The sequence below is a fragment of the Bradyrhizobium sp. UFLA05-109 genome (assembly GCF_054185165.1).
Window position 1 is genome coordinate 1 of sequence record NZ_JBBIAR010000061.1, and the last position, 55,846, is coordinate 55,846.

Consider the following 55,846-nt stretch of genomic DNA (forward strand, 5'->3'; position numbering starts at 1 on the left):
AAAGCGCGTTCGCGATGCCCTCTACATGGCCGCTCTCAACGCGGTTCGCCGGGCCGACCTCTTCAAGGCCTTCTACTGTTGCCGTCGCCGTCCATCGCGGTCTCGCCGTGCTTGGCGGCGTAGACCACCATGAAGCCGACGCCGGGCTCGATGTTGGAAAAACCCTTGTCGACCAGCTTGAGCGCCAGCGTGTGCTGCATGGGTCGGCGCGAAGGGATTGTCGCGACAGGCATCGAGGATCACGAGCCGCAGCTTGTGCGCGCCACCGACCGCCGCGATCACCTGCTCCAGCGCCACGGCTTCGGTCTCCGCGTCCTTGTCGACCGCGAGCCTTGCATCGACCGGCACGAGATAGTTGACGCCGCCGATCTCGAAGCCATGGCCGGCATAGTAGACCACGGCCCAATCGGCTTTCTCCGCATCCGCCGCGAAGGTGCGCAGCGTCTCGAAGAACTGGTTCCGGGAAAGATCAGTCGAGATCGTGACGGTTTGGAAACCGACGTCGCGCAGCGCGCTGGCGATCAGCTTGGCGTCACGCGGCGGATTGGAGAGCGCATGAACGTTGCGGTAGGCGCCGTTGCCGATCACCAGCGCCACACGGCGCAGCGTCGAACGCGTCGTCGAAGGCGTCTTCGGTTCGAGCACGGCCAGTCGGCCCCGCGCGCCGGTGCGCGCCATCGCGACGTCGATCTCGTCGAACGGGGTGAGCGCGAAGGCGGCGGCGCGGTAGTCGGCGCGCGCCTGCGCGAGATCCTGCTTGCGCTCGAACACCTGGCCGCGGCCGGCATGGGCGCGGACGTTGTTCGGATTCATCTCGAGGATTGCGTTGTAGTCCTTGAGTGCGGAGTCGAGGTCGCCCTTGGCGAGGTAGGTGTCGGCGCGGTTGGCGAGCGCGTACTGGTTCTTCGGCTGCTTCTCCAGCATGCTGTTGCAATCGGCGAGCGCCTCGTCGAAGTGCCGCATAGCGGCAAAGGTCACGCAGCGATGGTTGGGAATTTGCAGCGCATTCGGATCGATCTTCTGCGCGTCGGCAAAGTCGGCGAGCGCGCCGTCATAATTCTTCATGAAAGTCCGCGTCCGCGCGCGGTTGGTGTGACCGACCAGCAGATTGGGCGTGTATTTGATCGCGAGATTGAAATCGTCGAGCGCGCTCTGGAGTGCGCCCTTGCGCAAGTACAGCGTGCCGCGGTCGTTATAGGCGGCGCCATAGTTGGGGCGCTTCTGGAGAGCGAGGTTGTAGTCGGCCATCGCGAGATCGTCCTGGCCCTTGCGCTGGTGGGCTTGGGCCTGGCCGTCGAGCGCGACCATGTTGTCGGGATCGGCGTCGCGCGCCGCGGCAAAGGCTTCGAGGGCGTGGTCGAAGTCGCGCCTGTTCAGAAGCGTGAAGCCCCGCACGGTCAGCGCGACGGCCTTGTCCTTCCCGGTCACGCGATCCGAGCCGAGCAGGTTTTCGCACGCCGCGAACCGCGTCGGCAGGTCAAGCCTGCGCTCGCGGCAGGTCTCGAGATCATCGCCAAGCCGAGGGTCGGCCAGGACGGCCGGCGCAGATGACAGCAGGATGAGAAGGATCAGGGAAACGACGCGCAACATTTTCGTCGAACAAGCTCCACCGCCACTCATTCTATTCCTATGTCGGGCATCAAAGGGAGGGGTTCATCCCGGCCCAACTCTCCCGTTCCGGCGACGCTAAAGCGCGATGAAATTAGGATGAATCGTCATCGCGCTTTAGGTTGTTGTTTGAGCATGATCTTTTCGGAGAACCGCTCCACACTTTTCCGGATCATGCTCTAGCAATGCCTTCTTCACGGGCTCGTGTCTGGTCGCGCGTAACACCCGCGCCCGTCCGCCCGTATCTAGGGCAAGCCCGAATGCCGGGCCGGGCAGGCTGTTCGCCCGGCCTCAACCACCCTAGACTGTCGCACCGACCGAACGAGGATCCGCCATGAGCCGACCCGCCTTCCATTCCCTCCCCCTCCTCGCCGCCACCGCCGCGCTGGCGCTGGCCTTCGCCGCGCCCTCGCGGGCCGCGGAAGATGCGGTGGTGATCCCCGCTCCCGCCGTCGACGCTGCACCTGCAAGCGGTATCCAGACCGCGGTCGTCGCCGGCGGCTGCTTCTGGGGCGTGCAGGGCGTGTTCCAGCACACCGCCGGTGTCGTCAACGCGGTCTCCGGCTATGCCGGCGGCACCAAGGCGACGGCCGATTATCACACGGTCTCGTCGGGCACGACGGGCCACGCGGAATCGGTCGAGATCAAATACGATCCGAAGAAGATCTCCTACGGCAAGATCCTGCAGATCTTCTTCTCGGTCGTCCACGATCCGACCCAGCTCAACCGCCAGGGGCCCGACACCGGCACGCAATATCGCTCGGCGATCTTCACCACGTCCGACGAGCAGAAGAAGATCGCGGACGGTTATATCGCGCAGCTCAACGCCGCCAAGGTCTTCAGCAAGCCGATCGTGACCAAGGTCGGCGCGCTGGAGGCGTTCTATCCGGCGGAAGGCTATCACCAGGATTATCTGACCCTGCACCCGAACCAGCCTTACATCGCCTGGAACGACATCCCGAAGGTCGAGAACCTGAAAAAGCTGTTCGCGGATGACTATATCGAGAAGCCGACGCTGGTCAGCGCCAGCAAGGCCACCAACTGATTGCGAAACCATTAGCTGAACGGGAGATCCATGCCCGACACCAAAACACCCGCGAACGAAACCAAGGTCACCAAGAGCGAGGAGCAGTGGCGGCGCGAGCTCACGCCGATGCAGTATGCGGTCCTTCGCGAAAAGGCGACCGAACGTCCCTTCTCGGGCGAGTACGAGCACGACCATCGCGCCGGCACTTACGTCTGCGCCGGCTGCGGCAACGTGCTGTTCGAGTCGGATGCCAAGTTCGATTCCGGCTGCGGCTGGCCGAGCTTCACCCAGCCGGCGGTCGAGAGCCATATCGACGAGGAGACGGACCAGAGCCACGGCATGATCCGCACCGAAGTGCTGTGCTCCAAATGCAGCGGCCATCTCGGCCACGTCTTCCCAGACGGCCCGGGACCGACGGGGCTGCGCTATTGCATCAATTCGGCGGCGCTGAAGCTCAAGCCGAGATAATGGCAAGAGCCGGGTTCCGGCGTGGAACCCGGCGGCCGGATGTGCTTTTCTCTTCTGACGGTGCGGCCGGAGGGCGCATTCCGGCGCACCGTCAGGGAGGACGCCATGACCCTCGGAACCATCCTGATCATCCTCGTGATCATCTATCTCCTGGGCGGCATGTCCGGTCGGTTCGGCGGCTATGGCTACGGCATGGGCCATTCCGGCATGGGGATTGGCGGCGTAGTCCTGGTGGTGCTGATCGTGTTATTGCTTCTGGGCAAGCTGTAAACCAATCAAACCATTGAATTAATTAAACTTATTTGCTTTGCGGAGCTGCCATGCGCGGATTCATCATCTGCGTTCGCAGGGGTCGCATTTCTGTCAAATCGGCCTATATTAGGGGGCGAAGAATGACATGGCCGCCCGGTTGCGGCCCTCGCTCAAAAACCCCACACGCGCCTGAAACCGAAGAAGATCACGAGGTCTTTGACCATGCGTCCACTGCGTCCGTTCAACTTCAATACCTCCGCCGAGCTTTTCCCCGCCGCGATCCGCAAGAAGAAGCGTGCGGGCTTCACCTATCGGCGGTTTGGCACCGCGGCCGAAGCCGTGCGCTTCGCGATCGAGGAATTGCCGACGGACTCGCTGAACGGCGCGTACCTGCAGGTCGAGGAAGCCCGCTTCGACCAGAACGGCATCCGCTCGCTCTATGAGAGCGAGGCGTTTCCGCTGCCGCGCCGCCGCAAGCCGGCCGCGAACACCGACGCCGACGCGGCGTAAGCTTTACTCATCCTCCGATGCGCAATGAGCGCGGTAGCCGAAAGGTTACCGCGCTTTTCGCATCTAAAGCGCGATGAGATCAGGATGAATCGTCATCGCGCTTTAGGTTGTTGTTTGAGCATGATCTTTTCGGAAAACCGCTTCACACTTTTCCGGATCATGCTCTAGCGCGGCTGCTTGTCCAGCCAGCGGCGCAACAGGCGGACGTTGCGCATATTGGCGCGGAACATGACGTCGAAGGCATCGCCTGCGAACGGCACCATGCCGACCACGCCGTCGACCGCGACATTGCCCAGCATCCGCGCCGTGACGTACCAGGGCGCGCCGAGCGCGCGGGCCTCGCGCACCAGCCACAATGAGATTGCAGTGGTGATGATGTCGCCGACGACGGGGATCAGGCCGATCAGGCCGTCGATGCCGTAGCGGATATTGGTGCCGGGCATGATGAAGGCGACGTCGAGCAGCTTTGCGATCGCCTCGAACCGCGCCAGCCGCTGCTCGCGCGTCAGCTTGCCAAAAGGATTGGCGCTGCCGAACTCGAAACCGAATTCGCGAAAGCCCTCTTCGAGCGTCTCGGGACGGATCTCGCGGCCGTCCTGATCGATGATCGGCCCGCGTGCCTCATCACCCGAGAAGGCCGCGCGGGAGGTCCTCCCCGAGCGGGGACGGCGCGTTGCAAGAATATCGTCGTCAGACATCGTCATTCGTTGAGCGTCATCGCTTGAGGCAAACGCGCATGCACCGCTTCGGTTGCTGCGCCGCGCCCAAACGCCGCCCCTGCCCTCAGGTCGGCGCCGGAGCCGGTTGCGGCTCCTCGACATATTTATGTACGAGCCAGGACGAAATCACGCTCGGCACGAAACCGACGAGGCCGTAGAGAACCCATTGCACCGCGCCGGTGTCGGCCCCGCGCGAGCCATAGGTGAGGGCGGCGAGGATGAACGCGAACAGGCCGACCAGCAGCATCCGCAGCACCGGCCCGATCCGCTTGACGTGAAACAGGATGTCGTCGACCGCGCCGATCATCAACGACGGCAGGAAGCCAAACAGATAGCTGTATTGCAGGGTCTTGAAGAACACCACGAACAGCTTGCCGACCTCGCCCAGATTGGTCTGGGTCCAATAGCCGGACTGGTAGGTCGTCGTCAGCAACAGCAGGAATCCGCCGACAAACGGCCCCACCAGCGCAAAAACCAGATAGCGTTTCATCAAGCACCCCTTACCTCAAGACCCGCCCCCGTTATAGCAGCGCCTTGAGAAGGTTGAATAGCCGAGTCGGGGCGGACGCCCCCGGGGAACAAGTGGCAGGCGGATGGGTTCTGTGAACGGCTCTCGTGTCTGTCCTCTCCGGAGATTGGATTTGGCCATGCGTTGGATGACCCTTTTCCTGGCAACGATCACGCTCACTGCATCCGGCTTCTCAAGCCTGCCGGCCCTCGCACAGGGCCATGCCGGAACCCCTGGCGAGCAGCAGGCCTGCTCGCGCGACGCCTCTCGCCTGTGCCGCAAGGATCTCGGCAATGACGGCGCGGTCCAGTCCTGCCTGCAAGCCAACCGGGCCAGGCTGTCGCATTCCTGCCGCAAGGTGTTCGAGAGCCACGGCATGTGAGGCGCTTGCGGCGCCGCAAGACGGAGATGCCACCATGCTGCGCGATGACCAGCTCGCGATCCTGAAAGACATCAGCCAGTCCATCGCCTTCGCCGACGACCGCCATGGCGAGGTCGAGGGACTCATCATCGAAGGCTACGTCATGAAGGACGGAGACTTGTTCGAGCTGACGTCCAAAGGCGTCACGGCGCTCGAGGAGCATGCCGCAGCTCTCGCTGATGCGTCCTCGACTAACGCGTGAGGCAACTGTTGCCGTGACGAACGCGCAACAATCGTGAAATCGTTCACACGAACCATTGAAGCTTCGCGGCATTCGCGCATAATCGAATCGGGGCGGCGCAGCACTTTCGATTCGAAATCTCAAGCGTAATCGAGCAACCACACCGGGGGCATCTCCCCGCGTGTTGGACCTGACGTGCGGCAGCGCAAGCCGCGTGCGGCGCCTCCAATAGACAAGCGGCCAACACCGCCAAAATCTTTGGGGATGCATCTCACATGTTCAGTTACCGGATCGGGAAGATCGCCACTCTCGCCGCCATTACCGCAACTGCCACCGTGCTTCACGCAGCACCCGGCCTCGCCTTCTCATCCGAGGCGCAACAGATGTGCACCGGCGACGCCATGCGGCTGTGCGCCAGCGAAATCCCCTCGATCTCCCGGGTCACTGCCTGCATGGTCCGCAACAAGCACCATGTCAGCCCGGGCTGCCGCGCCGTGATGGACCGCGAGGCCGCTGCCGCGCGCAAGCGGGAAGCTGCCGCGAACTGATCACTCGCGCGCACCGCAAGTTGAGCGGCGTCCTGCTGCGATCGACGCTATGCTGAGGCCCGGCCAAGAGAGCTGGAGCAACAGACATGGCGAGGATTTTGGCGAGGATTTTGGCGAGGATCCTGATCGCGGGCGGCTGGCTGCAATCCGCTATCCCGGTGAGCACGGCCGCCCTGCTGGCACTGGCGCCTTGCGCGGCGCCCGCCCAGCAGGCCGGCGTCAATTTTCCGGATGGCCCCGGCAAGAGCACCGTCGTCGGCATCTGCGGCTCGTGCCATGACATCGGCCGGCTGACTGCGGGCTACACGCCCGACGGCTGGCACACGGTGATCCGCATGATGCAGAATTTCGGCGCGCCGATCCCGCCCGAGGACGTCGCCGGAATCACCGACTATCTCATCAAGAACTTTCCCGAACGGCCCCGCCCCGCAGCAGTGCTGATCGCCGGCGACACGCAGATCGACATCAAGGAATGGCCGGTCGCCACCGAAGGCTCGCGGCCGCACGATCCGCTCGCCGCCCGCGACGGATCGGTGTGGTACTCGGGCCAGCTCGCCAACGTGCTCGGCCACCTCGATCCCGCTACCGGCGCGATCCGCGAGTACAAGCTCAATCCGCAGACCGGCCCGCACGGACTGAAGGAGGACAAGGACGGCAACATCTGGTTCACCGGCAATTTTGCCGGGCTGATCGGCAGGCTCGATCCGAAAACCGGCGACGTCAGAGAGTACCGGCTGCCGGATGCATCGGTCAGGGATCCGCATACGCTCGTCTTCGACCAGAACGGCATCATCTGGTTCACCGTGCAGGCCGGCAACAAGGTCGGGCGCCTCGATCCCACGAGCGGCGAGATCAAGCTCGTCACGCCGCCGACGGCAAATGCGCGGCCCTACGGCATCGTGGTGAATGCGAAGAACGCGGTCTGGTTCGTCGAGTTCGGCGCGCCGAAGATCGCGACCATCGATTCGAAGACGATGGAGATCCGCGAGTACCTGTTGCCGGATGCGGCCGCCCGGCCACGCCGGCTCGCCGTCGGCCCTGACGATGCGATCTGGTATGTCGATTTCGCCCGCGGCTTCCTCGGCCGGCTCGATCCCGCAACAGGCACGGTGAAAGAATGGGCTTCACCGAGCGGGCCGAAGTCGCAGCCCTACGGCATCGTCTTCACCAAGGGCGCGGTCTGGTACAGCGAGTCCGCTGCAAAACCCAACACCATCGTCCGCTTCGATCCCGCCAGCGAGAAATTCCAGAGCTGGGCGATTCCCGGCGGCGGCGACATCGTCCGCAACATGGATGTCGACCGCAGCGGCAATCCGGTGATGGCCAACAGCCTCGTCAACAAGGTCGGCGTGATCGAGGTCGGCGGGACGACACATTGATATCGTCATTCCGGGGCGCGACGAAAGTCGCGAGCCCGGAATCCATCTCACCATTCAACGCGCTGCCAAATGGGTTCCGGGCCTGCGCGCTTCGCTCGCATCCCGGAATGACGACAGCAGGGATGGAAGCCCTAGTCTCCCCACGCCGCGAACGCGTCGTTGAAGGCGCGTTCGCCGGGGGCACCCTTCTCGATCGCGATGATGGCGCGGCGCTGGTTGGCGTAGACCAGCGGCACGTCGAACCAGGAACGCTCCTTCAGCAGCTGGACGTTGCGCGCGCGGTCGGCATCGACGTTGGAGAGCCCAACCAGGAAGAAGCCGTCGGTGACCTTGACGGCGAGGCCCGCGAGCGGCGTGCCGCGTGCCTGCTCGTTCGACTTCATCAGGATACCTGGCACGTTGGCGACGCCGCCACCGGGGAAGTCCGGCGGCAGGATGAAGGTCAGTTCCGCAGTGTGGCTCGCCGGCAGAGATGAATCGGTGTTGCGGCGGAACGACATCGTCATCTTGAACTTACGGTCGGGGATGTCGATGTCGGCGCGCACGGCGATGTCGGCCTTCTGGTTGCCCGAGGCCTTGATCGGCTCGGTCCGCCAGACCACGGAACCGACATATTGCTTGCCCTTGGGATCGGACGGATCCTCGTCATAGAGCACGACCTTCTGCGCCACTGGCGCTGCCGGCTGCTCGGTCGACGACGGCTGGCCGACGCGATCGGGGATCTTCGGTTTGGTCTGCGGCTGCGACGCATCCTTCGGCGCCTCCACGACCTGCGTCTGGGACGGCTTGAACAGGCCGCTCACGGTCTGCACCGCCTGCTTGCCCCAGAGGATGCCGGCGCCGACCAGGATCAGCACGATGCCGACGGCGATCGCACTCTTGAACGGGAAGGCGGAACGGCGCTTCTTGGTGTCGCGGTCGAGGACCGGGATGTGCGGGCGCGGTGCCGCCGGCCGCGGCGCATAACGCTCGGCCTCCTCGACCGACTCGTCATAGGAATACGGAACGTCCGGCGGCTCGCCGCCGCGGTTCTCCAGATTCGGCTCCAGCCGGTCGAACTCCGGCGAGGGCGATGGCACGTTGGCGTAGGTCCGGCGTGCCGCACGGTTGGCCTGCGCGGCGGCCCGCCCGAGATCGTCAGCATCCGCGGTGATATCGCGAAAACCGCGAACGCCCGGCGCCTGCGGCGGCAGTGGTGGGGCGCCTTCCGGCGGACGGCGCGCAGCGGAACGATCGCGCGCTGCCGGCGGCTCGGGCATGGGAGGCGGCGGAGGTGCCTGCGGACGGGGAGGACGGGCCTGACGCTGGACGTCGCGATCTCCGTTATCGTCACCAGCAAGCGGAGGACGATCGTTGCGCGACGGCGGCGGCGCCACAGGACGCGCCGGGCGCGGTGCGGACGATGAGACCGAAGGCGGGGTGGCCGGCGGAGCGCTCTCAGCCGCGCGGGCGCTGGCCCGGCGGAAGGCATCGCCACTGCCACTGCCACTGCCACTGCCACTGCCACCGCCGCTGCCAGTGCGAGGGCCGCCGCCGGGACGCGAGGCCTCGCGAGCGCGCTGCGCGGCTTCCGATTCGACCTTGCGGACGGCCTCTTCGAGCGACAACCGCTCGCGGGTGATCTCGGACTCCGAGAGCGGCGGCTGCACGCTGCGGAGCTGCGCGATCAGCGCCGTACGCGCCCGTTCATAGAGCGCGCGCCGGCTTTCGCCAGGAGCATTGGGGTCCAAGGCGGCAATAGCGCGGGCGATCAGCGGATAGTAATCAGCCATTTCAACTCAACTATGCGCCTGTCCCGGTAAGATATCGTTAAGCCTCAAACGGGTTTTGCACCAGAATAGTATCTTCACGTTCGGGGCTCGTGGAAAGAAGCGCGACCGGACAGCCCACCAGTTCCTCGATCCGACGCACATATTTGATGGCCTGAGCCGGCAAATCCGCCCAGGAGCGGGCGTTCGCGGTCGGCTCCTTCCAGCCTTCGATGGTCTCGTAGATCGGCTCGACGCGGGCCTGCGCGCCCTCGCCGGCCGGGAAATGATCGATCTCCTTGCCGTCCAGCCGATAGCCGGTGCAGACCTCGATCGAATCGAAGCCGTCGAGGATGTCGAGCTTGGTCAGTGCCAGCCCGTTGATGCCGCAGGTCCTGACCGCCTGACGGACCAGCACGGCGTCGAACCAGCCGCAGCGGCGTGGACGCCCCGTGTTGGTTCCGAACTCGCGGCCACGCTCGCCGATCTTGCGGCCGATCTCGTTGTCCTGCTCGGTCGGGAACGGCCCCTGGCCGACGCGGGTCGTGTACGCCTTGCACAGACCCAGCACATAGCCGACCGCGCCGGGCCCGAGGCCTGCGCCGGTTGCAGCCTGCGCCGCCACGGTGTTGGACGATGTGACGTAAGGATAAGTGCCGTGATCGACGTCGAGCAGCGCGCCCTGCGCCCCCTCAAACAGCATGCGCTTGCCTTCGCGACGCTTGATGTCGAGCAGCCGCCACACCGTCTCGGCATAGGGCAGAAGCTGCGGCGCCAGCGCGCTCAGTTCCTTCAGGATCTCCCTGCCATCGAACTCGGGCAGATTGAGGCCGCGGCGCAATGCGTTGTGGTGAGCAAGGAGCCGGTCGATCTTGTGCGGCAGCGTGTCGAGGTCCGCGAGGTCCATCAGGCGGATGGCGCGGCGGCCGACCTTGTCTTCATAGGCGGGGCCGATGCCGCGGCGCGTGGTACCGATCGCGGTCGCCGCATTGGAGGATTCGCGAAGCGCGTCGAGCTCGCGATGCAGCGGCAGGATCAGGGTGACGTTCTCGGCGACGCGAAGATTGTCCGGACTGACGGCAACGCCTTGCGCCCGCAGCTTGGCGACCTCGTCGAGGAAGGCCTGCGGATCGAACACCACGCCATTACCGATCACCGACAGCTTGTGCTCGCGCAGGACGCCGGAGGGCAACAGCGCGAGCTTGTAGGTCTCGCCATTAATGACCAGCGTATGGCCGGCGTTATGACCGCCCTGGAAACGGACGACGATGTCGGCCTGCTCCGACAACCAGTCGACGATCTTGCCCTTTCCCTCGTCGCCCCACTGGGCGCCGACGACGACAACATTGGCCATTCGCAGGTATTCCCTATGCAAGATTTAGATGCGCCCAGCCCAATCCACGGCCGGGGGCCGTTCGCATGCGAGGCAGCCAACCGGATAACGGAAGCAGCCTCTCTAGGCAAGCAAGAAGGCGGCTTTTTGGGGATCCTAAACACTATTTAAGCCTTTGATATCCCCGGAAAATCCAGAAACCTTCCAGGGCATCCCACGGACCTCGACCAAAGCGCTAGACACGATCTCTGCCGCTGCATGGTCGCGATGCATCCGCCCCCCATTGCTGCAACCGCGATTTCCGTGTCTTTGAACGGGGCCGGGCTGTGCCGGCCCGGACAGCGCCGGGCGGGGGTGCGGCGCATGACGCGGGGCCATAACAATCACAATGTCCGCCACCGACCAGACCACGCGCATTGCCGCACCGGGGCAACACTGGATCGCGAACCAGCCCTATCTGCTGCTCAGCATCACAGCGATGTGCTGGGCTGGCAATGCCGTCGTCGGACGGCTCGCCGCCGGCCACATCCCGCCGGTGACACTGTCCTTCCTGCGCTGGTTCTTCGCCTTCCTGCTGGTGCTGCCGTTCGCCTGGGCGCATTTGGTCAAGGACTGGCCCGCGATCCGCGGCAAGCTCGGCCTGATGATCGTGCTGTCGATCACCGGCATCGGCGCCTTCAACACGCTGCAATATTGGGCGCTGGAGCATACCCAGGCGCTGAACACGCTGCTGCTGCAATCGGCCGCGCCGCTGATCGTCGCGCTGTGGTCGCTGATCATCCTGGGCGTCCGGCTGACCACGGCGCAGGCGTTCGGCGTGCTGCTCTCGCTCTGCGGCGTGCTGACCATCCTGCTGCATGGCGATTTCACCACGCTCTCCAACATCGAGTTCAACAAGGGCGACCTGATCTTCATGGTCGCGCTGGTAATCTTCGCACTTTACTCGGTGCTGACCTTGAAGCGGCCGGCGATCCACGGCCTGTCGTTCCTCGCCTTCACCTTCGGCTGCGGCGCGGCGTGCCTCGTGCCGCTCGAGATCTGGGAATTGTCGGAGCGTCCCCTGATGAAGCTCGATCTGCCGAACGTGCTCACGCTGGTCTATGTCGCGGTGTTTCCCTCGACACTCGCCTATCTCTGCTTCAACCGTGGCGTTGCGCTGATCGGCGCCAACCGCGCCGCGCCGTTCTTCCACGTGGTGCCGGTGTTCGGCTCGATCATGGCGATGATCTTTCTCGGTGAACTGCCGCAGGCCTTCCATTTCATCGGCTTTGCGCTGGTCCTGTCGGGCGTGTTCGTGGCCTCACGCAAGCAGGCGAGCTAGCTCACCCTGAACTTGCTGTACGCTTCGCTGGTCGCAATGATCACGTGCTCGGCGCAGGCGTTACGGCGATGGGAATCGGCTTCGCTTTCGTAACGCTCCGACGTCATCATGTCGAGGAAGGCTGCGACCGACGGATAATAGACCAGCGCGACGAAATCCCAGTCGTTGCCCGCTTGCGACCCGAGCGCGATTGTCCTGGCGTCGCCGGTCCACAGCAGCGTGCCGCCGCGCGCCTTGATCATCGGTACGGTCACGGCGCTGTAGCGCAAATAAGCGTCCCAGCCGGAACCGTCGCCATCCAGCGAGCGCTCGTGGAAGCGCATCAGGTTCAGCATCACGACGGGCGCCTGCGGATCGAGCCGCTCCAGGTCCTCGATGTTCAACATATTAACCGCCAAAGCCACCTCCCTGATCTCCACTGCATTGTAGCATTGCGGCGGCAGGACTTGTGGCGCGGCTGCAATCCGGCGCAAGCTTCCTCACGAAAACCTATGACGATCGCTTCGCCCGCGCCACAGGCCTCGAATCCCGCCGGCTGGCTCAACAACCAGCCCTATCTGCTTCTGAGCCTGAGCTCGCTGTTCTGGGCCGGCAACATCGTGCTCGCGCGCCATGTCGGCGCGCATGTGCCGCCGCTCACGCTGACCACGATCCGCTGGTTCGGCGTCTTCCTCATCCTGCTGCCATTTTCGTGGCCGCATCTGAGGCGCGACTGGAAGGCCTTGCGCGCGCATCTGCCGCTGATGCTGTTCCTGTCGCTGGTCGGCTTTGCCTTCAACAATGCGATCTCGTTCTGGGCCCTTCAGTATACGGAGGCGCTGAATGCGCTACTGATCCAGTCGGCCGGACCCTTGTTCGTGGCGCTGTGGTCGCTGGTGCTGTTCGGCGTCCGCCTGACAGCCGCGCAATTCGCCGGCATCGCGATCTCGCTGCTCGGCGTCCTCATCATCATCCTGCGCGGGAATCTCGCAGCGCTTGCCGGCATCAGCTTCAACCGCGGTGACGTCATGTTCGCCTCCTCGCTGGTGGCGTTCGGGCTCTATTCCGCCTTCATCCCGCGGCGGCCAAAAATCCATCAGCTCTCGTTCCTGTCCTTCACCACCTGCGGCGGGGCGATGATGCTGCTGCCGGCCGCGATGTGGGAGTTTTCGGCGGGCAACGTCCTAAAGCCCGATGCAACGACGTTGGCCACACTCGCCTACATCCTGATTTTCCCCTCGACGCTTGCCTATCTCTTCTTCAATCGCGGCGTGGCGTTGATCGGACCGAACCGCGCCGCGCCGTTCTTTCATCTGGTGCCTGTGTTCGGCTCAGCGATGGCGATCCTCCTGCTCGGCGAACGGCTGCAACCCTTCCACCTCGTCGGCTATGCGCTGGTGCTCGCCGGTGTCGTGATCGCGTCTCGGCAAGGCTCGGCGTCGAAATAATTCGGCGCTGAGGGCGCGAGCGCGCCAGCCAGATCGAGAAGCAGTGAGGGGACGCCGGCCAGTTGTGACGCTGTGACGCTCTCGTAGGGTGGGCAAAGCCACCGGGTCGCGCGAACGCGCGCCCGATGACAGGCTCCGCGTGCCCACCATGAAGCCTCCAAAGCCTCGAAAGAAGTGGTGGGCACGGCGCTCACGCGCCTTTGCCCACCCTACGAATTCTGTGCCCGGGGCACGAGTGTATTCCTACGCCGCCCGCACCTTGGCGAGGAAGCCGTCGACTGCGCTGCGCAGCGCGCCGGACTGGTTGTCGAGCTCGCGGGCGTTCGACAGCACGTCGGAGGCGGCCGTACCCGTCGCCGCGGCCGCCGAGGTCACGCTGCCGATATGGGCGTTGATCTCGCTGGAGCCGGCTGCGACCGACTGGATGTTGCGGGCGATCTCGCGCGTCGCCTCGCCCTGCTGCTCGATCGAGGCGGAAATGCCTGCGGTGATCTCGCTCATCTCGGCGATCGTCCGGGTGATGCCGGCGATCGCGGCGACCGCGTCGCTGGTCGAGGTCTGCATCGCCGCGACCTGGGCCGAGATTTCCTCGGTGGCCTTCGCGGTCTGGTTGGCGAGCGCCTTGACCTCGGAGGCGACGACCGCGAATCCGCGGCCGGATTCGCCGGCGCGCGCCGCTTCGATGGTGGCATTGAGCGCCAGCAGGTTGGTCTGCGCCGCGATCGAGTGGATGAGCTTGACGACCTCGCCGATCTTCTCGGCGCCGGAGGACAGCACCTGCACGGTGGTGTTGGTGCGCTCGGCGTCACTGACTGCCTTGCTCGCGACCTCGGTGGAGCGCGTCACCTGACGCGAGATCTCGGTGACCGAACTCGACAGCTCTTCGGCGGCAGCCGCAACCGTGCCGACATTGCCGGACGCCTTTTGCGAGGCGGCGCCGACGGTGGCCGCACGCGCGCTGGCATCGCTCGCGGTCGCAGTCATCGATCGCGCCGTGGTCTGCATGCCGGCGGCAGCCGAAGAAACCGAACGCACGATGCCGTTGACACTGCGCTCGAAATCGCTGGCGATGCCTTCCATCGCGCTGCGACGTTCCGTAGCGGCGCGTTCCTTGGCGATCCCCTCGGTCTTCTCGAGGTCGCGGATGCGGATCGCATTGTCCTTGAAGATCTGCACGGTCGAAGCCATCGCACCGACCTCATCGCCACGGCCGACGCCGGGGATGTCGCCCTCGAGCTTGCCGTCGGCGAGCTCGTTCATGCGCGTGCCGAGCCTGTTCAGCGGCAGGCTGATGCTGCGGCCGAGCAGCCAGGCAACGCTGCCGGCAACGATGACGATGCCGAGCATCGACAGGCCGAGCAGCCAGTAGACCGGCCCCATCTTCTCGTCGATATCCTCGAGATAAGCGCCGGTGCCGAGATACATGTCGAAGCCGGGAACCGCGACGGCATAGCCGAGCTTGCGGATCGGTTTTTCCTGACCGGGCTTCACGTATTCGTAGAAGAGCAGCATTTCGCCGTTGGCCTTGACGCCGTCCATGAACTCCCTGGAGAGCTTGCGGCCATTCGTCTCGACGTCCATGCGGTTGGTGCCGACCTGCTTGGGATCGGGCGCGAGCTGCGTGATGCCATCGCTGGTGGTGGCGAACAGATAGCCCGAGTTCTTGTCGTAGGTCATTGCGTTGCCGTAGCGGCGGAATTCGGCCAGCGCAGCGTCCTTCGTCATCTCGCCGGCATTCACCCGCTTCACCAGGGTGTTCGCATAGTTGCGGGCCAGGTCGACGATGGCCTTGGTCTGGTCGATGCGCGCGTTCACCATCTCGCGCTTCATCAAGCAGCCGGCCAGAACCCCGGAGATGCACAGGCCGAACAAGGTGACACCGACAAGGATGCCAAGCTTGGGGGCGATCTTCAGATTGCTCAACATCACGTAGTGGCTCCGGCAATAGAGGGGATTACGAGCACGCGGGTGGGTCGATCGAATTTGAATCAATTTTTAGTGTGGGACCCATTAGCAACTTGTTACGATGGCTCCGTAGAAGCCCGTAGGAGACGCGAAAACCCGCAGACGCCGCAGTCTGCGGCAACCGACGATTGTACGCGTCGCGCCCAATTTCGCGTAAAAGACGCAAAGGCCCGGCCGTCAAGGCCGGGTCAGACAACAAGAACCGACAAACCAAATCGGAGCAGGAAATGCCGAAATTCAGGGTGGTGACGCCGAAGGGCGCGAGCTTCACGGTCGCGGGAAGCGATTATTCCTTCGAGCGGGAGGCGCTCGATCCGATCGACGCGGAGATCATCGAGGCGCCGGCCAACGAAACCGAGTTCATCGCCGCAGCCAGAACGGCTGACGCGATCTACGCCAAGGGCATCCCGATCACCAAAGCCATCATCGACGCGCTGGAAAACTGCAAGGCGATCACGCTCGGCTCCGTCGGCGTCGACAGCGTCGATGTAAAGGCGGCAACTGCCCGCGGCATTCCCGTGACCAACATCCCCGATACTTTCATCGAGGAGGTCGCCGACCACGCGATGATGCTGCTGCTTGCGGGCTTCCGCCGCCTGGTCGAGCAGGACCGGATGGTGCGCACCGGGCGCTGGGCCGAGGGCCGGCCGGCACTGCTGAAGATACCGCGGCTGATGGGACAGACGCTCGGCTTCATCTCCTTCGGCCGCGTCGCACGCGCGGTCGCCAAGCGCGCCGCCCCCTTCGGCCTGCGGATGATGGCCTATGATCCCTTCATCCAGGAAACGCTGATGTACGATCACGGCGTGATGCCGGCGACGCTGAACGAGGTGCTGTCGCAATCGGACTTCGTCTCGATGCACGCGCCGGCGCGGCCGGAGGTCCACCACATGCTGACCGAGAAGCATTTCCGCCAGATGAAGAAAGGCTCGATCTTCATCAACACCGGGCGCGGCACCACCGTGGACGAGGAGAGCCTGATCAAGGCCCTGCAGGAAGGCTGGATCGCGCATGCCGCGCTCGACGTGCTGGAGAAGGAGCCGCCCTCGCACAACAATCCGCTGCTCGGCATGGAGAACGTCACGCTGACCGCCCATGTCGCCTCGGCCTCGGCACGGTTCGACGAAGCGCGCAAGCGGCGCGTGGGCTACGAATTGTCACTGGTGCTTCAGGGGATGTGGCCGGTAAGCTGCGTCAATCCGTCGGTGCTGCAAAACACGGCGCTGCGACGCTGGCAGCCCGTCGGCATGGATCGCGGCCCGAACAGCTAAGCCTGTGATGCGCCTTCAGGTGAATTGGAGACCGGTTCGCGTGAAAGAATAGGCCAGATCGATGACCCTTCACCGGCGATCAACGCCGGGAAGGGATAATAAAAGGGAGGAACTGATGAGAAACGACATCAGTCGTCGTGATGCAATTGGCCTTGGGCTGTCAGTTGCGGCGTTTGCGGCCACCGGTGCTGCAGCGCAAACCCCATCCAGCATCAAGACTGTCGACGTCGCGGCACCGTCGCTGCCAATCGAGAAGGGCGCAAGCTTGCGCATGCTGCGGCCGGTGCGCTTCGTCCAGCCGGACGAGGACGTGTTCCGTGCCAACGCAAAGCGTTTCAGCGATAACACCGGCGTCGAGGTGAAGGTCGATTTCGTCGGCTGGGAAGACATCAACCAGCAGACTGCCGTGACAGCCAATTCCGGCGCAGGCCCCGACATCATCATCGGCTTTTCCGACGCCCCGCACATCTATGTCGACAAGCTGATCGAACTGTCCGACGTCGCCGAATATCTCGGCAAGCGCTATGGCGGCTGGCTGTTCCTGGCGGAGAAATACGGCAAGCGCGCCAAGAGCAACAACTGGATCGGCCTGCCGTTCGGCGCGACCGGCGGCCCACTGGTCTATCGCAAGTCGATCATCCAGGCCGCCGGCTTCGACAAGGTGCCGGACGATCACGCCGGCTTCCTCGATCTTTGCCAGAAGCTCCAGAAGGCGGGCAAGCCGGCCGGGTTCGCGCTCGGCAATGCCGTCGGCGACGGCAACGGTTTCGCGAGCTGGATGCTGTGGTCATTCGGCGGAGCACTGCTCGACGCCGACGGCAATCTCACGATCAACAGCAAGGAGACCGTGGAAGCGCTGAAATATGTGAAGCAGCTCTTTCCGACGTTCATCGCCGGCACGACGTCCTGGAACGACGTCAGCAACAACCGCGCCTATTCGTCCGAGGAAATCTCGCTGACGGCGAACGGCATTTCACTGTACTTCTCGCTGAAGAACGACACGGCCACCGCGAAGATCGCCGAGGACACGGAACATCAGTTCCTGCCGAAGGGGGTCGCCAAGTCATCGCCCATGGGCGGCCTGACGATGAATGCGATGGTGTTCAAGCACAGCCCCTATCCGAACGCGGCGAAGGCGTTCCTGCAGTTCATGATGGAGAAGGAGCAGTACGACCCCTGGCTGATCGCCAACAGCGGTTACTGGGCGCAGCCGCTCGCCAACTACGCGGAGTCCGCGGTGTGGTCGGGCGATCCGAAGCTGAAGATCTTCAAGGACACGATGTCGAACCGGTATTGGGACGGTTACCAGGGCCCGATCTCGACCGCGACCGGCGCCATCCGTGCCGACTACGTGCTGGTGCAGATGTTCGCCTCGGTCGCAACAGACGCCGCAACACCGGAGCAAGCTGCCGCGGAGGCCGAGCGCCGGGCGAAGCGGTACTTCCGCAGGTAGCGCCCCAAGACACAGTCATTGCGAGCGCAGCGAAGCAATCCAGAAATGTATCCTTGGAAACAGTCTGGATTGCTTCGTCGCTTCGCTCCTCGCAATGACGAGGGGTGACATTCGGACGAGGACGACATCGAAAATGTCCGTGACCACACTCCCCTCCTCCGCGCTCGCCCAACGGCAGCCCTCCTGGCTGGTGCGTCTGTTCGACTACAGGCCATTCCTGATCGTGATGTGCCTTACGCCCGCGATCGGGCTGCTCGCCGTCTTCCTCACCTATCCGCTCGGGCTCGGGATCTGGCTCGCCTTCACGGACACCACGATCGGCCGGCGCGGCGTCTTCGTAGGCCTTGAGAATTTCCAATATCTGCTCACCGATCCCCTGTGGTGGGGAGCCGTGTTCTACAGCATCTTCTACACGGCCGTCGCGACGTTCGGAAAATTCGCGCTCGGCTTCTGGCTGGCGCTGCTGCTCAACAACCACTTCCCGTTCAAGAGCGTGCTACGCGCGATCGTGCTGTTGCCCTGGATCGTCCCGACGGTGCTCTCGGCGCTGGCGTTCTGGTGGATCTACGATCCGCAATTTTCGATCATCTCTTATCTTCTGGTCGACGTGCTGCATTGGCGCACCACCAACATCGACTTCCTCGGCACGCCCTGGCCGGCTCGGTTCTCGCTGATCGCGGCGAATATCTGGCGCGGCATCCCGTTCGTCGCGATCTCTCTGCTCGCAGGGCTCCAGACCATCTCGCCCGCGCTTTATGAGGCCGCGATGCTCGACGGCGCCAGCGCCTGGCAGCGCTTCCGCTACATCACCTTCCCGATGATGATGCCGATCCTCGCCATCGTCATGACCTTCTCGATCATCTTCACCTTCACCGATTTCCAGCTCGTCTACGCCATCACCCGCGGTGGCCCCGTGAACTCGACGCATCTGCTGGCGACGCTGGCCTTCCAGCGCGGCATTGCCGGCGGTGAGCTCGGCGAGGGCGCGGCGATCGCGGTCTCGATGATCCCGTTCCTGGTGTTCGCGACGCTGTTTTCCTATTTTGGGCTGGCGCGTCGCAAATGGCAGCAGGGAGAAGCCAATGACTGACGCTGTCGCCCAGCCGTCCGCCGTTGCGAACGCCGCACCCGACACCATGGCCTGGGATTCCCGCGCGCGACGGGTGATGATGATCTATCTGCCGCTCAGCTGCTTCGTGCTGATCCTGCTGTTTCCGTTCTACTGGATGGCGGTCACCGCATTCAAGCCGAACGCCGAGCTGCTGAATTACAAGGCGCACAATCCGTTCTGGATCACCTCGCCGACGCTGGCGCATATCAAGCACCTCCTGTTCGAAACGGCCTATCCGCGCTGGCTGAAGACGACGATGTTCGTCGCGATCGGTGCGACCACGCTCTCGCTGTTCGCGAGCACGCTGGCGGCCTATGCAATCGAACGCCTGCGCTTCCGCGGCAGCCCCTATGTCGGCCTCGGCATCTATCTCGCCTATCTGGTGCCGCCCTCGATCCTGTTCATTCCACTCGCGACCGTGGTGGTGCAGTTCGGCCTGTTCGACAGCCCGCTCGCACTGATCCTGGTCTATCCGACCTTCCTGGTGCCGTTCTGCACCTGGCTCCTGATCGGCTATTTCAAGTCGATCCCCTATGAGCTCGAGGAATGCGCGCTGGTCGACGGCGCAACAAGGCTCCAGATCCTGCGGCGGATCACGCTGCCGCTCGCCGTGCCCGGCCTGATCTCGGCCGGCATCTTCTCCTTCACGCTGTCCTGGAACGAATTCATCTACGCGCTCGCCTTCATCCAGAGCGGCTCCAACAAGACCGTGCCGGTCGCGATTCTGACCGAGCTCGTCACCGGCGACGTCTATCAATGGGGGGCGCTGATGGCGGGATCGCTGCTCGGCTCGCTGCCCGTCGCGATCTTCTATTCGCTGTTCGTGGATTACTACGTGTCCTCGCTGACCGGCGCGGTGAAGGAGTAAGCCGCGCCTGCGGCGTTTGGCCCGGCTTCACAAAACTGCAATATGTGGTCCGCATAAGGCGAGCGTCCGTCAACAGGAGACGCAAATGCGCCCGATCTTTCTTGCTTCCGTCGCAACGATCATTCTCACCGCGGGCGCCGCGCTTGCCCAAGGCGAAGGCGAATTCCCCGCGACGCTCACTGCCCACGCGGTGATGCCAGCCGAGTCGTTCATCGACGCGCCGGCCGATGCACCCGCCGACCTCAAGACCTCGGGCAAGTACACCACCGGCAAGCGCGTCGACGCGCTCGGTACCGTCATGGGCAAATCCGCCGAGCGTTCGACCGGCGTGTCGCTGCCGTTCAAGGGCCAGCCGCTTCAGGGCCATTCCGGCATCAAGTCGATGGGCGATGGCACCTTCTGGGTCATCACCGACAACGGCATGGGCTCGCGCTACAACTCGACGGACTCGATGCTGTACTTGAACCACTACAAGATCGACTGGACCAGCGGCAAGATCGAGCGGCAGGAGACGGTTTTCCTGCACGATCCCGACAAGAAGGTCCCGTTCCGCATCGTGCATGAGGACACCGAGAAGCGCTATCTCACCGGCTCCGACTTCGACACCGAAGGTTTCCAGATCATTGGCGACACATTCTGGATCGGCGATGAGTTCGGCCCCTACATCCTGAAGGCCGACAAGACTGGCAAGATCCTCGCCGTGTTCGAAACGATCGCCGACGGCAAGCCGGTTCGCTCGCCGGACCACTGGGCGGTGCAGTCGCCGGGCGCTCCGGGCGCGAGCTATACCAACGTCAACCTGCGCCGCTCCAAGGGCTTTGAAGGCTTTGCCTCGTCGAAGGACGGCAAGTTCCTGTACGGCCTGCTCGAAGGCCCCTTGTGGGACGCCGAGAAGAAGGATTGGGAGAGGGTCGACGGCAAGGAAGCCTCCCGCATCCTCGAATTCGACGTCGCCGCGGAAAAGTTCACCGGCCGCTACTGGCAGTACGTGTTCGAGCAGAATGGCAATGCCATTGGCGACTTCAACATGATCGACCCGACCAGCGGCCTCGTCATCGAACGCGACAATGGCGAAGGCACCGCCGACAAGGCCTGCCCGCAAGGCGTGCGCGGCGACAACTGCTTCCCTGATGTCGCGAAGTTCAAGCGCGTCTACAAGATCGAGCTCTCGGACGCCAATGTCGGCAAGCCCGTGCGCAAGATCGGCTATATCGACCTGATGAAGATCAAGGATCCCGACAAGAAGGCGCGGAAGCCGCTCAACGACGGCGTCCTCACCTTCCCCTTCTTCACCATCGAGAATGTCGACCGCGTGGACGAGACGCACATCATCGTCGGCAACGACAACAATTTGCCGTTCTCATCCAGCCGCGAACCGAACAAGGCCGATGATGACGAGTTCGTGCTGCTCGAGGTCGGCGAGTTCCTGAAGGCGAAGTGAGCACGCTCTCGCCGCAATCACGCCGCCTCCTCACTCGCGCTGTCATCGCCCGGCTTGACCGGGCGATCCAGTACTCCGAGACGGTCGTGATTGAGCCAATGAGCCGCGGCGTACTGGATGGCCCGGTCTATACATCAAGCCGGGGCATGACAAAGAGATAATGCTGGGCAAGATGAGAGCGGCGACTCCCTTACCCCGCAGGCGCCATCACGATGCCCTTGTCCTTGGGCCAGCGCACACGCCAGCCGAACTTGATCTCCTTGACTTCGCCGGGCTTGGCGTCGAACGCCCATTCCAGCACGCCGCGCTTGTCGCGCAGATTGGTCGACGTGGGCGGCGTGGTCGCGGGCAGCATCTCGACCGCGATGTCCTCGTTCTCGCTGACCGGGAGCTGATCCTCGATCGCGATCCGGATCGGGAAATCATGACCATTGCGCACGGCGGTCCGGAACGAACGCGTATCGGTCTTTGACGAGGAGATCACGCCTGCCGTGCCCTCGTTCTGCCGGATCACCGAACGCTCGATCTTGATCTTGTCGTCGGCGCCGAAGCCGAGGCGGATCGCCTCGGTCCGTGCGGCGCTCGAGAACTTGCCGCGGCCGACGAAGACGCCGTCGCGATAGATCGCGACCTTGCCGGGCAAGAGGTTGGTGTCCTCGGCGAGCTTGAACGACGCCTCGAGATAGGCGGTCGGATCCACCACCGGCGCAGCGCGGATCGCGAGGTCCGGCGTGACCGTCATGGTGGAGATGAGCAGGCTCTTGGCGCCTTCATTGGCACCGAGGCTGACGCGGCCTGCGATCTGGTAGACGGCCTGGAAATCGCCGATCTCGGCATTGGCCTGCTGCTCGTCGGCACGCTGGCGCGATTCGAGCGGTTCCGCGACTTTAGACATTGGCGCAGGCTGTTCCGTTTGATCGCGGAAGGCGGGCGTGGACGAGGATCGCGCAAAATCCGAGGGAGCCCCCAATGCCAGCGGCTTCGGAAGTTGCGGATAACGGACGACCAACGAATTCAGCTCAGGCGCGCTGCCGCCGCGACTGACGCGAACGGTGGAGACGCCGAGGCTGACATTCGACCAATCCTCGCCGGTCGACTGGGTGATTTCCGCGCGGCGCACCAGTTCGAGCTGCGGCTTGTGGTCCCTCACGCCAGTGTCGAGACGCGCGTCGTAGAGCGGCGCCCAACGCGCGTTGCGCACATTATAGGTCACTCGCAGCGTCGCTTTCGTCGCGGCCGCGGAGGCGATTTCGACCCGCACCTCCAGCTTGCTCGGCGGCTTGGCCGCGCGATCGGCCTCGAGCTGGGCGATCTGGCGATCGATCTCGCGCTGCTTTCGCATGGCATCGCGGATCGTGGTATCGGCGCTGGCGATCTCATCGGCAACTGCGGAGAAGGCTGCGCGCCACTCGGCGATCGGCCGGGCCTCGCCCTTCTCGCCGATCCCGGCGGGAGAGGCCTCGGCAAAGCGTTCGGCAAACTTGCGCCGGGCACTGGCCGCATCGGCCGCGCCCTGCAAATCCGCGCGCTGGTCCTTCAACGCCTCGATGCGCTTGTCGAGTTCCGGCAGATTGACCGGAGCGGCTTGGCGCGGTGGCCGCGCATCGATGGTGCCGATGGTGAGCTTTGCACCCGCCTCGCCCTCAACCCGCAGGGAGGAAGTGTCGAGGCCGAGCGGGAAATCTTTTGCGGCCAGCGTCGAGTCACCCGATGGGAGATCCAGCGTGATGACGCGGGTGACGCTCGCACCATCCGGATAGACCGTGACGGCGTCGATGGCCGACGTCGCATCCAGATCGGCCGCCCACGCCGGCGGCCCAATCGCCGCCGTGACCAGGACCAGGCTCGTCGTCGCCAGACTCTTCGCGATCGTTCGCATGAATTTCCCTCCTGCCAATGTCGCCGCATCGCCAGCCGGATGCGGCGAGAAACGCCTCACCATCGTGGTGAGACGCTGCAGGTAAGGAACCGGTTCGATTGGGGTTTCCGTGCGGCGGCACCGCGGCCGCGCCCTGGCCGCGGAACGCGTCATCTGGCCGCGTCAGCGCGCAGCTCCGGTTCAGCCAAGGTTCACGCTTGATTCACCCTTGGCCGTAGATGCGGCGAAGCATATCCGTGACGTTCTTCGCGCCGGCCTTTCTCAGGATACTGGCGCGGTAACCCTCGACCGTTCGCGCACTCAGGCGCATCAGCCGGGCGATCTCTTTATTGGTGCGGCCAGCCGCCAGATGCTCCAGCACCTCGCTTTCGCGCCCCGTGAGCGGCTCGCAGCCGGTGAGCCAGCGTTGCAGGTTCGAATCCGGCTGAGCAAATTCGTCGATCGCAGCGTCGATCCGGCCGGCAATCTCATGGCTCTCGAACGGCTTCTCGATGAAATCGAACGCACCGCTCTTGATGGCGTCGACCGCCATGGCGATGCTGCCATTGGCGGACGTCACCAGGACCGGCGCCATGCAATTTTCCTCGCGCAGCCGCTTCAGCACGTCGAGGCCGGATCGATCCGGCGCCTGCATCTCGAGCAGGACGCAGGCCGGCATGCGCACTTTCGCCTCCGACAAGAGAGACGCACCATCGGCAAAGCAGACGACCTCATAGGCCTTCTGCTCGAGCGCCATAGAAAGTTGTTCGCGGGAGGACGCGTCAGTATCGATGACGAATACCTCACCCTTGGAAAGCGTGTTTCCCGGCATCATCCTGCTCAACAATGTCTTGGTCAAATGGCCCGAGACGGCGTCGGGCTGCATCGCCCAGGCGCGCCGTCATGAACCGGCATCTGCGCCGGTGCTTCGGTTTTCGATATGTATGTTCAACACGGTTCCGGGATTTGACTGCTCGGGACAGAAATTTTACATTTCGGGACATCTGCGGGAATGGCTGGCAGGAACGGTTCGCATGACCGACCTCATTCGCAGCGCAGGCCTTGCCTACTATCCGGAGGTCGCCCGGTCGGTGGGGCTCGACCCGAAGCAGATGATGCGCAAGGTCAGGCTTCCGCTGGCCTGCCTTGAAAAGCCGGATGTTCGTATCGCCGTCGCGGGTCTTCGCCGCCTGCTTGAGATATCGGCAGAAGCTTCCGGCGCCGAAGATTTCGGCCTGCGTCTCGCCGAGCTCGGCGGCCTGACCAATCTTGGGCCGGTCGGACTGATTGTGCGCGAACAGGCGACGATCGGCGACGCGATCGAGGCGCTGTCGCGTTTCATCCATATCCACCATGATGGCATGCGGCTCGACGTCACGCGCGACAAGAAGATCGTGACCATCACGATGCATCTGCGTGGGCGACGTCCGCGTGCGCCGCGCCAGTCCATCGACATGGCGCTCGGCAGCGTCCACCGCATCATCCAGTCGCTGTTCGGCGGCGACTGGCGGCCGCTGGCGGTTCACCTTCACTACCCGCCGCCCCACGACCGCAAGCGCTATCGCGAGTTCTTCGGCTGCCCGGTGAAATTCAGCGCCGAGAGCAACGCGTTGCTGCTATCGGCCCACGACATGGAGCGCCGGATCCCGAGCGCGCATCCGCTGGTCGCGAGCTATCTGCGCAAGCGTATCGAGGCTCTCGATACGCGGCCTGCGAGCTGGGACGAGAAGGTCGACGAAGTCGTGCGCTCGCTGCTCCCAGGCGGCGAATGCACGGTCGACCGCGTGGCCGAGCATCTGGCCTGCACTCGCCGCACCATCCATCGGCGCCTTGCCGAATGCGGCACCACGTTTTCCGAGATCCTCGACGCACAGCGCGCCGAACTCGTCACCCAGCTGATCGAAGAACCCGGCCGGCCGCTTTCGGCGATCGCCGCGCAGCTCGGCTTTTCCGCCCAAAGCGCGATGGCGCGCTGGTTCCGTCACCACTTCGGCTGCACCATCACCGAGTGGCGCAAGGGCGTGCGGCCAGCGACGCATGAAAAAGGCACGGCGCTTGGGAGCGCCATGCCTTCGTCGTCGCGTGCCGCCGTGTCGGCTTAGCTAGAGCATGATCCGGAAAAGTGTGAAGCGGTTTTCCCTCGCGACAAACGCGGAACGCGTTTGCGCGGAGATCATGCTCCAACAATATCCTAAAGCGCGATGACGATTCATCCCAATCTCATCGCGCTTTAGTAAATCTCGAACAGGCCGGCGCCGCCCTGGCCGCCGCCGATGCACATGGTTACCACGCCCCACTTCGCCTTGCGGCGGTGACCTTCCTGCAAGAGATGGCCGGTGAGACGCGCGCCGGTCATGCCGAAGGGATGGCCGATCGCGATCGAGCCCCCGTTGACGTTGTACTTGGCAGGATCGATGCCGAGCTTGTCGCGGCAATACAGGCACTGGCTGGCGAAGGCCTCGTTGAGCTCCCAGAGATCGATGTCGTCGATCTTCAGGCCGGTGCGCTTCAAAAGCTTCGGAATGGCGAAGACCGGTCCAATGCCCATCTCGTCGGGCTCGCAGCCGGCGGTTGCCCAGGCAACGAAGCGGCCCAGCGGCTGAAGCCCACGCTTCTCCGCATCCTTGGCTTCCATCAGCACGACGGCCGCAGCTCCATCAGAGAGCTGGCTGGCATTGCCCGCGGTGACGAACTTGCCGGGGCCCTTGACCGGCTCGAGCTTGGCGAGACCTTCCATCGTGGTCTCCGGGCGGTTGCACTCGTCGCGATCGACGACGTAGTCGACGATCGACTCGGCCTTGGTCTGCTTGTCGACCACTTTCATCCTGGTCTTCATCGGGACGATCTCGTCCTTGAACTTGTTCGCCTGCTGAGCGGCAGCCATGCGGCGCTGCGATTCCAGCGAGAACTCGTCCTGATATTCGCGGCTGAGCTTGTAGCGCTCGGCGACGATATCGGCAGTGTCGATCATCGCCATGAAGATGTCGGGCGCGACCTTCAGCAGTTCGGGATCGATCGATTCCTTTGGCGAGCCGCCGCCGGGAATCGAGATGCTCTCGACACCGCCGGCGACGATGCAGTCGGCGCCATCGGAGCGAATCGAGTTGGCGGCCATCGCGATGGTCTGGAGCCCCGAGGAGCAGAAGCGGTTCACCGAGACGCCGGCCGTCGTCTTCGGCAGGCCTGCGAGAAGCGCAGACTGGCGGCCGATATTCGGCGCACCATGCGCGCAATTGCCGAGATAGCAATCCTCGACGTAATCCTTCTCGACGCCGGCGCGATCGACCGCGTGATGAATGGCATGGGCGGCGAGAGACATCGGCGGCGTGATGTTGAACCCGCCGCGAGCGGACTTCGCCAGCCCCGTGCGCGCGTAGGAAACGATGACGGCTTCACGCATTGTTTTCTCCCTGTTCGACCAATTGGTTGGGCAATTGGTACACAAACTTTGAAGGCCGCGGGGAAAATAAAGGGCGGCGCGGGCCAAAGAAAAACGCCGCACTCGCAAGCGAGGCGGCGTTTGTTCCGTGGATCGGAATATCTTCGTGCGTGAGCGTCTCCACACTCGTCATGCCCGGGCTTGTCCCGGGCATCCACGTCCTTCCGCACGTATGGAGACGCGTGGATGGCCGGGACGAGCCCGGCCATGACGCCAGTGGAGGCGTCAGAACGTCAGCGCCTTCGCCTGCTTCACCTGCGGCAGCGCCTGCACCTTGGCGAGCAGATCGGCCGGCACCGCGCCGTCGACCTCGACGAGCGCGATGGCATCGCCGCCCTGCTCGACACGGCCGAGATGGAAGGTCGCGATGTTGATCTTGGCGTCACCCAGGAGGCTTGCGAACTTGCCGATGAAGCCCGGCTTGTCCTCGTTGGTGACGTAGATCATCGACTTGCCGAACTCGGCGTCGACGCGGATGCCCTTGATATCGACCAGCCGCGGCTTGCCGTCGTGGTAAACGGTGCCCGAGACCGAGCGCTCCTGACGCTCCGTCGCGACCGTCACGGTGATGAGGCTTTCATAGTCGCTCTGAGCCGCGCGGGTCACTTCATCCACCACCATGCCGCGCTCCTTGGCGACGACGGGCGCGGACACCACGTTGACCTCGCCCAGCATCGGACGCAGCAGGCCGGACAGCGCGGCGGAGGTCAGTGCCTTGATCTTCATCTCGGCGACATGGCCCTCATAGGTGATCGTGACCTTCGAGATGCCGGTCTCGGTGAGCTGGCCGGCAAAGGAGCCAAGCTTCTCGGCGAGCGCGATGAAGGGCTTCAGCTTCGGCGCTTCTTCGGCGGTAATCGAGGGGAAGTTGATGGCGTTGGAGATCGCGCCGGACAACAGATAGTCCGACATCTGCTCGGCGACCTGAAGCGCGACGTTCTCCTGCGCCTCGGTTGTGGAGGCGCCGAGATGCGGCGTGCAGATCACGTTGGGATGCCCGAACAGCACGTTCGAGGTCGCGGGCTCCTCGATGAAGACGTCGAAGGCAGCGCCGGCAATGTGCTTGGCGTTCAGCGCATCCACCACCGCCTGCTCGTCGACCAGGCCGCCGCGGGCGCAGTTGATCAGACGAACGCCTTTCTTCATCTTGGCGATCGCGGCCGCGTCGATGATGTTCTTGGTCTTCTCGGTGAGCGGGGTGTGCAAGGTGATGAAGTCGGCGCGCTTGAGCAGGTCATCGAGATCGACCTTCTCGACGCCAATGTCCTTGGCGCGCTCCGGCGACAGGAAGGGATCGAAGGCGACGACCTTCATGCGCAGGCCTAGCGCGCGGTCGCAGACGATCGAACCGATATTGCCGCAGCCGATCACCCCCAGCGCCTTGCCGGTGATCTCGACGCCCATGAAGCGGTTCTTCTCCCACTTGCCGGATTGCGTGGAGGCATCGGCCTGCGGAATTTCGCGTGCCAGCGCCAGCATCAGGGTGATGGCGTGCTCGGCGGTCGTGATGGAATTGCCGAACGGCGTGTTCATCACGATGATGCCCTTGGCCGTGGCTGCCGGGATCTCGACGTTGTCGACGCCGATACCGGCGCGGCCGATCACCTTCAGGTTGGTCGCCTTCTCGATGATCTTGGCGGTCGCCTTCGTCGCAGAACGGATCGCAAGGCCGTCATAATTGCCGATGATCTCGGCCAGCTTGTCCTTGTCCTTGCCCAGGTTGGGCTGGAAGTCGACCTCTACGCCGCGGTCTTTGAAGATCTGCACGGCGGCGGGCGAGAGCGCGTCGGAAATGAGAACTTTGGGTTTGGTCATCTGAACGTTTCCTTCACCCTCCCCTGGATGGGGAGGGTCGGCGCTTCAGCGCCGGGGTGGGGTGAAACTGTCGATGCGAATTTTGGTAGTGCGCCGGGTGGAGAGATCACCCCACCCCGACGCACCTAACCGTGCGTCGACCCTCCCCCTCCAGGGGAGGGTCAAAAAACTACGCCGCCTTCGGCAGCGCGGCCTTGGTCTCGGCAAAGGCCCAGTCGATCCACCGGGTCAGGAGCTCGACGTCCTTTGCTTCTACCGTGGCGCCGCACCAGATGCGCAGACCCACGGGCGCGTCGCGATAATACGCGAAATCGAAGCCGGCGCCTTCCTTCTCGACCAGCGCGACGAGCTTCTTGCAGAACTCGGCCTGCGCGTCGGACGAGAGCGAGGTGATCGCCGGATCGGTGAACCTCAGGCACACCGAAGTGTTGGAGCGGATTGCCGCATCCTTCGCCAGGAAGTCGATCCACGGCGTCTTCGCCTTCCAGTCGGCGAGCACCTTGGTGTTGGCATCGGCGCGGGCGATCAGAGCCTTCAGGCCGCCGATCGACTTCGCCCAGTTCAGCGCGTCGAGATAGTCCTCGACGCAGAGCATCGACGGCGTGTTGATGGTCTCGCCGACGAAAATGCCTTCGTTGATCTTGCCGCCCTTGGTCATGCGGAAAATCTTCGGCAACGGCCAGGCCGGCTTGTAGGTCTCGAGGCGTTCCACCGCGCGGGGCGAGAGGATCAGCATGCCGTGCGCGGCCTCGCCGCCGAGCGCCTTCTGCCAGGAGAAGGTGACGACGTCGAGCTTGGGCCAATCGAGAGCTTGCGCGAATGCGGCCGAGGTGGCGTCGCAGATGGTCAGGCCTTCGCGGGTCGCGCTGATCCAGTCGGCGTTCGGCACGCGCACACCAGAGGTGGTGCCGTTCCAGGTGAAGACGACGTCGCTGTTCTGATCGACCTTGGAAAGATCCGGAATTTCACCGTAAGCTGCATTGAGCTTGGTGACGTCCTTGAGCTTCAATTCCTTGACGATGTCGCTGACCCAGCCTTCGCCAAAGGATTCCCAGGCGAGCGTGGTGACGGGGCGTGCACCGAGCAGCGACCACAGCGCCATCTCGACCGCGCCGGTATCGGAGGCCGGAACAATGCCGATGCGATAATCGGCGGGCACGTCGAGCACCTCGCGCGTCAGATCGATCGCAAGTTTGAGCTTGGTCTTGCCGATCTTCGCGCGATGCGAACGGCCGAGAGCTGCGTCCTTGAGATTTTGGGCGGTCCAGCCGGGGCGCTTGGCACAGGGGCCGGAGGAGAAATGCGGCACGAGGGGCCGCGAAGCGGGCTTCGCTGCAGTCATGATCTACCCTTCCAGATAGTAAGCCTCCCGTTGGGGGGAGGTGTCCCGCGGCGGCTAATACGGGAAACGGGCAGAATCGTCAAGGAAGTTTCGGCGTCTCACGGTGGAGTGATGCCGTTTCCGCCGTCTTCTCAGGAGCTTCCACGGCATTCAGCAAGCCCGTCGCCTCGCTGATCAACTGCGCAGCTCGGCGCCGGCTGGCGACCTTCAAAATGCATTTGTCGTCGGCCTGCACAACGTAATCGTTGCCGACCTTGATCAATGAATAGCTTGTCATTGAAATCCCCGAACCGACCGAGCCCGGTGTCCAGACGCAACCTAGCATCGATCGTTCCCCGACGAACATGAACGAACGCCCGGTAGTTTATCAGCCCTTAACCGGAACGGATGCGCAGGCAGATTTTGCAGATGATGCAACGGTCGCGCGGAAGGTGCGTCAAAAGCGGACAGTCATGCCGACATGGCTCGCGGTGAATCCGAGCCACTTGTAGAAGCGTTGTGCATCGACGCGGCTCTGATGCGTCAGCAACTCGACCAGATTACAGCCCTTCGCGCGAGCTTCCGCGACGGCCCATTGCACGAGCTGCTCGCCGATGCCGCGGCAGTCGGAGGCGACGCGCACGTCCTCCAGGAGACCACGCGAACCGCCTTGCGAGCTCAGGCCCGGCAGGATGGCGAGTTGCAGGCAGCCGACCACCCTGCCCGTGCCGTCCACCGCGACCACGAGCGTCAGAGCGGGATTTTTATCGACCGCAACGAAAGCCCTGAAATAGGACTCAGGCTGCGGCTCCTCCAGGCGCTCGCGTGCGCGGCCGAGACGATCGTCGGCGAGCATCGCGACAATCGCGGTCACGTCCTCGCGGCGGGCGCGGCGGATCGAGAGGATATCGGCAGTCATGACGGGCCCCGAGCTCAGCTCGCCGGCGGAAGATCAAGACGGCTCTCGGTCTCCGCGATCCAGCGGCGGATGGCAACGTGGCGGCCGAGATCAAAACCGCCTTCATGGGCCAGACGGGTATAGGCGAGCAGCGAGACGTCTGCGAGCGAGGTGGTCTCGCCGACGAAGCAGCGGCTGGTGGCGAGATGCTGTTCCATACGGTCAAGCGCCGCGTAGCCGCGCTTGACCTTCTCCGGGTCGAGCTCGGAGACGTCCTTGCCGAGATAGACCATCTGGAAACGGCACACCGCGATATAGGGCTCGTGGCTGTACTGCTCCCAGAACAGCCATTCGTCCATCTTGGCCGCGGCAAAGGCATCGCGCGGAATGAGGTCGCTGTCGCGGGCCAGATAGCGGATGATCGCATTGGACTGCGCCAGCGTGCGGCCGTCGTCGAACGCGACGGTCGGCACCTGGCCGGCGCCGTTCATCCCGAGGAATTGCGGCGTGCGCGTTTCGCCCTTGCGCGTGTCGATCTCAACCCACTGATACGGCAGCTTGAGCCTGTCACAGACCCACTTCACCTTCAGGCAATTGCCGGAGTTCGTATCGCCGTAGATCTTCATCGTCGCTGCTCCCATCGCAGCGACAAAAGCATCAGGGCGGCGCGATCCTGTCAACCGGCGTTGAGCGCAGTGCTCAGAACTTGTAGCCGAGACCGGCGCGAACGGTGTTGATGCTGGTGTCGACCTGGCTGGTGAAGCGGATGTATTCCCACTCGGCCCGCATGAAGAGACCGCCCGTGAGGTTCACGTCGACGCCGAGGCCACCCGTGTAGCCGTAGATCAGGTGGTTGTGCACCGCGTCCGTCGCGCTCAGCGGCGTGAGTGCGGTGAACGGCCCGGTCTGTGCCGAGGCGATCGCGTCGTTGACGGTGACCGAGCGCGTGATGTCGGCGTTGCCGAGCGCGAAGCCGCCGAACATGTAGGGCAGGAAACAACCCCAGGCATAGGCGGCGCGGCCGCGGAACGTCGCCATGTCCTTGATCGAGATCGAGGCGGACGACGTCACCGCGACGTCGTGGAAGTTGCCGTCGGAGAGCGCGCTGCCGCTGACGAGCTCCTTGAACGCACTCGACGAGCCACCGAACGAGCCATGAAGGTAGCTGACCTCAAGACCCAGAACGACATCTTCCCACTGTCCGTTGTATCCGAAGAAGGCGCCGTAGCCGCTGGAGCGACTCGAGGTCTTGCCGAGCCCGAGATTCCAGTTGGCGACGTCCATCTCCTGAATGACGTTGTGATCGAGCAATGCAGCGAGCATGGTGGAGTTCGAGCCGCTGAAATTCTCGTCCGACGAGCCGTAGCCGCCCTGGCCGCCGACGTAGAAGCCCTGCCAGTTGACGCTCGACCGGCTGAGGCCATCGCTCAGGCTGCCGCGCAGGATCGGGAGATCCGGCATATCGGCTGCCTGCGCGGCGGACACCACGCCCCATATCGCCGCCGCCCACAAAAGCCTACGCATTGCAACGCTCCATCGAACTCGAACTTGTCGCTGATGATCATGGCCCGTTAACCTTAACCAATGGTTGCGTTACGCGATTTCGGCGCAATCAAGCCATGAATTTTGCGCAAAGCGAAACGGCGCGGGATGATCCCGCGCCGTTAAGACGTCTTAACCGATTGGGGCTGCAATCAGCCCTTGGTGACCAGCGGCGGCGGCGCGTAGACCGGCGGGCTGTCGAGATTCCAGCGCACGCCGAGCGTTAGGTCGTGCGAGGTGAGGTCCTTGACCGTGAACGCGCTGCGGTTCACCACGGTGACACCATCGAAGGAGTTGGTCGGACCGGTGACTGCATCGCCCAGGCTGATGTAACGATACGCCAAGTCGAGCGTCACGTTTGACGTAACCTTGTAGGCAAGGCCGGCATGGAGGGCCCAGGCAAGATTCCATTTTCCGGAGTCGGCTGCATAGACGACGCTGCTGCTCTGAAAGCCGCCGGTCGAGGCCAAGCCATCGTCGCGAAAGCCGCTGAGGCGATTGTACGCGCCGCCAATGCCGGCGCCCACATAAGGCGTCACGCACCACCAAGTACCGAGATCGAAATAGGCGTTGGCCATAACGACCCATTCGGATTTGCTTCCCGAGTAGTTGTCGGCAAAGAACTGGTTATTGGCGATCGCGTAGGAAGAAGTCGCCGTGACGTTCTGCGAACCGTGAAGGTTGGCCTTGCCGCGATATTCACCGGTGAGATCCGCGCGGAACCAGTTGTTGAACTGGTAGCCTACGCCGAGCCTGTACAGGGGCGAACTATCGAAGCCAAACCCCTGGTTCTGCAGCGAGCCGGGGAAATTGGTATTGACAGCATCGATGCTCGCGCTGTGCAGGCTCTTCATGCTCTGATTGGTCATGCCGATATCGCCGCGCAGATACCAGCCTCCGAAATCGGCGGGCGGAGCCGGCGGCGCGTACATGGGCGGCGCGGCGATCGGCATGTCGGCGGCGAACGCCATCGACGAGATCAAAGTTGCCGCACCCGCGGCAAGGAGAGACTTAACGCTACGCATTGCTTCGTCCTTTTGGCCGGTGAGGCAAAATACGGAAGCCCCACGTTCTGAAAACTCACGGGCGGACGATGGCACTAAATGCTTAAGCGCCGCTTAACCCTAATTTTTAAGGTTGATTTTTCCCCACCGCACACGCGCACGCAGCGAGAGCGTTGCAAAAGTGCGCCGCCTGCACGGTTCAATTGCTAACGATGTATGAAGGTGCGGCGCAGCCAAACAGAATGCGTTAACGCGCGTGCTGCGGCAGTTTTGGCAGGAACACCGCCAGCAGACCGATCGCCGGCAGATAGGCGCAGATCTGATAGACGAACTCGATCGAGGTGTGGTCGGCAAGCTTGCCGAGCACGGCCGCGCCGAGGCCACCGATGCCGAAGGCCACGCCAAAGAACACGCCCGAGATCATCCCGAAACGATGCGGCACCAGCTCCTGCGCGAACACGATGATCGAGGACGTCGTCGAGGAGATGATCAGCCCGATGAACACCGTGAGTACAGCACTCGCGTGGAGTCCGGCATAGGGCAGCGCCAGGGTGAACGGCAGCGCGCCGACGATCGAGATCCAGATCACGATCTTGCGGCCGAAGCGATCTCCGAGCGGACCGCCGAGGAACGCGCCGACCGCATTCGCCGCGAGGAAGATGAAGAGATAGATTTGCGCTGCCTGCGTCGACACGCCGAAGCGGTCGATCAAATAAAAGATGTAATAGCTCGACAGGCTCGAGACATAGAGCTGCTTGGAGAACAGCAGCGCCACCAGCACCAGAAGCGCGACCGCGACGCGCCGCGAGCTCGGTCCGTCGGGATGAGCATGGATCGGCTGCTCCTTCTTCGTCGTGATCTGCGGCGCGTACCAGCGGCCGATGCGCCAGAGGATGACAATCGCGAGAAACGCGATCGAGGAGAACCAGGCGATGCTGCCCTGCCCGAACGGCACCACGATCAGCGCCGCCAGCACCGGGCCCATCGACGTGCCGAAACTGCCGCCGAGCTGGAACACCGACTGCGCAAAGCCGTAGCGGCCGCCAGAGGCAAGCCGCGCGATGCGTGCCGATTCCGGGTGAAACACCGCCGAGCCGAGCCCAACCAGCGCGGCGGCACCCAGGATGATCAGATACTGATGCGCGGCGCTGAGCAGCAGCAGGCCGAAGAAGGTCGAGGCCATACCGATCGACAGCGAGTAAGGCTGCGCCTTCTTATCCGTGTAGTGCCCGACCACCGGCTGGAGCAGCGAGGCCGTGAACTGGAAGGCCAGCGTGATCATGCCGATCTGCGCGAAATCCAGCGCGTAGGTATCCTTCAGGATCGGATAGACCGACGCGATCAACGACTGCATGGTGTCGTTGAGGAAGTGCGAGAAGCTGATGCCGGCGAGCACGATATAGGCCGGCCCTGCGCCCAGCTTGCGCGACACGGCCGCCATGTCGGCCACGACGACGGGCTCGGTCAGCGTTTCCTCGGGTACGACGACAGGCTTGTTCAAGGGATTGATTCCAGGCAGGCGCGACGAACAGCCGCACTTGCTAGTTACGATGCAAGCAGCGGCCGGACCAGCGCTAATCGCCCATGGCTGGGATGCGCGTCGCGCCCCGTCCAACTTTCCCCAAGTTCGTAGCCCGGATGTAGCGAAGCGCAATCCGGGAGCCCAATTGGCACGGTCCCCGATTTCGCTGCGCTCCATCCGGACTACGATGGTGCTTCACGTAACGATGTGCCTCAAGCTGCAGCCTGTCCGAGCGCGGACACGATTGTATCGACGACTTCCTCGACCAGGATGCGGTCCTCGCCCTCACCCATCACGCGGATCACGGGCTCGGTGCCGGAGGAGCGGATCAGGAGCCGGCCGTGGCCGTTGAGCCGCTTCTCACCGTCGGAGATCGCCAACTTCACGTCGCTGTCGTCGAGCGGCTTGCCGCTCTTGTAGCGAACGTTTTTCAGGATCTGCGGCAGCGGATCGAAGCGATGACAGACTTCGGAGACCGGACGACGCAGCTTCTGCACCACCGCCAGCACCTGCAATGCGGCGACGAAGCCGTCGCCGGTGGTGGCGTAGTCGGACAGGATGATGTGGCCGGACTGCTCGCCGCCGAGATTGTAGCCGCCGCTCAGCATCTGCTCGAGCACGTAGCGGTCGCCGACAGGCGTGCGCACCAGATCGAGCCCCTGCCCTTTCAGGAAACGCTCGAGCCCGAGATTGGACATCACGGTCGCGACGATGCCGGGCCGCGACAGCCGTCCGTCTTCTTTCCAGCTCTGAGCGATCACCGCGAGCAGCTGGTCACCATCGACGATGTGGCCGCGCTCGTCGACCAGGATGACGCGATCGGCATCACCGTCGAGCGCGATGCCGATGTCGGCGCGCATCTCGCGCACCTTCTTCGACAGCGCCTCCGGCGAGGTCGAGCCGCATTCCTTGTTGATGTTGAAGCCGTCGGGCTCGACGCCGATCGGCACGACGTCGGCGCCCAACTCCCACAGCGCTTCCGGCACCACCTTGTAGGCGGCGCCATTGGCGCAATCGACCACGACGCGCAGCCCGTCGAGCGACAGATCGCGCGGCAGGGTGCGCTTGGCGAATTCGATGTAGCGGTCATGCACGCCGTCGATGCGGCGGGCTCGGCCCAAGCTCGCACTTTGTGCGAGCTTCTTATCGAGGGACTCGTCGAGCAACTGCTCGATCTGCCTCTCGACGTCGTCGGACAACTTGAAGCCCTGCGGGCCGAACAGCTTGATGCCATTGTCCTCGAACAGATTGTGCGAGGCCGAGATCATGACACCGAGATCGGCGCGCATCGACTTGGTCAGCATTGCGACCGCCGGCGTCGGCATCGGGCCGACCAGCAGCACGTCCATGCCGACGGACGTGAAGCCCGCGACCATCGCATATTCGATCATGTAGCCGGACAGGCGCGTGTCCTTGCCGATCACGACCCGATGGCGATGCTCACCGCGCTGAAACGCAAGGCCGGCGGCCTGGCCAACCTTGAGCGCGAGCTCCGGCGTGATCAGTCCGTTGGCACGGCCTCGAATCCCGTCGGTCCCGAAATATTTGCGGCTCATAAGACTCCCCCACGCGGCAACCGGGAATCCCCAATACAACCACCGGATGCCATCGAAGGCACCGCATCCCTGATTGCGCCGGCGTCTTATAATGCCATTGCAGCTAAGTTGGCTTCAAGAAATATGATGAATCATTACGGAACCCGGCACACCAAACGGTCCGGTAACCCTTTGTTAATATTGAAACTCTCGCCAAACGTCCGCGAACCAATGGAACCCTTGCGGCGACTATTCAGAGCGCTTGACATGCCGATCGCCGCGAGTCGGCGCAGGCTGAGTGACGTTGACCGGATCGGAGGCCGGAAAGGTCTCCTCCAGCCCTTCTTCGAGCGCCTGGTCGAGGCGATGCTTCTCGTCGGCATCCGTGGATTTCGGCGCGGGTTGCGGTCTGGTCATGGCGCCCTCCTCGCAAACGATTTGGCTGTGCACCCATCCATGCTAGATGACCCCTAAATCCGTTGACGCAAGGACGGGCCGGGGAACGTCATGAAGCATATCACCTGCATCGAAGATTTACGTGCGCTGCACAAGCAGCGCGTGCCGAAAGCGTTCTTCGACTATTGCGACCGAGGCTCCTATGCCGAGGAAACGTTGCGCGCCAATCGCGACGATCTCCAGCAGATCAAGTTTCGTCAGCGCATCCTGGTCGACGTCTCCAAGCGCGACACCTCGACCACGATCCTCGGCGAGCCATCGACCATGCCGCTGGTTCTCGCGCCGGTCGGGCTGCTCGGCATGCAGCATGGCGACGGCGAGATCCACGCCTGCCGCGCGGCGCAAGCCGCAGGCATCCCGTTCACGCAGTCGACGATGTCGATCTGCTCGATCGAGGACATCGCAGCCAATGTCGAGAAGCCGTTCTGGTTCCAGCTCTACGTGATGAAGGACCGCGGTTTCATCAAGGACCTGATCCAGCGCGCGATTGCCGCCAAGTGCAGCGCGCTGGTGCTCACGGTCGATCTCCAGGTGATCGGGCAGCGCCATGCCGACGTCAAGAACGGCATGACGGTACCGCCCGAGTGGTCGCTGTCGAAACTCATCGATTTCGCGACCAAGCCGAGCTGGGTTTCCGGCGTGCTGCGCGGCAAGCGCCGCACCTTCGGCAACATCGCCGGCCACGTGAAGAACACCGAGGATCTCAATCGCCTGGCAGAATGGACCGCCTCGCAGTTCGATACGTCGCTGAACTGGAAGGACGTTGAGTGGGTCCGCAGCATCTGGCCGGGCAAGCTCATCATCAAGGGCATCCTCGACGTCGAGGATGCCGAGGAGGCCGCAAAAACCGGCGCGCAAGCCCTCGTCGTCTCCAACCATGGCGGCCGGCAGCTCGACGGCGCGCCGTCCTCGATCGAGGTACTGCCCGAGATCGCGGATGCGGTCGGCGACAAGATGGAGATCATGTTCGACGGCGGCATCCGCTCCGGCCAGGACGTGATGCGTGCGCTCGCGCTCGGCGCAAAATCCTGCATGATCGGCCGCGCTTATGCGTATGGGCTGGGCGCCGGCGGTCAGGCCGGCGTCGCCAAGGCGATCGACATCATCCAGAAGGAGCTGCTGACGACCATGGGTCTGTGCGGCGTCAACAGGGTGGACGAGATCGACGATCACATCATCGCGGTCTAGAGCGCGACGAAATCAGGCTTTGATGAAGGTGCGCTCCCTCCCCCCGCCTGCGGGGGAGGGCTGGGGAGAGGGTGTCTCCTCAGTGAACAATCCCCAAGCGGAGAGAGCCTCACCCGGCGCTACGCCATGGCCGAGGCCTAGCCTCGGCGTTCCTTAGGGAGGACGGCCGCCGAAGGCGGCCTATGCCTCTCCCGCAGGCGGGAGAGGTTGAGCAGGCCCGTACCAATCGATTCAACCAAACCTATCGCGCTCTGGGACCGCGCGCGACGTACCGCGACTTACCACCAGCCTTGTTGCGGCTGCCAGTACTGGTTGCCGCCGCGCCGGCGCGGATTGACGGGTTGCGGGTTCGGGTCACGCGGCTGGAAGAAGAAACCGAAGCCGTTGTTGTCCCAACCGTCGTCGCTCGCAACGGCCATGGGGGCCGTCGGCTTGCGCGTAATAAACCCGCCCTGGGGCTGGTTGTTCAGCACCGCGACGAACTCGGTGCGATAGTTGGTCTCGCTGCTCAGCGGCTCGTCCGAGATGATGATCGAGGATCGCGGCATCGCGGTTGGCGCGATGCGGTCGAGCACATCCAGCGGGATGGTGATGCGGTCGAGCGCGTCCTTGGCGTCATCGCCGCTGTCGATCGTGACCACGCTCCAGCGCAGGCCTGAGTCGCTCTTCGCCATCGCCGTGAAAATATGGGTGCCGAACGGCCTGTCGGGATTGCGGATCGTGACGGGAACCTCGATGCTCGTATCGAACACCTCGCCGCCGCCGTCCGGCGCAGGCTTATGCGTATTGCGCCGCACGTAAAGCTTCTGTGTCGCGCGGCTGACGTAGACCGAGACCGGCTCGAGCGCGAGCCTCGCCTCGGTCGCCGCCTTGACGGCGTCGGCCTTTTTGGTCGCTGCGGCCTTGGCGGCGTCTTTGGCGGCGGCGGCGGCATCGCGCTTGGGCTGCGCGCTGGCCTTTGCGGCGTCGAGCTGGGTCGCCGCGTCGGCGGCCTTGGTGGCGGCTTTTTGCTTCAGCTCCTCGGCCCGGGCCTTGACCTGATCGGTCTTTGCGGCGGCGAGCATCTTGTCCGTGTAAGCGAGCTCGGCATCAGCGCTTTTCTTCTGCTGTTCCAGCTTGCGCAGCGCCGCGGGAAGCGCTGCGGCCTCGCGCGCCGTCGTCGCGGCGGCTTGCTTCGTCTCATCGGCTGCGCGGGTAGCCTCTTCTGCCTCGCGAGAAAGCGCATCGGCCCGCCCCGGGGCCGCAGCAATGGCCTCCTTCTTGGGCACGAACAGCGCCGGATGAGAGAAGTCGACCGGTGCGGCGTCGTTCGGCGAGATGATCACCCGCATCCCGATGTTCGTCTTGTCGAACAGATTCTCCGCAAAGCCGTAGGGCATCCGCACGCAGCCGTGCGAGGCCGCATAGCCGGGCAGCGGACCGCCATGCAGCGCGATGCCGTTCCAGGTGATGCGCTGCATGTTCGGCATCCAGGCATCGTCGTACATGGTCGAGTGGTGGTCCTTGTCCTTCTCGATGACGGCGAAGACGCCGGCCGGCGTCTCGCGTCCTGTGGTGCCGGTCGACACCGGCGCGCGCAGGATCCAGCCGTCGGCGTCGTAGAAGGTGACCTGCTGGCTCTTGATCGACACGATCGCCATGATCGGCTCGCCCGCCGCGCGCGGCGCGACCGCTTCGGCTACGGGGCGCACCTGCTTCGCGGCCGCGTCGGTGGTCAGCGCCACCAGCACGGCCATCGCCGCGATCGTTACAAGGCCGGCAGGCCGCCAACGCCGCATCGCCAGAGTGGATTGCGCCGTCGTCGATCGATTTGCCATGCCGTACCTCGGTTGAAATAGTCGTCTGCGCTCAGCGTCGACTTAAGGCCAGATTGTGATCTTTGGATTAAATAACTGTCGCCATCGCAATTGGCTCCCGAGGATTATCGGCGGGTTCGATGGCAAATTTCTGATATACGACGGCCCGCGCGGGAGGAAGGGCAGCTTTCGGGCAAAAAATGGGCCGGGAGCCCAACAGCGCGCAAGGCTGCTGGCTCGCCCGCAGCCTGGGTTGACCGGGCGTGGATCGGTCCAATGCTTTGACGGCTCCTTGAGGCCCAAACCGGGACGACGAGCCGTGCCGCCCGGAAACGACGCCCGCAGTCACATCGGGGGCGTCACTCCGTCGCGGCCGACATTGACACGGTTGGCTTCGAGCGAACCGTCCTCCTTCTTGGCCGCGCCGAAGATGATAAGCTTCGCGCCCGGCTTCACCTCGGATTTGTCGCTGGCGACGAAGGTGACGATCGGCGTGTCCGGCGGCACCACGATCTTCTTCTCGCCGTCCTTGTATTTGAGCAGGATGTTCTGGCCATCGGTGCCCTTGACCGTCTCGGCCACGGTCGCATTCGTCATGGTCGAGTTGGCGCGCGCATCCCAGGGTCTAAAACCTTCGGCCGCGCCACGCTGGTTCTCCGGGAATATGTGCACGGCAATCGCCCGCTGCGACCCGTCGGGCTCAGGCATGCCCGTGACGCCGATATAGGAGCCCTCCTTGATCTCCGACAGCGCAGTCCTGACGACGGCGAACACCGCCACGTTGTCGGTCATGCGGACCTTCACGTCGCTGCCTTCGCGAGTCTTGATGCCAAGCATGTTGCCATCGACGGTCTCGATGCTCCCGCGGATACGGACCGTCGGTGCCTGCTGCGCCGACGCGATCGAAGACAGAAACGCAGACGACGCAATGGCAATGGTAGCAAGCGAGGCCACGAGCGTGTGTGGCCTCCGGGCGTTCAGTTCCTGCATGGCGTCCCTCCAGGGTGGTTGCGCCGGTCAATCATCGCAACCCCAGACTCGGATGCCTATTCCGCTGTCCTGCGCTTTGTTGCGATCACGAAAATCGACCGGCGCACCGCGAGCGCCTCACATCGGCGGCGTCAGGCCGTCGCGGCCGACGCTGACGCGGCTGGTCTCGAACGATCCGTCCGCCAGCTGCTTGACGAAAGCGATAATCTTGGCGCCCTCTTTCAGGTCCGATTTATCGCCGGGCACGTAGGTGACGACCGGCGTCTCCGAAGAAACGAACACCTTCTTCTCGCCGTCCTTGTATTTGACGAGCAGAGTGTGACCGTCATTGCCGACCACGCTCTCGGCCACCGTCGCATTGGTCATGCTTGAATTCGGCCGCAGATCGTACGGACGCGAACCTTCGCCGGTGCCGCGCATGCTTTCCGGAAAGACATGGACCTCGACGGCGTTCTGGCCGCCGTCCGGTCCCGGCACCGTGGTCGCTCCGATGAAGGAGCCGACCTTGATATCAGAAAGGGCGATCCTGGTGATCCCCGCGACGCGCAGGTCGGGGGCGACATGCAGCCTGATATCCTCGCCGCTGCGTGACTTCACCGACAGCAGATCGCCATCGACTTTTTCGATCGTTCCGCGGACCCGTGTCGGCACAGGCGCCTGCTGCGCGACGGCGTAGAGCGTGGACAGGCCCACCATCGCGACAGCGACGAGCGGACGCGTGAAAGTTGCACGTTGAACAGGCATGAAAAGTCTCCGATTGTCCCACGAGGACAGGACCCCGGAGGCCGCGTCCTATTCTCTCAAGATTTTGTGAGATCGGCCTCGACCAGCGCGCGCAGCTCTGCCGTCACCTGCGGCCGCCTGCCGAACCACAGCTCGAACCCGCGCACGGCCTGGTGCAGGAGCATGCCGAACCCGTCGGCGGTCTTGAGCGCGCGTGCCTGCGCGGCCGCGAGCAGTGGCGTGATCAGCGGAACATAGACGAGGTCGGCAACGACCGCCTGCTGCGGCAGGAGCGTGATGTCGAGTTCGAGCGCCGGCTGACCACGCATGCCGAGCGACGTCGTGTTGACGAGCAGTCCTGCGCGCGGCAGCACGTCACCGATCGCGTCCCAGGCCAGGGGTTGCACGCGCGCGCCGAACGCAGTCGCAAGCGTCTCGGCCCGCGCAATGGTGCGGTTAGCGAGATGGACGCGACTGACGCCGCGTTCGAGCAGGCCGAACACGACCGCGCGGGACGAGCCGCCGGCACCCAGCACCAGCGCCTCCTCGGCCGCATCCCAACCCGGTGCGCTGGCGTCGAGATTGTTGATGAAGCCTTCGACGTCGGTGTTGGTCGAATGCAGTTCGCTACCCGCAAGCCACAGCGTGTTGGCGGCACCGACCGCCTTGGCGCGCGCATCTGGCGTCGAGAGCGCGAGCACGTCCTCCTTGTGCGGGATCGTGACGTTGCCGCCGACGAAACCGCGCAACGACAGCCGCAGCACGAAGTCGCGCAGATCCTCCGGCGGCACCGCCTCGATCACATAGCCGCCTTCGATACCGAGCGTGCGAAGCCAGTAGCGATGGATCAACGGTGAGCGCGAATGCGCCGCTGGCCATCCGATCAGGCAGGCTACGGGCGTCTTGGACACGGTTTTTCCTCGAAGGCGCAGGTTCGCAACAGTCCCTCCCGGGAGTTTGTCGGCGATCCATTTCGCGTCCGGCCCGCGCTGTCAAGCACGCGAGCGTCGCAGCGCCGTGCAAATCTCGCCCCCGGGAGGCAGGAGGGCGATGCCGCCGACATAGCCAGCGAACGCGCTCAGCACGGCGGCAAGCACGATTTTGCAACGGGAATCGAGCCTGGCTTCACGCACTATCCTCGCGTGCACGGAGGATGGTCACGAAGCTCAATGAATTGAAACGTGAAGCGTCGACGGCCGGCCTAGCGGCCGGCCGTCCAACGAGATGCCACCATCACGCCGCGTCGCGATGCGCGGCGATGATCTGATCGGCGGCGCGCCCCGTCACCTCGGCCATGTGGTCGAACTGGCGGGTGAAGCTGCCGGAGCCTGCGGTTGCGGAGCGCAGCTCGACGATGAGCTCCCCGATCTCGGCCTCCGGCATCATGGCGCGCACGCAGTCCCAGCCGCTCCAGCCGTCGCGGGTGTCGAAGCCGAGGATCTGGCCGCGCCGCGCCGACAGGATCGCGTTGATCTTGGCGGTGGCGTCCGTCGGGCAGACGATCTCGACGACATGGATGGGCTCAAGCAGCACCGGCTGGCATTGCGGCAGGCCTTCGTTGAGCCCGACCCGCGCCGCCGTGCGAAACGCGAGATCGGAGGAGTCGACGCTGTGATAAGAGCCGTCGGTCAGCGTCACCGCGACGTCAGTGACGGGGAAGCCTAGCGGGCCGCGCGTCAAGCCGTCGACGACGCCTTCCTCCACCGCCGGGATGTAGTTGCGAGGCACCGCACCGCCAACCACCTTCTCGGCGAATTTGAACCCTTCTCCACGCGCGAGCGGCTTGATGTCGAGCACGACGTCGCCGAACTGGCCGTGGCCGCCGGACTGCTTCTTGTGCCGGCCGCGCTGGACGATCGGCTTGCGGATGGTCTCCTGGTACCCGATCGCCGGCGGGTGAGACTTGACGTTGACGCCGAAGCGGTCACGCAGCCGCTCGCTGGCGACGCGCAAGTGCATCTCGCCCTGCCCCCACAGCACGGTGTCATGGGTTTGGGCGTTCATCACGATGACGAGCGAGGGATCTTCCTCGTGCAGCCGGGCGAGCGCCTGGCCGAGCTTGACGTCATCCTTGCGATCGGTGGCCGCGACCGAGATCGCAAGCACCGGCGGCGTCGGCTCGACCGCGATCAGCTGAGCCGGCTGGGTCTTGCCGGTCGAGATCGTGTCGCCTGTCTTGATCGGATCGAGCTTGCCGAGCGCGACCGTGTCGCCGACCTCCGCCGACGGGCGCTTGGTATCATAGGCACCGTTCACGGCGAGAATGCCGGAGATGCGCCCTGCGCCACCCGAGGCGGATTGCAGCGTTGCGCCGTCGTCGAGATGGCCGGCAAGCAAGCGCGTCAGCGACAGCTTTCCGCCATGCTGCGAATGCAGCGTCTTGAAGACATAGCCCAGCGCATCCTTGGTATCGGGCGTGCCAAGCCGCTTGGCGGTCTCTGCAATGCCGGGCGCCTCATGGCGCAGCGCTTTCATCAGGCGCAGCACGCCGTTCTCACGTGCCGCCGCTCCCAGCAGCACCGGGCAGATCAAGCCTTCGCGGAGTTCGCGCGAGAGATCGTCGAACACGGCATCGCGAGGCGGCTGGATGTCTTCGAGCAATTGCTCCATCAGCGCGTCGTCGTGATCGGCGAGCTTCTCCAGCATCGAGAAGCGGGCCTCCTTCTCGCGGTCGAGATTGCCGCCTTCGAGCGCGACGACTTCGGAGGCTTTGTGCTCGCGATAGACGAAGGCGCGCTCGAGCGCGAGATCGACGAAGCCCTCGATCAGCTCGCCGCTCCAGATTGGAATCTGACGCAGCACCAGCGGCACGCGGGAGGCCGGTTGCAACGTCTCGAGCGTCTCGCGAATGCGCTTGTTGGCGCGATCGATCTTGTTGAGGAACAGGAAGCGCGGGATCTTCATCTCCTCCAGCTCACGCAGGATGATCTGAAGCTGCGGCAGCTTCTTCTCGTCGGCCTCGCAGACCACGACTGCAGCGTCGACCGCGGGAAGCGCCGCGCGCATGTCGTGAGCGAACTCAACGGAACCCGGACAATCGAGGAAGGTGTAGCTGTCGCCCATGAAACTCGTGGTGGCAGCCGTCAGGCCAACGGTCATCTTGTGATGACGGGCCTCTGCCGTGGCGTCGCCCACCGAAGTCCCGGCGTCGACGCTGCCGGCACGCGGGATTGCGCCCGTTCGTGCCAAAATCGCTTCGAGAAGAGTGGTTTTACCGCTTTGGAAAGGGCCCACCAGCGCAATGCACCGTGGACCTCGGGGACTTCTGACGTCTTGTCCCATTCGCCGCCTCCTTCATGTGGAGCTCGGCCCGTGATTGGGTCGGCAAAGGTCGATGCTCTGCCCGTCCCTTCGTTTTGGCAAGCGCGAAACGTCGCTGCGGTGCGTCGTCGCCGAAAGCGTGCTTGACGTTATCGACCCGGCCGGAGTTCCAGGCTTTCGAGGCCCGCGGCAACGTTGAGTCCGACCTGGCCCTGCACGCTGAGCGGCTGGAGCGCGATCGAATTGTTGGAGCCGCCGACCAGCACGTTGCCGCCCAAGCCGACGCCGACCGACGCGCTGCCTTGCGCGCCGGCATAGTTGCCCGAGAGGTCGCCAGGCCCGAGGCGGTCGACTGGCGCGAACACGCCCCACGCCAGCGCCGTCTCCTGGGTGATGCCGAGGTCGAGACCAACTTTGCGGATGGTCGCGACGTAACGGTCCTCCGGCAGGCCTTCGGCACGCAGCACGCAGCCGAGATTGGTCACCGATCCAACCACGAAGCCGATGCTGGCGCCGCCGCGGCATTCGAGCACCCCGACCTGCACCATCCGCTGCTGCGCGCTCGCATTTGCGACGGACGCAACGATGCCAGCCGCGGCAAGCCCGGCGAGGAGGAGTGAACGGCGCATGGAAAGTCTCCGGCTATGATGTGATGCGAGCAGAGAGAGAGCGCCGCACCCGCGGCGCGCGAAGCGTCTATGCCATAATAATCTTGGTGGTTCCAGATCACCTGCGGTTCAAAAAAAGGCCCGCCTGGAAGCGGGCCTTTTTGTTTCATTGATCCGACGGCCTAGCGCAGGTTGCCGCAGAAGCGCTGGATGCGTTTGCAGGCGTCTTCGAGATCGGAGGTCTTGGTGGCGTATGAGATGCGGAAGGCCGGACCGAGGCCGAAGGCCGAGCCCTGCACGACCGCGACGCCTTCGCTTTCGAGGAGCTCAGTGACGAACGCCTCATCGTTTCCAATCACCTTGCCCGATGGCGCGGTCTTTCCGATCGTGCCGGCGCAGGACGGATAGACATAGAACGCACCCTCGGGGCGCGGGCACTCGATGCCATTCGCCTGGTTGAGCATGGAGACGACGAGGTCGCGGCGCTCCTTGAACACCTTGTTGTTCGCGGGGATGAAATCCTGCGGACCGTTCAGCGCTTCCACCGAGGCCCACTGCGCGATCGAGCAGGGGTTCGAGGTCGATTGCGACTGGATGGTCGACATCGCCTTGATGAGCTGCGCAGGACCGCCGGCATAGCCGATGCGCCAGCCGGTCATGCAGTAGGCTTTCGAGACGCCGTTCACGGTGAGCGTGCGGTCGTAGAGCTTCGGCTCGACCTGCGCGACGGTGGTGAACTGGAAGTCGTCATAGACGAGGTGCTCGTACATATCGTCCGTCATCACGAAGACATGCGGATGCCTCACCAGGACGTCGGTGAGCGCCTTCAGCTCGGCCTTGGTGTAGGCCGCGCCGGTCGGGTTCGACGGCGAGCAGAGGATGACCCATTTGGTCTTCGGCGTGATGGCACGCTCGAGCGCTTCGGCCTGGAGCTTGAAGCCGGTCGCGGCGGTGCAGACCACCGGAACGGGCTCGCCGCCGGCGAGCGCGACCATCTCAGGATAGCTGACCCAATAGGGCGCCGGGATGATCACCTCGTCGCCCGGATTGATGGTCGCCATCAGCGCGTTGTAGAGCACCTGCTTGCCGCCGGTGCCGACGATCACCTGGTTCGGCTTGTAGCTGAGGCCGTTCTCGCGCTGAAACTTCGCGATGATCGCTTCCTTCAACTCGGGGATGCCGTCGACCGCAGTGTACTTGGTCTTGCCGGCTTCGATGGCATGGATCGCGGCCAGCTTGATGTTGGCGGGCGTATCGAAGTCGGGCTCGCCGGCGCCGAGGCCGATGACGTTGCGGCCTGCCGCTTTCAGCGCGCGTGCTTTATCCGTGACCGCGATGGTCGCGGACGGCTTCACACGGTCGAGCGCAGCGGCAAGGAAGGACATCATCATCTCCTGGCGAGCGTCGTGAGCCCTTGAGCATCACGACTCTGATTGTGGGAATGATGCACCCTAGGACGGGTGGCGCTGCACCGCAAGAAACTTCGGCCTGTTGAGGCAAAAGTTTACGGCTCCGCGCCAACGAGGCCACGGATTTGCGCAATATTCCTAAACTTTGCTGCCGGAATGGCTCATATCCGGCAAGCATTGTCCTCCGAGCAATTTCGCTCCTTGCGGAAGGTGCAAGCCGCGGACCTGACGTGGCCGTGCAACCTGACGATGCGAAGTGATCGCGCAGATGATACCGCAACCATTCGCCGGCGCGAGATGAGCGCAAGCTGACGCAAGCGTGATGCGAATTGTTCGGTCGTGTTGAAATGATTTTTTGCGGCGTTGCAGTGCAGTAGCGATTTCAAGTTTTTCTAGCGCGCGGCCCTTGCGGCGGATTCGCAACGGCATCATTGTTTAGCCGCGTTGCAGGGCAACAAGCGGCGCCTTCCCATCACCGGATCAGAACCTCTGGAATGTACAAGCTCTATTCGATGCAACGCTCCGGCAACAGCTACAAGGTCCGCCTTGCGCTGGCGCTGTTGAACCTGCCCTACCAGGCAATCGAGATCGACATTCTGCGCGGCGAGAGCCGCACGCCGGATTTTCTTGCGAAGAATCCTTCCGGCCAGGTGCCGTTGCTCGAGGTCGGCGACGACCGCTACCTCGCCGAGTCCAACGCCATCCTCTGGTACGTGGCCGGCGGTACACCGCTCGCGCCCGAGCAACGCATCGACCGCGCCGAGGCGTTGCAATGGATGTTCTTCGAACAGCACGCGCTCGAGCCCAATATCGGTGCCGCCTATTTCTGGTTATCGCTGGTCAAGGGCGGCCGCGACCTTCAGACTCACGCGCTGGAGGACTGGATGGAGCGTGGCTATGGCGCGCTCCAGGTGATGGAAAACCACCTCAAGACCGCCGAATATTTTGCCGCCCGACAGCTCACCGTCGCCGACATCGCGCTCTACGGCTACACCCATCTTGCCGACCGCTGCGACTTCGACCTCTCGACCTTCCCGGCGGTCCAGGCCTGGCTGAAGCGGGTCGAGCAGGCCCCCGGCTTCGTGTCGATGGACTGGCGGCCGGCCGATATCGACGATCCCGCAAGCATCGCCGCGAGCGCCTGAGCGGGGCGAGAATACCGGGCACAACGTTAACCTTTGCCGCGATTTCGCCATGTTCGGCGCAGCCGCCGCCCCAATATTGCCGGTTGAAATTGTGACAGTGGTTTGCGTTGCGAGTGATTCGCTCGCGCGTTGAAGGATTTAGACCATGAATCGGGCGTCCGGCATGGTCGGCTTTCAGGGCCGATCCGCCCCCGTTGTCTCTTCCCGGTTGACAGGTGCCGTTGCGGCATCGCTCGCGATCGCAGCGCTGTCGCTGTGCCTGATCGTCACCCTGACGGTACTGACGACCCGGGCCACGATGGCGATGGGGCTTGCGGGCTGACCCCTCGTTCCATCCCGGACCACCACTCGGCACTTTCGGTGCCGGCCTGCGCAGACCGGCATCGCGACAGGACATCGATGAAGTCACCGGTGATCATCGTTGCAGTGACGCTGACCGCGGCGATCCTGGTCGCGGCATCGCTGTTGATTTTCGCCGGCGCACGCAAGAATACGGGCACTTCGACGCTGAACGTTCCGGCCGTGCGCAGCCATGTGACGGTGTAAGCGCACGCTGGCAGGCGCGCTCGCTCAAACGCGCTGCGATTTGGCGTAAAATCAGCGGAAAGCTCTGCACGCCGCCGCAGCCACGCCTTAAGCATCTGGCGCGAAATCGCACCGCAACGGTGCAACGATCGGCCACTCTCCTCGCGTTAGCTCGTCAGGGAGCAAGATAGGGCCATGCGCCTCGGATGGCGTACGATATCCGGTCCGGCGCTGACGGCAGCGACCGCGCTGCTGGCGCTTCTGCTCGATCGCTATCTTCCCGTCCCCTCGCCCGCACCACTGTTCGTCTGCATCGTCGCCTTTGCCGGCTCGCTGTCCGGCTTCGCCTCGGCCATGGCCAGTGCAAGTGTTGCGGTGATCGGCACGGCACTGTTCTTTCTCAACCACAAGGCCGTTCCCGGCTACGCCACGACCGACCTCGTACGGCTCGGCCTGCTCGCGATCACGGCAGCCGCCACCGCGGGGATTACCGGGCTGATGCGCGAGCGCCTGCTCGACGCTTTTGCGCTGGAGCGCCGGCATTACGCCACGGCGGAGCGCCTGTCGGCGGCGCTCGACCAGGTCGACATCGGCATTGTTTTGCTCGATGCAGAAACACGCGCCGAGTTCATCAACCGGGCGTTCCGCGATTATTTCTCACTGCCCGACGAGAGGGCCGAGAGCCGGCCGCCCTTCATCGCGCTGATGTATCACGGACGCGACACCGGCGCCTTCGAGCTGCCCGAGGATGAATTGAGCGCCTTCATTGCCGAGCGGATGGAGATGGTGAGGATGGGCGACGCCACACCGATCAATATCAAGCTCAGCAATGGCGAGGTGCTGCGCTTCGTCTGCACTGCGCTTCCCGATGGCGGACGCATGCTGAGCTACACGCCTGTGACCGACCTCGTCCGTCACAGCGACACGCCATCGCGCGCCGATTACTATCGCTCGCTGCGCGATCCCACCGGCCGCAAGCTGATCCGCTCTTTGCGCGTCGCCGAGTAGCGCAAGAGCAGGTTGATCAGCGCGGCAATCATACCGTATGAATGACGGCCCGCTTGGCCAGTCCCTCGCGTCCCCTTCGACCGCGGAATTTCGACATGTCCCTCAGCATTCGCGCCGTCACCCGGCAGGACTACGATCAATGGTTGCCGCTGTGGGACGGCTACAACGCGTTCTACGGCCGCTCGGGGCCGACCGCGCTCGCGCCCGAGATCACGCGAATGACGTGGCAGCGCTTCTTCGATGCCTACGAGCCGGTGCATGCGCTCGTCGCCGACAAGGACGGCCAACTGCTCGGCCTGACGCACTATCTGTTTCACCGCTCGACGACTGCGATCGAGCCGTCCTGTTACTTGCAGGACTTGTTCACGGCGCAAGCCGCGCGCGGCCAGGGCGTCGCCTCGGCGCTGATCTACGCCGTGTATGAACGGGCGAAGGCCGCGGGCTCGCCCCGAGTCTACTGGCAGACGCATGAGACCAACCTCACCGCGCAGCGCCTCTACGACAAGGTGGCGGAGCGCTCCGGCTTCATCGTCTACCGCAAGATCTTCTGAGCCGCGGTTGCAACCTGTGGATAAGCACGGCTGTCACCTGCACGTAACATTGCGGGACTAGGCTCCCGCTCGCGCCTGATCAGGCCCCCCGTCACCGATCACGCGCCCAAGCGGTCCCCGTCAGTCGCCGCGTCTGACCGGGGCCGCATTTTTTTGTGCGCATGGCAGCACCGCGGCCGTCGCCTTGCTGGCCGACCGCACGGCCGTCAGAATGGGAGCTCGTCCGCACGCTCCTCTGACAGGACCTCCCATGGAAATCCGTAATCTCGGCGCCTCCGGCCTGCGTGTCTCCGCCGTCGGCATCGGCTGCAACAATTTCGGCCAGCGAACTGATCTGGAGACCTCGCGCAAGGTGATCCACCGCGCGCTCGATCTCGGCATCACGCTGTTCGACACCGCGGACATCTATGCGGGCATGGGCGGTTCGGAGACGGTGTTGGGCACCGTGCTCGGCGACCGCCGCAAGGACATCGTGCTCGCGACCAAGTTCTCGAAGCCCATGTCGAGCGACGGTACCAAGCAGGGCGCCTCGCGCCGCTACATCATGAGCGCGGTCGAGGCGAGCCTGAAGCGGCTGAAGACCGATTACATCGACCTCTACCAGCAGCACGATTACGATCCGCTGACGCCGCTGGAGGAGACGCTGCGCGCGCTCGACGATCTCGTGCGCCAAGGCAAGGTCCGCTACATTGGCAATTCGAACTTCCCGGCTTGGCGTATCGCAGAGGCTGAGTTTACCGCGCGTGCGATGAACGTCAGCCGCTTCGTCTCGTGCCAGGATGAATACAGCCTGGTGGTGCGCGACATCGAGGACGACCTGCTGCCCGCCGCGCAAGAGTACAAGCTCGGGCTGTTGCCATTCTTCCCGCTGGCGAGCGGCCTTCTGACTGGAAAGTACCAGCGCGGCGCGGCGGCGCCTGCCGACACGCGCTTTGCCAAGGCGCCGGCGCTGCGCGACCGCTACGTCACGCCGCGTAACGAGGATATCGTCGAGAAACTCCAAGCCTTTGCCAAGGCCCGCGGCCACACCATGGTCGAGCTCGCCTTCTCCTGGCTCGCCGCGCGACCGCAGGTGGCGAGCGTGATCGCAGGCGCCACCCGCGTCGAACAGGTCGAGGAAAACGTCAAGGCGATCGCCTGGAAGCTCGGCGCGGACGAGCTCGCGGAGATCGACGGGATCACCAACAGCTGAAGCCTGCAGCGCGGCGCTACTTCCCGCCGCGCCCCACGGTCTGCATCACCTCAAAGCCTTCGAACTGGGGATGGCCGAGATAGAGCGGCTTGTTGTCGCCGGCTTTGTGATGCGCCGCGCGAAACGCCTCCGACTTGGTCCAGGCCTCGAAGGCCGCATAATTCGCCCACACGGTATGCGAAGCATAGAGCGTGTGGTCCTCGGCTTCCGGCCCTCTCAGCAGATGAAACTCGATGAAGCCCGGCACCTTGTCCAGATGCGTGTCGCGCGACAGCCACACCTGCTCGAAGGCAGCTTCGGACCCCTTGGCGACGCGGAAGCGATTCATGGCGATGTACATCTGGCGGATTCTCCTAACGCTCGACAACGTAGTTCGTCATTCCGGGCTCGCGCTTCGCGCGCCCCGGAATGACACCGAGTGTATCTCAACCAATCAGCCCTTTCATCGGCCGTGTCGCGCCGCTCTCAGGAAACACCGTCTCGGCGAGCACGCGATCGCTAAGGCCGAACTGATCCTGCAGCACGCCCTTGATCACGGAGCGCAGGTCGGTCGTCGGCTTGAGGTCGCGGCCTTCGTAGAGATTGCCGAGTTTCAAGCCCGGCCAGTCGGAGATCACGCGGCCGCCTCTCACGGCGCCGCCGGCGAGCAGCGCGATCGTGCCGGTGCCATGGTCGGTGCCGTCGGTGCCATTGATGCGGGCGGTGCGGCCGAATTCGGTTGCGACGACCACGACGGTGTCGCGCCAGCGATCCCCTAAACCGCTTTCGAACTCGGCAAGCGCGGCGTCGAGGCCGCCGAGCAGGAACGCGAGCCGCCCGACCGGACCGCCCTCATTGGCATGCGTATCCCAGCCGTCGAAGGCGAGTGCGGCGATGCGCGGGCCGTCGTCGGCCGCCATCAGTTTTGCAGCACCCTTCGCGACCAGGCGCATTTGCGCGACCGCATTGCCTCCCTTCGGCTTCATGTCGTCGCCGCTTGCCGCCTTCTCGAGCTGCAAGCCTTGCGACAAAGCGGACGCAAGCGGAGGGTCGCGGTGACGATAGAGATCGACGAGCCGCATCGCGGTGTCGTCATCGGCCTGTGGCAGCGCGACCGGCGCCCAGCCGACGGTCGGCGCGGCGCCGCGAAGCACCAAGGGCGTTGTCGGACCGACCGCAAGCCCGCTCGAGACGCGCTCGCCGCGCGGCAGCGCCTCCAGCGCGCGATTGAGCCATCCGGACTGCACGCGCCCGGGACCGGCATAGCCGCTTTCGAGTACGTCCTGGCCGTCGAAATGCGAACGGTCGCGATAGGGCGTCGACACTGCATGGATCACCGCGGCGTGCTTGTCGCGATACATGCGCGCAAATTCCGGCATCGATGGATGCAGCGCGAAGAACGAGTCCAGCATGAGCGCAGGATGCTCGCCGTCGCGCCTTAGCGCGATCGAGCCGTGCAGGCCGGCATAGTCGAGGTCGCCGACCGGCGCGACGGTCGCAAGGCCGTCGAGCGCGCCACGCAGGATCACCACGATCAGGCGGGGATCGCGACCGTCGGCCGCGCGCGCGAATTTCGGCAAGTACGCCCAGGCGGCGAAGGAGGCGCCGCCAAGCAGTAGCGCACGTCGCGAAGCGAGGAGCCGGTTCTCGGCGCAATCCATCGTCACCTCCTCTGCAGTTCCGGCGACATCAGGAGCAGCGCCAGGGCCTGCTGGCGCGATTCCGCGCGCTCGATGGTCCGCCGCGTCTCGGTCGAGGCCGCATCCGCCGCGGCGAATTCCAGCAGATCGAGCGGGTCGATATTGTTGCCGAGCCGCGCGCCGATCTGGACTGCGATGTCGAGCCTGAGCTTCATGCCCTCGGGCGCGGCCCAGGCGGCGTTGGTGTCGGGGAATCCGTTTGGTCCGGCAGGCGACCACAGCGGCTGTCCGAGCAGATTGAGGCTGCCCAGATATTGTCCGGGATCTTCCGGCACGCGCGCGAGCAGCCTGCCGCTCGCGACCAGGAATTCGTAAGGCGAGCGCATCTTGGTCAGCGGCGCAGCCCAGGCCTCGTTGGAATCGACGAGCGCAGTCGCAAGCGCCTTGAGGTCCCCATCGGTCTTCGCGAAGACGTCGCGCAGGCGCGCCACGAGCGCGGACGGTGGATCATCCGCAACGAAGTGACGGGCGAATTTGGTGGCGATGAAGTTCGCGGTCGAGGGATGGCGCGCGATATCGGCGAGCGCCGCTTCGCCCTGTGCGAGCCCCGCCGCGTCATAGGTCTTGCCGAGCAGCACCTGCGGCCCCGGCTGGTGGGCATTGGCGTTGAAGACGAAATTGCCGGGCTCGCCCAACCGGCCCTGCCGGCCGGCGAAGGTCCATCCCGTGATGATGCGCGCGAGCGAGGTGACGTCCTCCTGCGTGTAGCCGCCATTCACGCCGAGCGCATGCAGCTCCATGATCTCGCGCGCGAGATTTTCGTTGAGCCCGCGCTTGCGGTTCTGGCCAGCGCGCGAATCCGGACCCAGCGATTGCTGGTTGTCGAGGAAGAACAGCATCGCCGGATGCTGCTCGACTGCCTTGAGCATGTCGGCGAAACGGCCGAGCACATGCGGACGGATCGCCTCGCGCTCGAACGAGCCGGCCCAGATCCGCGCCAGCTCGCCCTTGGCTGCCGAGATGCAGAAATGGTTGGACCAGAACGCAACGAGGCGCTCGGTGAAGCCGCAATCGGCGAGCGTGGCGCGTTGCAGCCGCGCCAAAGCCTCGGCGCGAAACGTCTTCTGGATCACGTTGAGCGGCTGCGGCGCGGGCTTTGCTGCGGGCGCCGCCGCATTGGGCTGCATCGCATCAGCGGACTTTGCCGCGACATCGGGCGGCTTCATCTCCGGCGACTGGCCGGCGATGTCCATCGCGACTGCATTGAGCGACAGGTTGCGGCGCGCTGCGGGCTTCTGATCGGCTGGCGTCGGCGCGCTCTGGGTTTGCGGCGGCTGGCCTTCGCCTGGTTTCACATCACCTGATTTCGATTCACCGGCCTTGGCGGCCGCCTCGCGCGCCGCTTTCACCTGCGCCTGATATTCGAAGACGGCCTGGCCGAGCTGCGGCGTCGATTGCAGGCCCGGCGCTTCCAGCAGCACGCCGTTCGGCCGGCCGAGCTCCGCCTTCACGAAGCCACGCGGGTCGGAGGCCGCATTGACGAAGTCGCCGGATGCGCCGCCGCGCGCGCCAAAGCCGAACCGGTTGAGGGCAACGAGCGCAGCTTGCGGATCGCGGGCCATTGTTCTGTCCTTGCACTTCCTTGCGGCATGCGCACCGACTACTATACCGCCCTCAATGATGAACCCCGCATGAAAATGTCGGCGAAGCTTCGGCGCAAATGATGACAAATCGGAAAGAAATCCTCACCGCGCCCGCCGCCCCTTTGCGTCAGATCGTCTGTTCTCGCTGCGGCACGGCGTTTTCATGCGGACTATCCGACAGCTGCTGGTGCGCCGAGGAGACCGCGCGGCTGCCGATGCCGGTCGAGGGCGAGGATTGCCTGTGCCGCGATTGCCTGCGCAAGGCCGCGGCGTCGCGGAGCCCGGATGGAGCGCAAGCGTAATCCGGGCTACGAAACCTACACCTGGTGCCCCGGCGACTTCCCCGCCATGCCGTCGAACGCGTCGAGCAGCTTTTCGCGCCAGGCGTAGACGGAGTCGTCCGCCTCCAGCAGCTTGAACGGGCTCACCACGCGTGCCCATTGAAAGCCGCCGAACACGATGTAGTCGGCGTAGTTGGGCGCATTGCCGCCGAGGAAGGCTTGCTTCTTCAGAGTGAGACGCATGATGTCGAGTGATTTGCGGAAGGCGACGACGACGGCGTCGCGGCTCGCCATGATCTCCTCCAGCGGCTTGCCGAAACGCGCTTCACGCGTCCGGCGGAAATAATCCGCATCGACTTGCGCTAGGTTCTTCGGGATGTCGGCGATGATCAGCGGAAAGATGCCGCCGACGATCGCGATGTCACCCCACCCGTTCAGCATCCGCGCCATGGCGCGGCCGCCCTCGCCCCCGAACAACGACGGACGATCCGGAAAGGTGTCTTCGAGATAGTTGGCGATGGTCCAGGAATCGACGACTGGCCTGTCGTCGTGCAGCAGCACCGGGACCCTTTCCGAACCGTGCGGCGCGATCGCGGCTTTCTCGGTGAAGCGCCAGGGCAGCGTTTTGGCGGCAAGGCCCTTATGCGCAAGCGCCATGCGCGTGCGCCAGCAATATGGGCTGAAGGGGCGCGCAGCGTCAGTGCCGACGAGTTCGAAGAGTTTGAGATTCATGAGTGGCTCTTCCCAGTCCCCCTCATCCTGAGGGGCGCGGAACGCGCATCTCGAAGGATGACGGCCCAGCTATCGGCCGCCCTTCGAGACGCACGCAGGATGCGCGCTCCTCAGGGCGAGGGTCTCCCATTCTGGATTGCTTCGCCAACGCTCGCAATTGTGCATGTTCATTAATTCGGTGATCGAATCCAGCCCGGCAGGGAGGGTTCGATGCGCGACAATAGCT

55 protein-coding genes and 1 pseudogene are annotated in these 55,846 nt (G+C 64.2%); 24 read left to right on the plus strand and 32 right to left on the minus strand.

Annotated elements, in window-relative coordinates:
- Positions 1 to 65 precede the first annotated feature (65 nt).
- Positions 66 to 1,590 (minus strand): annotated as a pseudogene (locus tag Q3C01_RS33835) (tetratricopeptide repeat protein); the annotation flags it as partial.
- A gap of 352 nt (positions 1,591 to 1,942) precedes the next feature.
- On the opposite strand from Q3C01_RS33835, the gene msrA reads away from it, so the two are divergent.
- The 4 genes from msrA (at position 1,943) to Q3C01_RS33855 (ending at position 3,865) form a co-directional block, all read left to right on the plus strand.
- Positions 1,943 to 2,653: a peptide-methionine (S)-S-oxide reductase MsrA gene (gene msrA, locus Q3C01_RS33840; RefSeq protein ID WP_458149605.1), complete on the plus strand. Its 711-nt coding sequence runs from the start codon at positions 1,943 to 1,945 to the stop codon at positions 2,651 to 2,653.
- A 30-nt stretch (positions 2,654 to 2,683) separates the two neighbouring features.
- Entirely contained in the window at positions 2,684 to 3,103 is a 420-nt protein-coding gene (msrB, locus tag Q3C01_RS33845) for a peptide-methionine (R)-S-oxide reductase MsrB (RefSeq protein WP_458149606.1), read from the plus strand.
- A gap of 105 nt (positions 3,104 to 3,208) precedes the next feature.
- Positions 3,209 to 3,373, plus strand: a complete 165-nt coding sequence (locus Q3C01_RS33850; RefSeq protein ID WP_080586674.1) for a DUF3309 family protein — start codon at positions 3,209 to 3,211, stop codon at positions 3,371 to 3,373.
- 204 nt (positions 3,374 to 3,577) lie between these two features.
- Positions 3,578 to 3,865, plus strand: coding sequence for a hypothetical protein (locus tag Q3C01_RS33855; protein WP_027523175.1), 288 nt, complete (start codon positions 3,578 to 3,580; stop codon positions 3,863 to 3,865).
- Between the two features lie 164 nt (positions 3,866 to 4,029).
- Here the strand turns inward: Q3C01_RS33855 and Q3C01_RS33860 are convergent, their stop codons facing one another.
- Entirely contained in the window at positions 4,030 to 4,569 is a 540-nt protein-coding gene (locus Q3C01_RS33860) for a DUF4112 domain-containing protein (RefSeq protein ID WP_458149607.1), read from the minus strand.
- Between the two features lie 79 nt (positions 4,570 to 4,648).
- Positions 4,649 to 5,074: a DUF5413 family protein gene (locus Q3C01_RS33865; RefSeq protein WP_458149608.1), complete on the minus strand. Its 426-nt coding sequence runs from the start codon at positions 5,072 to 5,074 to the stop codon at positions 4,649 to 4,651.
- 157 nt (positions 5,075 to 5,231) lie between these two features.
- On the opposite strand from Q3C01_RS33865, the gene Q3C01_RS33870 reads away from it, so the two are divergent.
- The 4 genes from Q3C01_RS33870 to Q3C01_RS33885 all read left to right on the plus strand — a co-directional run bounded on the left by Q3C01_RS33870 (position 5,232) and on the right by Q3C01_RS33885 (position 7,621).
- Positions 5,232 to 5,474, plus strand: coding sequence for a hypothetical protein (locus Q3C01_RS33870; protein WP_458149609.1), 243 nt, complete (start codon positions 5,232 to 5,234; stop codon positions 5,472 to 5,474).
- Between the two features lie 34 nt (positions 5,475 to 5,508).
- Positions 5,509 to 5,715: a hypothetical protein gene (locus Q3C01_RS33875; protein WP_458149610.1), complete on the plus strand. Its 207-nt coding sequence runs from the start codon at positions 5,509 to 5,511 to the stop codon at positions 5,713 to 5,715.
- A 254-nt stretch (positions 5,716 to 5,969) separates the two neighbouring features.
- Positions 5,970 to 6,242: a hypothetical protein gene (locus tag Q3C01_RS33880; RefSeq protein ID WP_458149611.1), complete on the plus strand. Its 273-nt coding sequence runs from the start codon at positions 5,970 to 5,972 to the stop codon at positions 6,240 to 6,242.
- Positions 6,243 to 6,328: 86 nt separating this feature from the next.
- Positions 6,329 to 7,621, plus strand: a complete 1,293-nt coding sequence (locus Q3C01_RS33885; protein ID WP_458149612.1) for a virginiamycin B lyase family protein — start codon at positions 6,329 to 6,331, stop codon at positions 7,619 to 7,621.
- A 131-nt stretch (positions 7,622 to 7,752) separates the two neighbouring features.
- Here the strand turns inward: Q3C01_RS33885 and Q3C01_RS33890 are convergent, their stop codons facing one another.
- Entirely contained in the window at positions 7,753 to 9,393 is a 1,641-nt protein-coding gene (locus Q3C01_RS33890) for a hypothetical protein (RefSeq protein WP_458149613.1), read from the minus strand.
- Between the two features lie 37 nt (positions 9,394 to 9,430).
- Complete coding sequence (locus Q3C01_RS33895; RefSeq protein ID WP_458149614.1) at positions 9,431 to 10,723, minus strand: adenylosuccinate synthase; 1,293 nt, start codon at positions 10,721 to 10,723, stop codon at positions 9,431 to 9,433.
- Positions 10,724 to 11,090: 367 nt separating this feature from the next.
- Here Q3C01_RS33895 and Q3C01_RS33900 point away from each other — a divergent pair, with 367 nt between their 5' ends.
- On the plus strand, positions 11,091 to 12,023 hold the full coding sequence (locus tag Q3C01_RS33900; protein WP_458149615.1) for a DMT family transporter: 933 nt from the start codon (positions 11,091 to 11,093) through the stop codon (positions 12,021 to 12,023).
- On the opposite strand, the gene Q3C01_RS33905 is transcribed toward Q3C01_RS33900, so the two are convergent.
- A complete protein-coding gene (locus Q3C01_RS33905; protein ID WP_458149655.1) occupies positions 12,020 to 12,409 on the minus strand; it encodes a DUF1330 domain-containing protein in 390 nt (129 codons plus the stop codon). The two genes, Q3C01_RS33900 and Q3C01_RS33905, sit on opposite strands and share 4 nt — an antisense overlap.
- Positions 12,410 to 12,514: 105 nt before the next feature.
- On the opposite strand from Q3C01_RS33905, the gene Q3C01_RS33910 reads away from it, so the two are divergent.
- Positions 12,515 to 13,450, plus strand: a complete 936-nt coding sequence (locus tag Q3C01_RS33910; protein ID WP_458149616.1) for a DMT family transporter — start codon at positions 12,515 to 12,517, stop codon at positions 13,448 to 13,450.
- Positions 13,451 to 13,693: 243 nt separating this feature from the next.
- Here Q3C01_RS33910 and Q3C01_RS33915 read toward each other — a convergent pair whose 3' ends face one another.
- Complete coding sequence (locus Q3C01_RS33915) at positions 13,694 to 15,379, minus strand: methyl-accepting chemotaxis protein (protein WP_458149617.1); 1,686 nt, start codon at positions 15,377 to 15,379, stop codon at positions 13,694 to 13,696.
- Positions 15,380 to 15,642: 263 nt separating this feature from the next.
- On the opposite strand from Q3C01_RS33915, the gene Q3C01_RS33920 reads away from it, so the two are divergent.
- From Q3C01_RS33920 to Q3C01_RS33940, 5 genes are all read left to right on the plus strand, one after another.
- A complete protein-coding gene (locus Q3C01_RS33920) occupies positions 15,643 to 16,686 on the plus strand; it encodes a C-terminal binding protein (protein WP_458149618.1) in 1,044 nt (347 codons plus the stop codon).
- Between the two features lie 115 nt (positions 16,687 to 16,801).
- The gene (locus Q3C01_RS33925) at positions 16,802 to 18,139 is read left to right on the plus strand and encodes an ABC transporter substrate-binding protein (protein ID WP_458149619.1); all 1,338 of its coding nucleotides are present in this window, start codon (positions 16,802 to 16,804) and stop codon (positions 18,137 to 18,139) included.
- 133 nt (positions 18,140 to 18,272) lie between these two features.
- A complete protein-coding gene (locus Q3C01_RS33930; protein WP_458149620.1) occupies positions 18,273 to 19,229 on the plus strand; it encodes a carbohydrate ABC transporter permease in 957 nt (318 codons plus the stop codon).
- Positions 19,222 to 20,118: a carbohydrate ABC transporter permease gene (locus tag Q3C01_RS33935; RefSeq protein ID WP_458149621.1), complete on the plus strand. Its 897-nt coding sequence runs from the start codon at positions 19,222 to 19,224 to the stop codon at positions 20,116 to 20,118. The genes Q3C01_RS33930 and Q3C01_RS33935 overlap by 8 nt, the downstream gene beginning before the upstream one ends.
- Before the next feature lie 85 nt (positions 20,119 to 20,203).
- Entirely contained in the window at positions 20,204 to 21,559 is a 1,356-nt protein-coding gene (locus tag Q3C01_RS33940; RefSeq protein WP_458149622.1) for an esterase-like activity of phytase family protein, read from the plus strand.
- A gap of 190 nt (positions 21,560 to 21,749) precedes the next feature.
- Here the strand turns inward: Q3C01_RS33940 and Q3C01_RS33945 are convergent, their stop codons facing one another.
- Positions 21,750 to 23,438 carry a mucoidy inhibitor MuiA family protein gene (locus Q3C01_RS33945; protein WP_458149623.1) on the minus strand — a complete coding sequence of 563 codons (1,689 nt, stop codon included), beginning with the start codon at positions 23,436 to 23,438 and terminating at the stop codon, positions 21,750 to 21,752.
- Positions 23,439 to 23,640: 202 nt separating this feature from the next.
- Positions 23,641 to 24,249, minus strand: coding sequence for a response regulator transcription factor (locus Q3C01_RS33950; protein WP_458149656.1), 609 nt, complete (start codon positions 24,247 to 24,249; stop codon positions 23,641 to 23,643).
- Between the two features lie 202 nt (positions 24,250 to 24,451).
- Here Q3C01_RS33950 and Q3C01_RS33955 point away from each other — a divergent pair, with 202 nt between their 5' ends.
- On the plus strand, positions 24,452 to 25,519 hold the full coding sequence (locus tag Q3C01_RS33955; protein WP_458149624.1) for an AraC family transcriptional regulator: 1,068 nt from the start codon (positions 24,452 to 24,454) through the stop codon (positions 25,517 to 25,519).
- A 128-nt stretch (positions 25,520 to 25,647) separates the two neighbouring features.
- Here Q3C01_RS33955 and Q3C01_RS33960 read toward each other — a convergent pair whose 3' ends face one another.
- The 12 genes from Q3C01_RS33960 to Q3C01_RS34015 form a co-directional block, all read right to left on the minus strand.
- A complete protein-coding gene (locus Q3C01_RS33960; protein ID WP_449377905.1) occupies positions 25,648 to 26,817 on the minus strand; it encodes a thiolase family protein in 1,170 nt (389 codons plus the stop codon).
- A complete protein-coding gene (locus tag Q3C01_RS33965) occupies positions 26,810 to 26,989 on the minus strand; it encodes a hypothetical protein (RefSeq protein ID WP_458149625.1) in 180 nt (59 codons plus the stop codon). Before Q3C01_RS33965 ends, Q3C01_RS33960 begins: the two co-directional genes overlap by 8 nt.
- Positions 26,990 to 27,081: 92 nt before the next feature.
- The gene (gene serA, locus Q3C01_RS33970; RefSeq protein ID WP_458149626.1) at positions 27,082 to 28,671 is read right to left on the minus strand and encodes a phosphoglycerate dehydrogenase; all 1,590 of its coding nucleotides are present in this window, start codon (positions 28,669 to 28,671) and stop codon (positions 27,082 to 27,084) included.
- Between the two features lie 169 nt (positions 28,672 to 28,840).
- The gene (locus Q3C01_RS33975) at positions 28,841 to 30,013 is read right to left on the minus strand and encodes a phosphoserine transaminase (RefSeq protein WP_458149627.1); all 1,173 of its coding nucleotides are present in this window, start codon (positions 30,011 to 30,013) and stop codon (positions 28,841 to 28,843) included.
- 79 nt (positions 30,014 to 30,092) lie between these two features.
- On the minus strand, positions 30,093 to 30,359 hold the full coding sequence (locus tag Q3C01_RS33980; protein WP_458149628.1) for a hypothetical protein: 267 nt from the start codon (positions 30,357 to 30,359) through the stop codon (positions 30,093 to 30,095).
- 90 nt (positions 30,360 to 30,449) lie between these two features.
- Entirely contained in the window at positions 30,450 to 30,911 is a 462-nt protein-coding gene (locus tag Q3C01_RS33985) for a GNAT family N-acetyltransferase (protein ID WP_458149629.1), read from the minus strand.
- A gap of 14 nt (positions 30,912 to 30,925) precedes the next feature.
- Positions 30,926 to 31,516 carry a glutathione S-transferase family protein gene (locus Q3C01_RS33990; protein WP_458149630.1) on the minus strand — a complete coding sequence of 197 codons (591 nt, stop codon included), beginning with the start codon at positions 31,514 to 31,516 and terminating at the stop codon, positions 30,926 to 30,928.
- Between the two features lie 73 nt (positions 31,517 to 31,589).
- On the minus strand, positions 31,590 to 32,414 hold the full coding sequence (locus tag Q3C01_RS33995; protein WP_458149631.1) for an outer membrane protein: 825 nt from the start codon (positions 32,412 to 32,414) through the stop codon (positions 31,590 to 31,592).
- A gap of 170 nt (positions 32,415 to 32,584) precedes the next feature.
- On the minus strand, positions 32,585 to 33,457 hold the full coding sequence (locus Q3C01_RS34000; RefSeq protein WP_458149632.1) for an outer membrane protein: 873 nt from the start codon (positions 33,455 to 33,457) through the stop codon (positions 32,585 to 32,587).
- A gap of 226 nt (positions 33,458 to 33,683) precedes the next feature.
- Positions 33,684 to 34,937 (minus strand): MFS transporter, encoded by a 1,254-nt coding sequence (locus Q3C01_RS34005; protein WP_458149633.1) that lies wholly within the window; start codon positions 34,935 to 34,937, stop codon positions 33,684 to 33,686.
- Between the two features lie 233 nt (positions 34,938 to 35,170).
- Positions 35,171 to 36,514: a phosphoglucosamine mutase gene (glmM, locus tag Q3C01_RS34010; RefSeq protein WP_458149634.1), complete on the minus strand. Its 1,344-nt coding sequence runs from the start codon at positions 36,512 to 36,514 to the stop codon at positions 35,171 to 35,173.
- 228 nt (positions 36,515 to 36,742) lie between these two features.
- Complete coding sequence (locus tag Q3C01_RS34015) at positions 36,743 to 36,910, minus strand: hypothetical protein (RefSeq protein ID WP_458149635.1); 168 nt, start codon at positions 36,908 to 36,910, stop codon at positions 36,743 to 36,745.
- A 90-nt stretch (positions 36,911 to 37,000) separates the two neighbouring features.
- Here Q3C01_RS34015 and Q3C01_RS34020 point away from each other — a divergent pair, with 90 nt between their 5' ends.
- Complete coding sequence (locus Q3C01_RS34020; protein ID WP_458149636.1) at positions 37,001 to 38,137, plus strand: alpha-hydroxy acid oxidase; 1,137 nt, start codon at positions 37,001 to 37,003, stop codon at positions 38,135 to 38,137.
- Positions 38,138 to 38,415: 278 nt separating this feature from the next.
- On the opposite strand, the gene Q3C01_RS34025 is transcribed toward Q3C01_RS34020, so the two are convergent.
- The 7 genes from Q3C01_RS34025 to Q3C01_RS34055 all read right to left on the minus strand — a co-directional run bounded on the left by Q3C01_RS34025 (position 38,416) and on the right by Q3C01_RS34055 (position 46,900).
- On the minus strand, positions 38,416 to 39,954 hold the full coding sequence (locus Q3C01_RS34025) for a L,D-transpeptidase (RefSeq protein ID WP_458149637.1): 1,539 nt from the start codon (positions 39,952 to 39,954) through the stop codon (positions 38,416 to 38,418).
- A 324-nt stretch (positions 39,955 to 40,278) separates the two neighbouring features.
- Entirely contained in the window at positions 40,279 to 40,923 is a 645-nt protein-coding gene (locus Q3C01_RS34030) for a single stranded DNA-binding domain-containing protein (protein ID WP_458149638.1), read from the minus strand.
- A gap of 117 nt (positions 40,924 to 41,040) precedes the next feature.
- Positions 41,041 to 41,667, minus strand: coding sequence for a hypothetical protein (locus tag Q3C01_RS34035; RefSeq protein ID WP_458149639.1), 627 nt, complete (start codon positions 41,665 to 41,667; stop codon positions 41,041 to 41,043).
- 56 nt (positions 41,668 to 41,723) lie between these two features.
- The gene (locus tag Q3C01_RS34040; protein WP_458149640.1) at positions 41,724 to 42,557 is read right to left on the minus strand and encodes a shikimate dehydrogenase; all 834 of its coding nucleotides are present in this window, start codon (positions 42,555 to 42,557) and stop codon (positions 41,724 to 41,726) included.
- Between the two features lie 322 nt (positions 42,558 to 42,879).
- Entirely contained in the window at positions 42,880 to 44,928 is a 2,049-nt protein-coding gene (locus Q3C01_RS34045; protein WP_458149641.1) for an elongation factor G, read from the minus strand.
- A 128-nt stretch (positions 44,929 to 45,056) separates the two neighbouring features.
- Positions 45,057 to 45,536: a DUF992 domain-containing protein gene (locus Q3C01_RS34050; RefSeq protein ID WP_458149642.1), complete on the minus strand. Its 480-nt coding sequence runs from the start codon at positions 45,534 to 45,536 to the stop codon at positions 45,057 to 45,059.
- A gap of 161 nt (positions 45,537 to 45,697) precedes the next feature.
- Positions 45,698 to 46,900, minus strand: coding sequence for a pyridoxal phosphate-dependent aminotransferase (locus Q3C01_RS34055; RefSeq protein WP_458149643.1), 1,203 nt, complete (start codon positions 46,898 to 46,900; stop codon positions 45,698 to 45,700).
- A 518-nt stretch (positions 46,901 to 47,418) separates the two neighbouring features.
- On the opposite strand from Q3C01_RS34055, the gene Q3C01_RS34060 reads away from it, so the two are divergent.
- The 6 genes from Q3C01_RS34060 to Q3C01_RS34085 all read left to right on the plus strand — a co-directional run bounded on the left by Q3C01_RS34060 (position 47,419) and on the right by Q3C01_RS34085 (position 51,345).
- Positions 47,419 to 48,069, plus strand: a complete 651-nt coding sequence (locus Q3C01_RS34060) for a glutathione S-transferase family protein (RefSeq protein WP_458149644.1) — start codon at positions 47,419 to 47,421, stop codon at positions 48,067 to 48,069.
- Positions 48,070 to 48,214: 145 nt separating this feature from the next.
- Positions 48,215 to 48,391: a hypothetical protein gene (locus Q3C01_RS34065; protein WP_458149645.1), complete on the plus strand. Its 177-nt coding sequence runs from the start codon at positions 48,215 to 48,217 to the stop codon at positions 48,389 to 48,391.
- A 77-nt stretch (positions 48,392 to 48,468) separates the two neighbouring features.
- A complete protein-coding gene (locus Q3C01_RS34070) occupies positions 48,469 to 48,615 on the plus strand; it encodes a hypothetical protein (protein WP_458149646.1) in 147 nt (48 codons plus the stop codon).
- A 174-nt stretch (positions 48,616 to 48,789) separates the two neighbouring features.
- Complete coding sequence (locus tag Q3C01_RS34075) at positions 48,790 to 49,602, plus strand: PAS-domain containing protein (protein WP_458149647.1); 813 nt, start codon at positions 48,790 to 48,792, stop codon at positions 49,600 to 49,602.
- Positions 49,603 to 49,697: 95 nt separating this feature from the next.
- Complete coding sequence (locus tag Q3C01_RS34080; protein ID WP_458149648.1) at positions 49,698 to 50,153, plus strand: GNAT family N-acetyltransferase; 456 nt, start codon at positions 49,698 to 49,700, stop codon at positions 50,151 to 50,153.
- 250 nt (positions 50,154 to 50,403) lie between these two features.
- Complete coding sequence (locus tag Q3C01_RS34085) at positions 50,404 to 51,345, plus strand: aldo/keto reductase (protein WP_458149649.1); 942 nt, start codon at positions 50,404 to 50,406, stop codon at positions 51,343 to 51,345.
- Between the two features lie 16 nt (positions 51,346 to 51,361).
- Here Q3C01_RS34085 and hmuQ read toward each other — a convergent pair whose 3' ends face one another.
- From hmuQ to Q3C01_RS34100, 3 genes are all read right to left on the minus strand, one after another.
- Positions 51,362 to 51,685 (minus strand): heme-degrading protein HmuQ, encoded by a 324-nt coding sequence (gene hmuQ / locus Q3C01_RS34090; RefSeq protein WP_458149650.1) that lies wholly within the window; start codon positions 51,683 to 51,685, stop codon positions 51,362 to 51,364.
- A gap of 85 nt (positions 51,686 to 51,770) precedes the next feature.
- Positions 51,771 to 52,985 carry a DUF1501 domain-containing protein gene (locus tag Q3C01_RS34095; RefSeq protein ID WP_458149651.1) on the minus strand — a complete coding sequence of 405 codons (1,215 nt, stop codon included), beginning with the start codon at positions 52,983 to 52,985 and terminating at the stop codon, positions 51,771 to 51,773.
- Between the two features lie 2 nt (positions 52,986 to 52,987).
- A complete protein-coding gene (locus Q3C01_RS34100; protein ID WP_458149652.1) occupies positions 52,988 to 54,586 on the minus strand; it encodes a DUF1800 domain-containing protein in 1,599 nt (532 codons plus the stop codon).
- Between the two features lie 101 nt (positions 54,587 to 54,687).
- Here Q3C01_RS34100 and Q3C01_RS34105 point away from each other — a divergent pair, with 101 nt between their 5' ends.
- Positions 54,688 to 54,909 (plus strand): cysteine-rich CWC family protein, encoded by a 222-nt coding sequence (locus Q3C01_RS34105; RefSeq protein WP_458149653.1) that lies wholly within the window; start codon positions 54,688 to 54,690, stop codon positions 54,907 to 54,909.
- A 15-nt stretch (positions 54,910 to 54,924) separates the two neighbouring features.
- On the opposite strand, the gene Q3C01_RS34110 is transcribed toward Q3C01_RS34105, so the two are convergent.
- Positions 54,925 to 55,620 (minus strand): glutathione S-transferase family protein, encoded by a 696-nt coding sequence (locus tag Q3C01_RS34110; protein ID WP_458149654.1) that lies wholly within the window; start codon positions 55,618 to 55,620, stop codon positions 54,925 to 54,927.
- Between the last annotated feature and the right edge of the window lie 226 nt (positions 55,621 to 55,846).

Coding starts and splice junctions, on each gene's coding strand:
- msrA (WP_458149605.1), top strand. CDS start 1,943: ATGAGCCGACCCGCCTTCCATTCCCTCCCCCTCCTCGCCGCCACCGCC.
- msrB (WP_458149606.1), top strand. CDS start 2,684: ATGCCCGACACCAAAACACCCGCGAACGAAACCAAGGTCACCAAGAGC.
- Q3C01_RS33850 (WP_080586674.1), top strand. CDS start 3,209: ATGACCCTCGGAACCATCCTGATCATCCTCGTGATCATCTATCTCCTG.
- Q3C01_RS33855 (WP_027523175.1), top strand. CDS start 3,578: ATGCGTCCACTGCGTCCGTTCAACTTCAATACCTCCGCCGAGCTTTTC.
- Q3C01_RS33860 (WP_458149607.1), bottom strand. CDS start 4,569: ATGACGATGTCTGACGACGATATTCTTGCAACGCGCCGTCCCCGCTCG.
- Q3C01_RS33865 (WP_458149608.1), bottom strand. CDS start 5,074: ATGAAACGCTATCTGGTTTTTGCGCTGGTGGGGCCGTTTGTCGGCGGA.
- Q3C01_RS33870 (WP_458149609.1), top strand. CDS start 5,232: ATGCGTTGGATGACCCTTTTCCTGGCAACGATCACGCTCACTGCATCC.
- Q3C01_RS33875 (WP_458149610.1), top strand. CDS start 5,509: ATGCTGCGCGATGACCAGCTCGCGATCCTGAAAGACATCAGCCAGTCC.
- Q3C01_RS33880 (WP_458149611.1), top strand. CDS start 5,970: ATGTTCAGTTACCGGATCGGGAAGATCGCCACTCTCGCCGCCATTACC.
- Q3C01_RS33885 (WP_458149612.1), top strand. CDS start 6,329: ATGGCGAGGATTTTGGCGAGGATTTTGGCGAGGATCCTGATCGCGGGC.
- Q3C01_RS33890 (WP_458149613.1), bottom strand. CDS start 9,393: ATGGCTGATTACTATCCGCTGATCGCCCGCGCTATTGCCGCCTTGGAC.
- Q3C01_RS33895 (WP_458149614.1), bottom strand. CDS start 10,723: ATGGCCAATGTTGTCGTCGTCGGCGCCCAGTGGGGCGACGAGGGAAAG.
- Q3C01_RS33900 (WP_458149615.1), top strand. CDS start 11,091: ATGTCCGCCACCGACCAGACCACGCGCATTGCCGCACCGGGGCAACAC.
- Q3C01_RS33905 (WP_458149655.1), bottom strand. CDS start 12,409: ATGTTGAACATCGAGGACCTGGAGCGGCTCGATCCGCAGGCGCCCGTC.
- Q3C01_RS33910 (WP_458149616.1), top strand. CDS start 12,515: ATGACGATCGCTTCGCCCGCGCCACAGGCCTCGAATCCCGCCGGCTGG.
- Q3C01_RS33920 (WP_458149618.1), top strand. CDS start 15,643: ATGCCGAAATTCAGGGTGGTGACGCCGAAGGGCGCGAGCTTCACGGTC.
- Q3C01_RS33925 (WP_458149619.1), top strand. CDS start 16,802: ATGAGAAACGACATCAGTCGTCGTGATGCAATTGGCCTTGGGCTGTCA.
- Q3C01_RS33930 (WP_458149620.1), top strand. CDS start 18,273: ATGTCCGTGACCACACTCCCCTCCTCCGCGCTCGCCCAACGGCAGCCC.
- Q3C01_RS33935 (WP_458149621.1), top strand. CDS start 19,222: ATGACTGACGCTGTCGCCCAGCCGTCCGCCGTTGCGAACGCCGCACCC.
- Q3C01_RS33940 (WP_458149622.1), top strand. CDS start 20,204: ATGCGCCCGATCTTTCTTGCTTCCGTCGCAACGATCATTCTCACCGCG.
- Q3C01_RS33945 (WP_458149623.1), bottom strand. CDS start 23,438: ATGCGAACGATCGCGAAGAGTCTGGCGACGACGAGCCTGGTCCTGGTC.
- Q3C01_RS33950 (WP_458149656.1), bottom strand. CDS start 24,249: ATGCCGGGAAACACGCTTTCCAAGGGTGAGGTATTCGTCATCGATACT.
- Q3C01_RS33955 (WP_458149624.1), top strand. CDS start 24,452: ATGACCGACCTCATTCGCAGCGCAGGCCTTGCCTACTATCCGGAGGTC.
- Q3C01_RS33960 (WP_449377905.1), bottom strand. CDS start 26,817: ATGCGTGAAGCCGTCATCGTTTCCTACGCGCGCACGGGGCTGGCGAAG.
- Q3C01_RS33965 (WP_458149625.1), bottom strand. CDS start 26,989: ATGACGAGTGTGGAGACGCTCACGCACGAAGATATTCCGATCCACGGA.
- serA (WP_458149626.1), bottom strand. CDS start 28,671: ATGACCAAACCCAAAGTTCTCATTTCCGACGCGCTCTCGCCCGCCGCC.
- Q3C01_RS33975 (WP_458149627.1), bottom strand. CDS start 30,013: ATGACTGCAGCGAAGCCCGCTTCGCGGCCCCTCGTGCCGCATTTCTCC.
- Q3C01_RS33980 (WP_458149628.1), bottom strand. CDS start 30,359: ATGTTCGTCGGGGAACGATCGATGCTAGGTTGCGTCTGGACACCGGGC.
- Q3C01_RS33985 (WP_458149629.1), bottom strand. CDS start 30,911: ATGACTGCCGATATCCTCTCGATCCGCCGCGCCCGCCGCGAGGACGTG.
- Q3C01_RS33990 (WP_458149630.1), bottom strand. CDS start 31,516: ATGAAGATCTACGGCGATACGAACTCCGGCAATTGCCTGAAGGTGAAG.
- Q3C01_RS33995 (WP_458149631.1), bottom strand. CDS start 32,414: ATGCGTAGGCTTTTGTGGGCGGCGGCGATATGGGGCGTGGTGTCCGCC.
- Q3C01_RS34000 (WP_458149632.1), bottom strand. CDS start 33,457: ATGCGTAGCGTTAAGTCTCTCCTTGCCGCGGGTGCGGCAACTTTGATC.
- glmM (WP_458149634.1), bottom strand. CDS start 36,514: ATGAGCCGCAAATATTTCGGGACCGACGGGATTCGAGGCCGTGCCAAC.
- Q3C01_RS34015 (WP_458149635.1), bottom strand. CDS start 36,910: ATGACCAGACCGCAACCCGCGCCGAAATCCACGGATGCCGACGAGAAG.
- Q3C01_RS34020 (WP_458149636.1), top strand. CDS start 37,001: ATGAAGCATATCACCTGCATCGAAGATTTACGTGCGCTGCACAAGCAG.
- Q3C01_RS34025 (WP_458149637.1), bottom strand. CDS start 39,954: ATGGCAAATCGATCGACGACGGCGCAATCCACTCTGGCGATGCGGCGT.
- Q3C01_RS34030 (WP_458149638.1), bottom strand. CDS start 40,923: ATGCAGGAACTGAACGCCCGGAGGCCACACACGCTCGTGGCCTCGCTT.
- Q3C01_RS34035 (WP_458149639.1), bottom strand. CDS start 41,667: ATGCCTGTTCAACGTGCAACTTTCACGCGTCCGCTCGTCGCTGTCGCG.
- Q3C01_RS34045 (WP_458149641.1), bottom strand. CDS start 44,928: ATGGGACAAGACGTCAGAAGTCCCCGAGGTCCACGGTGCATTGCGCTG.
- Q3C01_RS34050 (WP_458149642.1), bottom strand. CDS start 45,536: ATGCGCCGTTCACTCCTCCTCGCCGGGCTTGCCGCGGCTGGCATCGTT.
- Q3C01_RS34055 (WP_458149643.1), bottom strand. CDS start 46,900: ATGTCCTTCCTTGCCGCTGCGCTCGACCGTGTGAAGCCGTCCGCGACC.
- Q3C01_RS34060 (WP_458149644.1), top strand. CDS start 47,419: ATGTACAAGCTCTATTCGATGCAACGCTCCGGCAACAGCTACAAGGTC.
- Q3C01_RS34065 (WP_458149645.1), top strand. CDS start 48,215: ATGAATCGGGCGTCCGGCATGGTCGGCTTTCAGGGCCGATCCGCCCCC.
- Q3C01_RS34070 (WP_458149646.1), top strand. CDS start 48,469: ATGAAGTCACCGGTGATCATCGTTGCAGTGACGCTGACCGCGGCGATC.
- Q3C01_RS34075 (WP_458149647.1), top strand. CDS start 48,790: ATGCGCCTCGGATGGCGTACGATATCCGGTCCGGCGCTGACGGCAGCG.
- Q3C01_RS34080 (WP_458149648.1), top strand. CDS start 49,698: ATGTCCCTCAGCATTCGCGCCGTCACCCGGCAGGACTACGATCAATGG.
- Q3C01_RS34085 (WP_458149649.1), top strand. CDS start 50,404: ATGGAAATCCGTAATCTCGGCGCCTCCGGCCTGCGTGTCTCCGCCGTC.
- hmuQ (WP_458149650.1), bottom strand. CDS start 51,685: ATGTACATCGCCATGAATCGCTTCCGCGTCGCCAAGGGGTCCGAAGCT.
- Q3C01_RS34095 (WP_458149651.1), bottom strand. CDS start 52,985: ATGGATTGCGCCGAGAACCGGCTCCTCGCTTCGCGACGTGCGCTACTG.
- Q3C01_RS34100 (WP_458149652.1), bottom strand. CDS start 54,586: ATGGCCCGCGATCCGCAAGCTGCGCTCGTTGCCCTCAACCGGTTCGGC.
- Q3C01_RS34105 (WP_458149653.1), top strand. CDS start 54,688: ATGACAAATCGGAAAGAAATCCTCACCGCGCCCGCCGCCCCTTTGCGT.
- Q3C01_RS34110 (WP_458149654.1), bottom strand. CDS start 55,620: ATGAATCTCAAACTCTTCGAACTCGTCGGCACTGACGCTGCGCGCCCC.